The sequence below is a fragment of the Hyphomicrobium denitrificans ATCC 51888 genome, assembly GCF_000143145.1.
Taxonomy (GTDB): domain Bacteria; phylum Pseudomonadota; class Alphaproteobacteria; order Rhizobiales; family Hyphomicrobiaceae; genus Hyphomicrobium_B; species Hyphomicrobium_B denitrificans.
In genome coordinates this window covers 57,672-115,342 of record NC_014313.1, presented here as the reverse complement: position 1 = coordinate 115,342, position 57,671 = coordinate 57,672, and the positions used below count along the sequence as shown (strand labels likewise).

Annotated in this window: 50 protein-coding genes (2 of these 50 cut by a window edge); 21 read left to right on the top strand and 29 right to left on the bottom strand. The window is 60.5% G+C overall.

Annotated features, from left to right (window positions below; all coding sequences use genetic code 11):
• The 3 genes from HDEN_RS00485 to HDEN_RS00475 all read right to left on the bottom strand — a co-directional run.
• A protein-coding gene (locus HDEN_RS00485) for a zinc-dependent alcohol dehydrogenase family protein (RefSeq protein ID WP_013214142.1) crosses the window boundary here: on the bottom strand, nucleotides 1-513 show its start. It extends 525 nt beyond the left edge of the window; the window shows 513 of its 1,038 coding nt (coding positions 1-513); it begins with the start codon at nucleotides 511-513; the stop codon falls past the left edge of the window.
• Between the two features lie 250 nt (nucleotides 514-763).
• Nucleotides 764-1,129: an HPF/RaiA family ribosome-associated protein gene (locus HDEN_RS00480; protein ID WP_013214141.1), complete on the bottom strand. Its 366-nt coding sequence runs from the start codon at nucleotides 1,127-1,129 to the stop codon at nucleotides 764-766.
• Nucleotides 1,130-1,248: 119 nt separating this feature from the next.
• Nucleotides 1,249-2,793, bottom strand: coding sequence for a bifunctional aminoglycoside phosphotransferase/ATP-binding protein (locus HDEN_RS00475; protein ID WP_013214140.1), 1,545 nt, complete (start codon nucleotides 2,791-2,793; stop codon nucleotides 1,249-1,251).
• Nucleotides 2,794-3,078: 285 nt separating this feature from the next.
• Here HDEN_RS00475 and HDEN_RS00470 point away from each other — a divergent pair, with 285 nt between their 5' ends.
• A complete protein-coding gene (locus HDEN_RS00470; RefSeq protein ID WP_013214139.1) occupies nucleotides 3,079-5,082 on the top strand; it encodes a PhoX family protein in 2,004 nt (667 codons plus the stop codon).
• A gap of 54 nt (nucleotides 5,083-5,136) precedes the next feature.
• Here HDEN_RS00470 and galE read toward each other — a convergent pair whose 3' ends face one another.
• The 4 genes from galE to HDEN_RS00450 form a co-directional block, all read right to left on the bottom strand.
• Nucleotides 5,137-6,132: a UDP-glucose 4-epimerase GalE gene (gene galE, locus HDEN_RS00465; protein WP_013214138.1), complete on the bottom strand. Its 996-nt coding sequence runs from the start codon at nucleotides 6,130-6,132 to the stop codon at nucleotides 5,137-5,139.
• A gap of 125 nt (nucleotides 6,133-6,257) precedes the next feature.
• Nucleotides 6,258-7,760: a cellulose biosynthesis protein BcsS gene (gene bcsS, locus HDEN_RS00460; RefSeq protein ID WP_013214137.1), complete on the bottom strand. Its 1,503-nt coding sequence runs from the start codon at nucleotides 7,758-7,760 to the stop codon at nucleotides 6,258-6,260.
• Nucleotides 7,761-7,947: 187 nt separating this feature from the next.
• A complete protein-coding gene (locus HDEN_RS00455; protein WP_013214136.1) occupies nucleotides 7,948-12,033 on the bottom strand; it encodes a Pls/PosA family non-ribosomal peptide synthetase in 4,086 nt (1,361 codons plus the stop codon).
• Complete coding sequence (locus HDEN_RS00450) at nucleotides 11,993-12,718, bottom strand: 4'-phosphopantetheinyl transferase family protein (protein WP_150103155.1); 726 nt, start codon at nucleotides 12,716-12,718, stop codon at nucleotides 11,993-11,995. The genes HDEN_RS00455 and HDEN_RS00450 overlap by 41 nt, the downstream gene beginning before the upstream one ends.
• Nucleotides 12,719-13,141: 423 nt before the next feature.
• On the opposite strand from HDEN_RS00450, the gene HDEN_RS00445 reads away from it, so the two are divergent.
• Both HDEN_RS00445 and HDEN_RS00440 read left to right on the top strand, forming a co-directional pair.
• Nucleotides 13,142-13,900: a M23 family metallopeptidase gene (locus HDEN_RS00445; protein WP_245256685.1), complete on the top strand. Its 759-nt coding sequence runs from the start codon at nucleotides 13,142-13,144 to the stop codon at nucleotides 13,898-13,900.
• A gap of 82 nt (nucleotides 13,901-13,982) precedes the next feature.
• A complete protein-coding gene (locus HDEN_RS00440; RefSeq protein ID WP_013214133.1) occupies nucleotides 13,983-14,522 on the top strand; it encodes a VOC family protein in 540 nt (179 codons plus the stop codon).
• A gap of 115 nt (nucleotides 14,523-14,637) precedes the next feature.
• On the opposite strand, the gene HDEN_RS00435 is transcribed toward HDEN_RS00440, so the two are convergent.
• The 6 genes from HDEN_RS00435 to HDEN_RS00410 all read right to left on the bottom strand — a co-directional run bounded on the left by HDEN_RS00435 (nucleotide 14,638) and on the right by HDEN_RS00410 (nucleotide 21,018).
• Nucleotides 14,638-15,069: a group II truncated hemoglobin gene (locus tag HDEN_RS00435; protein ID WP_013214132.1), complete on the bottom strand. Its 432-nt coding sequence runs from the start codon at nucleotides 15,067-15,069 to the stop codon at nucleotides 14,638-14,640.
• Between the two features lie 254 nt (nucleotides 15,070-15,323).
• Complete coding sequence (locus tag HDEN_RS00430; protein ID WP_013214131.1) at nucleotides 15,324-16,442, bottom strand: aminomethyl transferase family protein; 1,119 nt, start codon at nucleotides 16,440-16,442, stop codon at nucleotides 15,324-15,326.
• A gap of 59 nt (nucleotides 16,443-16,501) precedes the next feature.
• Nucleotides 16,502-17,542, bottom strand: a complete 1,041-nt coding sequence (locus tag HDEN_RS00425; protein ID WP_013214130.1) for a heme-dependent oxidative N-demethylase family protein — start codon at nucleotides 17,540-17,542, stop codon at nucleotides 16,502-16,504.
• 28 nt (nucleotides 17,543-17,570) lie between these two features.
• A complete protein-coding gene (locus HDEN_RS00420; RefSeq protein ID WP_013214129.1) occupies nucleotides 17,571-18,530 on the bottom strand; it encodes a PDR/VanB family oxidoreductase in 960 nt (319 codons plus the stop codon).
• Entirely contained in the window at nucleotides 18,527-19,132 is a 606-nt protein-coding gene (locus HDEN_RS18530; protein ID WP_013214128.1) for a dimethylamine monooxygenase subunit DmmA family protein, read from the bottom strand. Before HDEN_RS18530 ends, HDEN_RS00420 begins: the two co-directional genes overlap by 4 nt.
• 104 nt (nucleotides 19,133-19,236) lie before the next feature.
• Nucleotides 19,237-21,018 (bottom strand): trimethylamine N-oxide permease, encoded by a 1,782-nt coding sequence (locus HDEN_RS00410; protein ID WP_013214127.1) that lies wholly within the window; start codon nucleotides 21,016-21,018, stop codon nucleotides 19,237-19,239.
• Nucleotides 21,019-21,393: 375 nt separating this feature from the next.
• Here HDEN_RS00410 and HDEN_RS00405 point away from each other — a divergent pair, with 375 nt between their 5' ends.
• Both HDEN_RS00405 and HDEN_RS00400 read left to right on the top strand, forming a co-directional pair.
• Nucleotides 21,394-22,077, top strand: a complete 684-nt coding sequence (locus HDEN_RS00405) for a hypothetical protein (RefSeq protein WP_245256811.1) — start codon at nucleotides 21,394-21,396, stop codon at nucleotides 22,075-22,077.
• A 47-nt stretch (nucleotides 22,078-22,124) separates the two neighbouring features.
• Nucleotides 22,125-22,892: a FadR/GntR family transcriptional regulator gene (locus tag HDEN_RS00400; protein WP_245256684.1), complete on the top strand. Its 768-nt coding sequence runs from the start codon at nucleotides 22,125-22,127 to the stop codon at nucleotides 22,890-22,892.
• A 13-nt stretch (nucleotides 22,893-22,905) separates the two neighbouring features.
• On the opposite strand, the gene HDEN_RS00395 is transcribed toward HDEN_RS00400, so the two are convergent.
• The gene (locus HDEN_RS00395; protein ID WP_013214124.1) at nucleotides 22,906-24,192 is read right to left on the bottom strand and encodes an ABC transporter substrate-binding protein; all 1,287 of its coding nucleotides are present in this window, start codon (nucleotides 24,190-24,192) and stop codon (nucleotides 22,906-22,908) included.
• Between the two features lie 428 nt (nucleotides 24,193-24,620).
• Here HDEN_RS00395 and HDEN_RS00385 point away from each other — a divergent pair, with 428 nt between their 5' ends.
• Nucleotides 24,621-24,899: a hypothetical protein gene (locus HDEN_RS00385; protein WP_013214123.1), complete on the top strand. Its 279-nt coding sequence runs from the start codon at nucleotides 24,621-24,623 to the stop codon at nucleotides 24,897-24,899.
• Between the two features lie 78 nt (nucleotides 24,900-24,977).
• Here HDEN_RS00385 and fdxA read toward each other — a convergent pair whose 3' ends face one another.
• Complete coding sequence (fdxA, locus tag HDEN_RS00380; RefSeq protein ID WP_013214122.1) at nucleotides 24,978-25,322, bottom strand: ferredoxin FdxA; 345 nt, start codon at nucleotides 25,320-25,322, stop codon at nucleotides 24,978-24,980.
• 292 nt (nucleotides 25,323-25,614) lie between these two features.
• Here fdxA and HDEN_RS00375 point away from each other — a divergent pair, with 292 nt between their 5' ends.
• Complete coding sequence (locus HDEN_RS00375; RefSeq protein WP_013214121.1) at nucleotides 25,615-26,145, top strand: DUF2478 domain-containing protein; 531 nt, start codon at nucleotides 25,615-25,617, stop codon at nucleotides 26,143-26,145.
• 481 nt (nucleotides 26,146-26,626) lie between these two features.
• A complete protein-coding gene (locus HDEN_RS00370; protein ID WP_013214119.1) occupies nucleotides 26,627-27,025 on the top strand; it encodes a hypothetical protein in 399 nt (132 codons plus the stop codon).
• 47 nt (nucleotides 27,026-27,072) lie between these two features.
• On the opposite strand, the gene HDEN_RS00365 is transcribed toward HDEN_RS00370, so the two are convergent.
• From HDEN_RS00365 to HDEN_RS00320, 10 genes are all read right to left on the bottom strand, one after another.
• Nucleotides 27,073-27,357, bottom strand: coding sequence for a hypothetical protein (locus HDEN_RS00365; protein ID WP_013214118.1), 285 nt, complete (start codon nucleotides 27,355-27,357; stop codon nucleotides 27,073-27,075).
• 151 nt (nucleotides 27,358-27,508) lie between these two features.
• Nucleotides 27,509-28,336 carry a pentapeptide repeat-containing protein gene (locus HDEN_RS00360; RefSeq protein ID WP_245256683.1) on the bottom strand — a complete coding sequence of 276 codons (828 nt, stop codon included), beginning with the start codon at nucleotides 28,334-28,336 and terminating at the stop codon, nucleotides 27,509-27,511.
• A gap of 100 nt (nucleotides 28,337-28,436) precedes the next feature.
• Entirely contained in the window at nucleotides 28,437-30,065 is a 1,629-nt protein-coding gene (locus HDEN_RS00355; RefSeq protein WP_013214116.1) for a phosphoethanolamine transferase, read from the bottom strand.
• Between the two features lie 93 nt (nucleotides 30,066-30,158).
• A complete protein-coding gene (locus tag HDEN_RS00350) occupies nucleotides 30,159-30,929 on the bottom strand; it encodes an N-acetylmuramoyl-L-alanine amidase (RefSeq protein WP_013214115.1) in 771 nt (256 codons plus the stop codon).
• On the bottom strand, nucleotides 30,926-31,657 hold the full coding sequence (locus tag HDEN_RS00345; RefSeq protein WP_013214114.1) for a J domain-containing protein: 732 nt from the start codon (nucleotides 31,655-31,657) through the stop codon (nucleotides 30,926-30,928). Before HDEN_RS00345 ends, HDEN_RS00350 begins: the two co-directional genes overlap by 4 nt.
• Nucleotides 31,658-31,822: 165 nt before the next feature.
• The gene (locus tag HDEN_RS00340; RefSeq protein ID WP_013214113.1) at nucleotides 31,823-32,224 is read right to left on the bottom strand and encodes a DUF2852 domain-containing protein; all 402 of its coding nucleotides are present in this window, start codon (nucleotides 32,222-32,224) and stop codon (nucleotides 31,823-31,825) included.
• A gap of 76 nt (nucleotides 32,225-32,300) precedes the next feature.
• Nucleotides 32,301-32,726, bottom strand: a complete 426-nt coding sequence (locus HDEN_RS00335) for a DUF2852 domain-containing protein (protein ID WP_013214112.1) — start codon at nucleotides 32,724-32,726, stop codon at nucleotides 32,301-32,303.
• A 152-nt stretch (nucleotides 32,727-32,878) separates the two neighbouring features.
• A complete protein-coding gene (locus tag HDEN_RS00330) occupies nucleotides 32,879-33,523 on the bottom strand; it encodes a TetR/AcrR family transcriptional regulator (RefSeq protein ID WP_013214111.1) in 645 nt (214 codons plus the stop codon).
• A gap of 158 nt (nucleotides 33,524-33,681) precedes the next feature.
• Nucleotides 33,682-34,368: an extensin-like domain-containing protein gene (locus HDEN_RS00325; protein ID WP_013214110.1), complete on the bottom strand. Its 687-nt coding sequence runs from the start codon at nucleotides 34,366-34,368 to the stop codon at nucleotides 33,682-33,684.
• Nucleotides 34,369-34,857: 489 nt separating this feature from the next.
• A complete protein-coding gene (locus tag HDEN_RS00320) occupies nucleotides 34,858-35,670 on the bottom strand; it encodes an alpha/beta fold hydrolase (protein ID WP_013214109.1) in 813 nt (270 codons plus the stop codon).
• A gap of 106 nt (nucleotides 35,671-35,776) precedes the next feature.
• Between HDEN_RS00320 and HDEN_RS00315 the strand changes: the two genes are divergently transcribed.
• The 5 genes from HDEN_RS00315 (at nucleotide 35,777) to HDEN_RS00295 (ending at nucleotide 39,264) form a co-directional block, all read left to right on the top strand.
• Nucleotides 35,777-36,019: a zinc-finger domain-containing protein gene (locus HDEN_RS00315; RefSeq protein WP_013214108.1), complete on the top strand. Its 243-nt coding sequence runs from the start codon at nucleotides 35,777-35,779 to the stop codon at nucleotides 36,017-36,019.
• Nucleotides 36,020-36,061: 42 nt separating this feature from the next.
• Nucleotides 36,062-37,240, top strand: coding sequence for an FAD-dependent monooxygenase (locus HDEN_RS00310; RefSeq protein WP_013214107.1), 1,179 nt, complete (start codon nucleotides 36,062-36,064; stop codon nucleotides 37,238-37,240).
• Between the two features lie 2 nt (nucleotides 37,241-37,242).
• A complete protein-coding gene (locus HDEN_RS00305) occupies nucleotides 37,243-37,689 on the top strand; it encodes an NUDIX domain-containing protein (protein ID WP_013214106.1) in 447 nt (148 codons plus the stop codon).
• An 80-nt stretch (nucleotides 37,690-37,769) separates the two neighbouring features.
• Nucleotides 37,770-38,441, top strand: a complete 672-nt coding sequence (locus tag HDEN_RS00300; protein ID WP_041921465.1) for a MarC family protein — start codon at nucleotides 37,770-37,772, stop codon at nucleotides 38,439-38,441.
• A gap of 64 nt (nucleotides 38,442-38,505) precedes the next feature.
• Complete coding sequence (locus HDEN_RS00295) at nucleotides 38,506-39,264, top strand: SPFH domain-containing protein (protein WP_013214104.1); 759 nt, start codon at nucleotides 38,506-38,508, stop codon at nucleotides 39,262-39,264.
• 33 nt (nucleotides 39,265-39,297) lie between these two features.
• Here HDEN_RS00295 and HDEN_RS00290 read toward each other — a convergent pair whose 3' ends face one another.
• Nucleotides 39,298-40,962 carry a L,D-transpeptidase family protein gene (locus HDEN_RS00290; RefSeq protein ID WP_013214103.1) on the bottom strand — a complete coding sequence of 555 codons (1,665 nt, stop codon included), beginning with the start codon at nucleotides 40,960-40,962 and terminating at the stop codon, nucleotides 39,298-39,300.
• Between the two features lie 331 nt (nucleotides 40,963-41,293).
• On the opposite strand from HDEN_RS00290, the gene HDEN_RS00285 reads away from it, so the two are divergent.
• Entirely contained in the window at nucleotides 41,294-42,163 is an 870-nt protein-coding gene (locus tag HDEN_RS00285; protein WP_013214102.1) for an aldo/keto reductase, read from the top strand.
• 96 nt (nucleotides 42,164-42,259) lie between these two features.
• Here the strand turns inward: HDEN_RS00285 and HDEN_RS00280 are convergent, their stop codons facing one another.
• Nucleotides 42,260-44,251 (bottom strand): MFS transporter, encoded by a 1,992-nt coding sequence (locus HDEN_RS00280; RefSeq protein WP_013214101.1) that lies wholly within the window; start codon nucleotides 44,249-44,251, stop codon nucleotides 42,260-42,262.
• 336 nt (nucleotides 44,252-44,587) lie between these two features.
• Here HDEN_RS00280 and HDEN_RS00275 point away from each other — a divergent pair, with 336 nt between their 5' ends.
• On the top strand, nucleotides 44,588-45,670 hold the full coding sequence (locus HDEN_RS00275) for a D-alanyl-D-alanine carboxypeptidase family protein (protein WP_013214100.1): 1,083 nt from the start codon (nucleotides 44,588-44,590) through the stop codon (nucleotides 45,668-45,670).
• A 15-nt stretch (nucleotides 45,671-45,685) separates the two neighbouring features.
• Here the strand turns inward: HDEN_RS00275 and HDEN_RS00270 are convergent, their stop codons facing one another.
• Nucleotides 45,686-45,997: a hypothetical protein gene (locus HDEN_RS00270; RefSeq protein WP_013214099.1), complete on the bottom strand. Its 312-nt coding sequence runs from the start codon at nucleotides 45,995-45,997 to the stop codon at nucleotides 45,686-45,688.
• A gap of 150 nt (nucleotides 45,998-46,147) precedes the next feature.
• Here HDEN_RS00270 and HDEN_RS00265 point away from each other — a divergent pair, with 150 nt between their 5' ends.
• Nucleotides 46,148-46,381, top strand: a complete 234-nt coding sequence (locus tag HDEN_RS00265; protein WP_013214098.1) for a hypothetical protein — start codon at nucleotides 46,148-46,150, stop codon at nucleotides 46,379-46,381.
• Between the two features lie 20 nt (nucleotides 46,382-46,401).
• A complete protein-coding gene (locus tag HDEN_RS00260) occupies nucleotides 46,402-47,841 on the top strand; it encodes a lipopolysaccharide biosynthesis protein (RefSeq protein WP_013214097.1) in 1,440 nt (479 codons plus the stop codon).
• A gap of 97 nt (nucleotides 47,842-47,938) precedes the next feature.
• Here HDEN_RS00260 and HDEN_RS00255 read toward each other — a convergent pair whose 3' ends face one another.
• Nucleotides 47,939-48,634 (bottom strand): CAP domain-containing protein, encoded by a 696-nt coding sequence (locus tag HDEN_RS00255; protein WP_150103152.1) that lies wholly within the window; start codon nucleotides 48,632-48,634, stop codon nucleotides 47,939-47,941.
• 311 nt (nucleotides 48,635-48,945) lie between these two features.
• Between HDEN_RS00255 and HDEN_RS00250 the strand changes: the two genes are divergently transcribed.
• The 4 genes from HDEN_RS00250 to HDEN_RS00235 form a co-directional block, all read left to right on the top strand.
• Nucleotides 48,946-50,109: a hypothetical protein gene (locus tag HDEN_RS00250; protein ID WP_013214095.1), complete on the top strand. Its 1,164-nt coding sequence runs from the start codon at nucleotides 48,946-48,948 to the stop codon at nucleotides 50,107-50,109.
• Nucleotides 50,110-50,127: 18 nt separating this feature from the next.
• Complete coding sequence (locus tag HDEN_RS00245; protein WP_013214094.1) at nucleotides 50,128-53,493, top strand: ATP-binding protein; 3,366 nt, start codon at nucleotides 50,128-50,130, stop codon at nucleotides 53,491-53,493.
• A 772-nt stretch (nucleotides 53,494-54,265) separates the two neighbouring features.
• Nucleotides 54,266-56,785 (top strand): transglycosylase domain-containing protein, encoded by a 2,520-nt coding sequence (locus tag HDEN_RS00240; protein ID WP_013214093.1) that lies wholly within the window; start codon nucleotides 54,266-54,268, stop codon nucleotides 56,783-56,785.
• 140 nt (nucleotides 56,786-56,925) lie between these two features.
• Nucleotides 56,926-57,671, top strand: the 5' portion of a protein-coding gene (locus HDEN_RS00235; protein ID WP_041921463.1) for a hypothetical protein. The gene runs 1,684 nt beyond the window's last position; 746 of the gene's 2,430 nt are visible here — the first part of the coding sequence; it begins with the start codon at nucleotides 56,926-56,928; the stop codon falls past the right edge of the window.

Sequence of the window (57,671 nt, the reverse complement as noted above, 5' to 3'; positions counted from 1 at the left end):
CGCGACGGTGCTGCCGGGTACGACTTTGCCGTTAAGAACGCCGCACTCAAAGCCAGTCGGCAAAATATCGCTGAGCATCACGAGAGCTTCTTCATCGACGCCGTCTGGAATGCGATACAGGCTCGTATCGGCGTGCGGAATTCGCACATGTTCGGCCTGTGTCCCGTCGATCTGATTGCCGAGAATCCAGCCACCGGTCGAGCAATGCGAGTACATGCCCTTCCGGCAGTTCTCGCAGCGTCCACACGAAGAAATGCAGGAAATAAGAACATGATCGCCGGGCCGAAACGTCGAGACCCCTGCGCCGACTTTCTCAACGATACCCGTCCCCTCGTGGCCAAGAATTCGACCTGGACTGCACGTCGCGACATCGCCCTTCAAGATGTGCAGATCGGTGCCGCATATCGTCGTCTTGCTGATCTTGACGATCGCATCGCCCGGATCCTTCACTTCCGGAACTGGCCGATCTTCGACGACTTTCTCGCCGGGTCCTTTGTAGACAAGGGCTTTCATATCATCCTCGCTCTGATGCCAACGGACACGTTTCGCTTCAGATGATTTGCAGTTCCCGGCCTCCACCCCCTTGATTTGCATCAGTCATACAAGCGCGTGGACTTGCTGAAATCGCAAACGTGCATTGCAGACATAAGAGAGCGACTTAAGAAACAACTAACATGATCCGGCGCTTTCATCGCAAGCGATGGGCGCCAGATCATCCATCAATCGGCTGACGGGAGTCAGTTATTAAAGCTCGCCACTGCACTTAATCGCGTCCGAGATCGACGTCGTCGAGTTTCTCCCGCCGTTGCCGCTTACCGACGAAGTCCTGCAATCGCCGGCGGGCAGCGGCAAAAGCGTCGGAAATGACGACATGGATATCCTCGTGTCTGCCGGTATCCGTCGTGTTGTGTGTGATCGCGATATCTTCGGCGCCCGGCACGGAGAGAAGCAGCCGCACGCTGTAATTGTCGCCTTTGTGATGGCGTCGCTGTTCTCGGGCGACAACCACGCGAGCCGCTGTCAGACGCCCACAGAATTGCTCGAGCTTCTCAAGCTGTTCGCGAACGCGATGCTCGATAGCACCGCTATGTTCGAGATGCTCGAAACTGATTTGGACTGGCGTCTGCATGATTTCACCTGCACTTGCTTCGCTTGATTAGCTAACATGCGAAATTGAAGAACAACGACCATCGCGAGCATTGACAAGTATCAACAAAATGAGCCGCACTTGGCACTGGCGATACCGTACTAACGCGCAGAAGTTCCTCCCTCGATCGCTTGCATGACACAGGCTACGATTTCTGAAGGCGCGCCGAGAGCGCCTATTTCGATCCAGCTCGTCGGCTCACGCTGACGCATCGCCTGCAATTTTACGATTTCCGTTGTCGCGTCGGAAACGTCATTGCGCCTCGCATCGACACGGTCGAGAAGAACGTCTGTCGGCGCATCGAGCCAGATGCCGGAGAAGGAAACGCCTGCTTTGCGCGCACAATCTGCTATGCGCGCGCGGTCTTCCTCACGATCGAACACCGCTTCCGCAACGACCGCATGCCCGGCCGCGACTATGGCTGCGGCTTCGTTCAACTGGGTTGCGTAGACTTTTTCCGATATCTCGCTGCGATAGGCTTCAGCCGGTAATCTGGTCTCGGCTGAAACTCGAAACATCCGCTTGCGAATGCGATCGCTGGCAAGCACGCGGGCGCCCGGTGCATTGCCGATGCGATCGGCGATCATCGCTGCGATCGTAGATTTTCCCGTTCCACTCAAACCACCAATCGCGACGAGACGCGCGGACTGCGGTTCAAGCAGGCTCCCTGCGAGGTCAAAATACTGTCTCGCCTGCGCCGCAATACCCTCATCGTTCAGGCCCTGGCCCTGGCATTGCGTCGCCAGAACGTGCGCGCGGATCGAAGCCCTGACCGCCATGAAGAACGGCAGCAGCGCAATGCCGTCTTCCTCATCGGCATCGTCGAAGTACCGGTTGAAGACCAGATTAGCCGCAGATCTTTCGCCGAGATTCCAAAGGTCCATCAGCAGAAAAGCCAAGTCATACAAAACGTCGATCGTCGCCATGGCATCGCTAAATTCAATGCAATCGAAGAGCGTTGGCGTGTTGTCGACGAGGCAGATATTGCCGAGATGCAAGTCGCCGTGACAGTGCCGAACCTTTCCCGCCGCCCCACGACGATCGAGAAGTTCGCGGTGACGATCGAGCGCAGCGCCCAACGCGGAATTGAGCCCGATAACGTTCTCCTTTGGGAAAACATCTGTCGTCGTGAAGGCAGCAGCGTTGAGCGCGAGCACATCGGCCATGATGGCGGTGCCGGAATTGCTCCGGCTGACTTCGGCCACGCCGTGAAAGCGCGCAATCGCATTCGCAGTCTCAGTCAACAGCGCAGGTGTCAGCACGCGCTTCTTCGCCATCCGCTCAAATGACGAGTTCTCGTCGAAACGCAACATCTCGACCACAGCATCGAGAAGAGGACCATTCCCATCGAACGCGAGAGAGCCATCGGGCTCGACTGTGATGCGGCGAACGACGAGATAGATCGCCGGAGCCGTTCTTCGATTCAGTTCCACTTCCCGGTGACACGCAGCAAGACGAAGCTCCGCTGTCGAAAAGTCTACGTAAGGCAGCTTGACGGCCCGCTTGAGTTTGAACGCGCGAGGACCGATTAACAGAACAATAGAGATATGCGTCCTGATGATCGCAACATCCGACTCCACCGTGCCCTTCGGCCGCGTATTGCGCAGAAAATCGACGATAGCGGCCTGGTCATGATCGAGCACCATGCGCGTCTGTTTCCTTCCATTCGCGGCGCGGCGCCAGCTCGGATTGAGGTCGGAACCGCGAACTGCAACGCGCTCGACGTGCGGGTGCGATCTCCCTCACATCCAATCTCGTAAGCCAGCACGCTATAGCAACACCCGGCGCCACGCGATGAGCACAGGATTCGCGCGGCGTTTGGAAGCGCACCTCCTCCGCGGATCGAGCCTCTTTGCCGCTGAGTCCTGTCGCGAATCCGTCAAGGGAACCCTCTAGGCTGGTGCCCCCGAACAGACGTGTCAGGACAAGCCATGAGCGCCGACGAACGACGTGAATCGCCTTTTGCAGCCAGCATGCTGGAGCACGCCGACGCACCACCGCGCAACACGTCCGGCAACCCGACTATGGGCGAGATCATCAGCCGGCGCTTTTCGCGGCGTGAAATTTTACAGGGCGCGCTCGCCGTATCGGCGATCTCAACGACAATCGGCGCGAAAGCCTTGGCTGCCGCCGAGGCCACCAAAACGGAGACCAGCCAGTCCGCGTTTCACTTCACTGAAGTCGAAGCCGGCGTCGACGCGCACCATCATGTCGCCGAAGGCTACGACGCCGATGTTCTGCTTCGCTGGGGCGACGCGCTTTTTCCGGATTCGCCAAGCTTCGACCCGGCGCGGCAAGCGCCTGAAGCACAGGCCCGGCAGTTCGGCTATAACAACGATTTCGTTGGCTATCTGCCGATGCCCGGCGCGGCCGATCCGTCGTCGCACGGCGTGCTGTTCGTCAATCACGAATACACGAATCCGCATCTGATGTTTCCCGGCATTGTCGAGATCAAGGACGGCAAGCTCAGCATGCACGCCGCGACGCCCGAGCGCTTCCGCATCGAAGCGATGGCTCACGGCGCGACGATCGCCGAAATCCGAAAAGTCGACGGCAAATGGGCTTTGATAAAGGACTCTTCCCTTAACCGGCGCGTCACAGTCGCTACCGAAATCCATCTCTCCGGGCCGGTGTCCGGAACGGATCGCGTCAAGACGAACGCCGATCCGAGCGGACGCAAAGTCCTCGGCACGCTCAACAATTGCTCCGGCGCGATGACGCCGTGGGGAACCTTCGTCTCGGGCGAAGAAAACATTCACGGCTACTTCTCCGGCGCGCTGCCTGAGGGCCACCGCGAAACGGCGAACTATCAGCGCCTCTCCATTCCATTGGCGCCTTATGCCTGGGGCCGCTTCGAAGATCGCTTCGATCTTTCTAAAGAGCCGAACGAGGCCAACCGTTTCGGCTGGGTCGTCGAAGTCGATCCGTTCGACCCACAGTCCGTTCCAAAAAAGCGCACCGCACTCGGTCGCTTCAAACACGAAGGCGCGGATAACGTCGTCGCAAAAGACGGCCGCGTCGCGGTTTACCTCGGCGACGACGAGCGCTTCGATTATGTCTACAAGTTCGTCACCGCAAGCCGCTTCGATCCCACGAACCGCGCGGCGAACATGGACCTGCTCGACACGGGCACGCTGCATGTCGCAAAATTCTCGGCCGACGGAACGGTTCTCTGGCTGCCGCTTGTTTTCGGGCAGGGCCCGCTCACCGAGGCCAACGGTTTCAGCAATCAAGCCGACGTCCTGATCGAGACGCGCCGCGCGGCGGACCTTGTCGGCGCTACCAAAATGGATCGCCCCGAGGACATCACGCCCCACGCCGCGACCGGACGCGTCTACATCATGCTGACCAACAACACGAAGCGAAAGCCGGACGAGGTCGACGCCGCGAACCCGCGCGCCGAAAATGCCTTCGGGCATATCATCGAAATCATCGAAGAGAGCGGCAACCACGCGGCAACGCGCGGCCGCTGGGAAATTCTGCTCAAGTGCGGAGATCCGTCCGTCGCGGCAGTCGGAGCGACTTTCTCCACGGAAACGAGCAAAAACGGCTGGTTCGGAATGCCGGATAACGCCGTCATCGATTCCGCAGGACGGTTGTGGGTCGCAACCGACGGCAACGATGCCAAGGCAACCGGCCGCGCCGATGGACTTTGGGCCGTCGACACCGATGGACCATCGCGCGCCACGTCGAAGCTCTTCTTTCGCGTGCCGCACGGCGCCGAAATGTGTGGCCCTTGCTTCACGCCCGACGACACGACGGCATTCGTCGCCGTTCAGCATCCCGCCGACGACGGACCGGATTGGCCTGAGTTCGGCCGCTATTCGTATTACGAAGATCTTTCGACGCGCTGGCCGGACTTCAAACCCGACATGCCGGCGCGTCCGTCCGTCGTCGCCATCACGCGCAAGGGCGGCGGCAAGATCGGAACATGATGGGAAGCCGCGCCGGCAACACCCGGCCGATGCCTGAGCGATAACGACGCTTTGCTAGGTGGCCGAAGCTTTCAGGCGATCGACGCCGCGCTCCCAGTTCAACGCCTGGAGCACGATCTCATCGAGATTATCATGCTGAGGCGTCCATCCAAGCGCGTCGCGAACCTTGGACGATGCCGCAACGATCGCTGCCGGGTCGCCGGCCCGGCGCGGCGACAGCACGACTTTGAAATCATTCCCCGAGGCGCGCTTCACCGCCGCGATGACCTCGTGCACGGAATACCCCTTCGAATATCCGCAGTTGAAGATCTCCGACGCTCCGCCGCTGCGTAGATATTTCAGTGCCGCCCGATGAGCGGCCGCCAGATCATTCACCTGAATGTAGTCGCGAATGCACGTGCCATCGGACGTCGGGTAATCGGTGCCGAAAACTTCCATCTGGCCGCGCTTGCCGACCGCTGTCTCGCACGCGACCTTGATCAGATGCGTCGCTTTGGGCGTCGACTGTCCCGAGCGGCCTTTGTAATCGGCGCCTGCGACGTTGAAATAGCGCAGCGCGACGAAGCGAAAATCGTGCGCACGCGACGTATCCGTGAGCATGATTTCGGTCATCAGCTTCGACGATCCGTAAGGCGACATCGGCGCCAGCTCCGCCGTTTCCGTGACAGGATTTTCCTTCGGATTGCCGTAAACAGCCGCTGTCGACGAGAAGATGAAATTTTTGACGCCGCATTCCACAGCCGCCGCAATCAACCCGCGCGACTTGACCGTATTGTTCAGATAGTAGCCGAGCGGATCGGCAACGGACTCCGGCACGACGATCGATCCCGCGAAGTGGATGATCGCATTCACATCATGGTCGCGGATCGTTTGCCGAACGACGTCGGTGTCAGCAATATCCGCCACGACGAGATCTGCTCCCGGGGCGACGGCCCAGTGATAGCCCGTCGACAGGTTGTCGATGACGACAACTTTCTCGCCGGCATCCAGAAGCTCCAGAACCATATGGCTGCCGATGTATCCGGCGCCGCCGGTGACCAAGACGCTCATGACGTTGCAACAACCTTCCGAAGCTTTTCCGAACATAATCGCACAAGAAAAAGCGCCCCCGTCGGGAAACGGAAGCGCTTTAAATCATCGTCGGCATGCAGCCGGAGCTTGCTGCCGGACGGCCATCAGTAGTCGAAGCGGACCATGCCACCGCCGTAGAGGCCTTCGCCGCCGCTGCGGGATTCACCGCTGTCGTTGACGAACTGATTGCCGATATTGAACGTCAAGCGCATCGGAACTTTCGGCGTCACGTTATAGCGCAAGGTCGTGAACGCACCGACGCGCGTCGCGACATCGCCATCGTCATCAAGAACCGAGGCTTCCGGTCCGAAGATGATGCTTTCGGCACCGAACATCTTCTGGAAGTTATAACCGAGCCGGCCCTGCGCCCAATACGAATTGAAGGCCATCGAATAGCTGGTTTCGAACGAACCGTAGAAGCGATCGTCGCTTGCGTCGTCGGTTTCAAGTTCGAAGGCGACCTTCAGGCCGGAGTCCGTGCCGCGAACGTCATTATGCAGGTCATCCGGCGACAGGTGCACGTCGCGCACTTCGTAACCGATATAGGCGGTTGCACTCCATCTGTCCCGCACCCACTGATAACCGAGCATCACGTCGAGAGAACGGTCTCTGGCATCGATCTTGGTGCCAGCCGGCGCCGATGCACCCGGATCGGCAGTCGTACTCGGATCGCCCGTCGCCCGATAATCGTAGTCGGCGATGATGCCTTCCGAACGCAGGACAAAGCCATCGGTGTAGAAGCCGCCGTTCAGCTTGGCGAGCGCGCCGGTATAGAAAGCCCAAGCGTGGTTCGCACCCTCGGCGCCCGCGTAGCTGATGTACTTGGGACCTTGCGTATCATCGATTTCACTGCCCGGGTTCAGAACCTCCGAACGCCCGAGCTTGTAAACCAGCGACGCGCGTGCCGTCAGAAGAGACGGAACTTCCGAGTCAACGTAGTCCGCATCGTCAAAATTTCCTGAGTTCGTCACGCGTCCCGCGAAGTCGGAGTACCGCACTTCGCCGCGCAGGAAGAAGTTATCGGTCAACCGCGTTTCGACGCCGCCGCCAACGAAGTAGCCCCCGAACGTGCGCGAGCCACGGCCGCGCAGTGTCGTTCCCGGAGACGAAGGCGGATCGATGTCCCACCAGCCATCATTGTCGAAATGCGCTTGCGTATAGCCTGCCGTCGCAAAGATCAGCGTGCGGCTGTTGAGGAGGAAACCGGCTCGTGCGCCGATCGCCCAGGCGCGGTCGATCTCAAGCGCGTTGTGTTCATCGCGGTTGCCGCGCGTGATATCCGAAAGATCGATATCGCCGAAGATACCGACAACGAACCGGTCGCCGATCTGCCGGTCCGCGCCATAAAGCAGCGAGACCAGTCCGCCGTCCGCGTGCTCGGTGCGTGATGAAGATGAATCGGCGTCACCACTACTGTCGCGATAGTTATTCTTCGAGCGGTTGTGACCGTAGCCCCAGCCCGCACCGAAATAAACTCCCGACCAGGTCGGCTGCTCGATAACCGGCGCCGTATCCTTCAAGGAGCCGAAAGGACCATCTGCGTACGCAGCGCTTGCCATGGAGCACAGCAGTGCTGCAGCCGATAGTGATCCCAAAACGAGTTTCATGTACCCACTCCAAAAGGGCGTTGACACCCTGCACAACCGCGCCAGCCAAAAGGCAGCGCTCTTTGTGCGTCTCAATTCAGAATCGAGTCAGAGTGATTCGGCTGAAGGTGTCGAGGCGAAGGGCGCGTCAAGCCCGAAAAGCTCGACGCGCAATGGCACTCATGTCACAGTTTTTCGGCTATTGCGGTCAAGCCGCAGGCTGTAGCGATCCCACGCTTTCTTTCGCACGCCGCCGCTCAGGTTTTAACTGTATATTCATATCCAATTCTGTGGATATCGGCTTGACGGCTTCGGCCGTACGCGGCTTGGCCAGCGCCACCGGCTCGCACGGCGTTCCATGCCACCGGCTCGCCTCGGGCAGCATCTCGCCTTTCATGAGAACCGACAACGGTCCGAGGTTCGAGCGATCTCGCATTTCGGTTCCGTAGAGAACGACCGCCATATTGCCGACGCTGCAACCGTTGCCGATTTTGACGACGTCCGCCTTGAACACCCGATCCTCGAACAGATGCGTCTGAATGGTCGAACCGATATTCAGGCAGGCGCGGTCGCCAATCTCGACGAGGTCGAACTCAGAAAACAGCGTCGTGCCGAGATAGCACCATTTCCCGACATTGCAGCCCATCAAGCGCAGGTACGCGGCGAGAAACGGTGTACCGAGCAACGGCGCCATCGCAGGCGCGGCGACGGTTTCATAAACGCCATTAACCAGCTCGTTATTCCAGATGAAGCGCGACCAGAGCGGCTTCGTCACCGGAGCGTTGCGGCCAATGAATACCGCTTTCACAAGCGCCGACAACCGCATCGACACGAACGCCAACGCCGACGCCAGCAGCGGCACGAAGAGGACGAGCAGCCACGTCGGCATCATCGCGCGGTGTGCGAGAACAATCAGCGTGGCGAACGTCACCATTTCGAGCGCGAAAATTGTCCCCGGCAGCAGAACCCGCGCCGTGTCCGTCAACGTGCGGGCGATCAGCGCTCCACGTGTCGGCGCGAAGATTTCCTTGTCGTCGAACGAGGCCTCCTGCTGAGTCTGCGGCAAGGCAAATCCAGGAGCACCGAACCATTTCGTGTCGTTCGGAACGTCTCTGACGTTCGCCGGCGGAGTCGACGCCGCGCCGATCAAGGCGTTGCTGCCGATCGTATGGCCGCCGGCAACAACCGCGCTGTTGCCGATAAAGCTGCGCGCGCCGATGCTCACTTTGCCAACTTCGACCGTACCGCCGTTGATCCGCTGGCCGCCGACGAGGCAGGCATCCGCGAGAAAGCTTTTCTCTCCGACCTCCAAGAGATTGGGGGTGATGTGCGAAACCGTCGAGACCTCCGAGCCTGCACCGATCTTCGCCCCGAGCGCGCGCAGCAGCGAAGGGCAGTAGATCGTCCCATAGATCGGCTGCAAAATCGTTTTGGTGTTCTCGAGCAGGTAGCTGACGAACCAATGCCTGAGATACGCTCCGCTGTAGATCGACATGCTTCCGGCTTCGAGCGGCGGCAGCAGGCGCACCAGCAGAACCGCGCAGCCGACATAAGTCAGAATGCCGACCGGCACAGCGGCGAAGGCACCGATTGCGCCGCCCATCGGACCCGCAAGCCAGAGACCGCCAAGGATCAAAGCCATGGAAGGCGCAAGCGTCAGGAGCAGAAAGTAACCCATCGCATAGATAGATGCGAGGTGGAGGAGACCGAACAGGAACCGCACACCTCTGCGCGAGTCTGCTTGCCGCGACGGCACATCGACATCGGCGGGCCGCGCCGGTGAACCGCGACGGCCTTCGCCGTCCTTCATCACCGTTCCGTCACTGAGCGCAGACATATCGTCGAGCCGCGCGCCGTTCCCCATTCTCGTGCCGAGCCCGAGGTTGCAATGCATGCCGATGAAGCAGTTCGCTCCGATTTCTACCGGCGCAATGACCAGATGCCCGTCCTCGACGCGATATCCCAAAATCTGCGTTTCAAGTCCGACACTCGACCCGTCGCCGATCGTCACCGCATCGAACGCACCGCAAATCGCCGTCGAAAGCGTGACGTTGCGACCGATCTTGGCGCCCATCGCGCGCCAGTAAAGACTCATCAGCGGTGTGCCGGAAAACATGTCCGCCCAGCCAAGCGGCTGGAAGCACTGCACCAGCCACCAGCGGAAATAATAGAAGCTCCAAAGCGGATAACGGCCCGGCTTCACGCGCCCGATGACCAGCCATTTGAGCGCGACGGTGAACAGCAACGCGCACGGCCAAATTCCAAAGCCGACCGCAGTCATGATCGCCGCAGCCTGAGGCCACGCAATTTCTCCGTCGATTACCGCCGTCGCAAGCACGGCGACAAACGCCAGCGGCGCAGCGACGATGCCGTAATAGACAAAGATACTGATGGCCTGCAGCGTCGCAACCGTCCAGCGCATCAGCACCCCGGTCTGCTTGCCTGGCTTTACCTGAGCGGCCGCGTCATCGGAACTCGCCGCCCCGACGAAGCCACGCGCTTCAAGAGCACGCGCGAGTTGCCTCACCGTGCGGTGATCATAAAAATCGCGCACGGAAATCGGCGCGTCCGGCACAGCGGCCCTGACAACGCTGACGGCCTGCGACGCGAGCAGCGAATGCCCGCCGAGGTCGAGAAAGAAATCCGCCGTCACCGAAAGCTCGGAAATCTGAAACGCCGTGGCCCACGATGCCGCAAGCCGCTTCTCGAGATCGCTTTCCGGCAGAACAATTTCGCTCGGCCCGTTCAGCAGCGTCTGAGGCTTGGGCAAGCTCTTGCGATCGACCTTGCCGCTCGACATCATCGGCAGTTCATCGATCACATCGAGATATTGCGGCACCATGTAGGGTGGCAGCCGATTGCGAAGACTTTCGCCGATCGCTTGCCGGTCGAGATCGACCACCTGTTCGTTGACGACGATGTACGCAGCAAGCTGCTTCATCTCGCCGATCTCCGTCACGGCGACCGCGGCCGCCTTGATCGCCGGATTTTCGATGAGAACGGATTCGATCTCTGACAGCTCGATACGAAAACCGCGAATTTTGACCTGATCGTCGAGACGGCCGAGGAAATACAGCGCTCCATCGTCTCCGAGACGCACGTGATCATACGTTCTGTAAAGCCGGTCTTTCCTTTCCGGCTCGAACGGGTTTGCGATAAAGCGCTGCGAAGTAAGAGCCTCGGAGTTCATGTAGCCGCGGCCGACGCCGGCCCCACCAATGAACAGTTCACCGCATTCGCCGGGCGCCACCGGCTGCAAGTTTTCATCGAGGACATAGGTTGAGTATCCCGGAAGTGCCTTGCCGATCGAAACGGGCTCGCCGCTAACGCATTCCGACCAGGTTGCAACGACCGTCGCTTCCGTGGGTCCATACGTATTGAGCATGCGCCGGCCCGGCCGGGCCCAACGCGTCACCAATTCGTTGGAGCAAGCTTCGCCGCCGAGCACGAGCGTCGTCACCGTCTCGAGATCCCGGTCGATCATCGCCAGCATCGTCGGAACGGTTGAAAAATAAGTCACGTCATTCGTGTTAAGGAACTCGGCAACATCGGCCGGCGAGCGCTGAATCTCCTCGGTCGGCACGATCAGCGTGCCGCCACGCGAGAATGCTGCCCAGATTTCCTCGACCGAAGCGTCGAACGCCGTCGAGAAACCTTGATAAACGCGGTCGTTTTCGGTGACGGCGTAAACGGTCTTGAGCGACTTCACGAACGCCAAAGCGTTGCGGTGTTCGATCATCACGCCTTTCGGCCGCCCAGTCGAACCCGACGTATAAATGATGTAGCTGAGCGCAGCGGGCGTAAGCGCCTGCTCGAAATCGATCACGGGAACGACCGGCTGAACCAGAATGTCATCGTGCGCCGTATCGAGACGTAGCAAAGGCGCATCGAGTTCGCCCTGGAAACCGTCGGCAAGAGAGCCTTCCGACACCATGAACTTCAGCTGCGCATCGTCGGCGATGGCCCGAATGCGATCCATCGGCCATTTCGGGTCAATCGGAACGTAAGCCGCGCCGGCTTTGAGAATGCCGAGCATGGCGGCGTAAAGCCTGGGCGACTTCTTCAGGCAGAGCCCGATCAGAGACCCAACGCCGACACCCTTCTGCGCCAGAAAGTGAGCGATCTGGTTGGCGTCGCAATCAAGTTCTTCATAGGTGAGGACTTGGCCGGCGAACTCCACGGCCGGATGATCGGGCCGCAACAGCGCCTGCTGTTCGAAATGGTGATGTAGAAGACGTGGCTCGCGAGGCCTCTCATCCTGCCAAAGCTGGAAATCGATCTCTTGAATAGCCACGGGAATCCTCACTTGAACAGCGGCTCAATGGAGCCCGCATCGAAGTGGGAGAACCCGACGCGAGCGCTACGGAGTAGCGACGCCCCTGATTGTTGACGATCCAAGTCCTGAAAACAGGTTGCAGAAACCAGTCGTGAGAACTTCCCGAAAGAAGGCGATCGTCACCAAGATCGAAGGCGACATCCCCGATCTCAGCAATTCCGGTGCCAAGCATCTTCACGTAGGCTTCCTTGAGTGTCCAAAGCCGGGAAACGGCGCCCGAACGCTTTTCATCCGCAAGCTTTGCGAGGGCCTTGAGTTCAGGCTTCGACATGACTTCGCAGAGCCAGTCGGCGGCGCAATCGAACGACGCGTCGGCGATATCGACACCCACGTCGCCGACGGTCGAAACCACGATGACGGACATATACGACGTATGCGAACAGTTGAATTTAAGCTTGTTTCCGCTGTTCACGAGGATCGGCTGACCGTTCTCCGTGCGTGCGAAGCGCCACTCATCCGGTGACACCTTTCCGCCAACACTGTCCGACAGCGCTTGACGCAAAGCGGCCCTCACAACGAGCGACCGGTTGCGCGTTTCCAAATGCCGGATCGCCGCGAACTCCGCGAAGTCGGCTTTGGTTAAAATCGCCTTGGCGTCTTCCGAATTGGCGTTTGGATTGTGTTCGACGTACCAAATCCGCACACCTGGAACGGCCTCTTGTCCCTCAATCGGCGCGCGTCGATCATCCCTCGGCGTTGCTTCTGATAACGCGACGCCGCGGCCGAAAAGCGATCCAATTCGACTAAAAATCGTGGCAAAAGCCGATTTCTTGGAGATGAATTCGCCGCAATACACAGAAGAGCCTCGATGCCAGGATGGGGCCGTCTGCGATCTGCTTTAAAAAGACGTGCCAATTAACCGGTCGGCAACCTTTGCAATTGAATCAAATTGCGTTCGCGCGATTAAAAGTGAAAATATCGTTTACGATTGACCGTTGATGCTCTGGTCAAATTCGATCGAGCGCATATGTGAGAGACCGTGTGCGCTCCGCCGTCATCATGCAGTTGATGCGGCGATCGCGTGCCAGACGGGACCCGCGTGACGAAATCCAAACAAAATCGAGGCGTGCAATTTGCATTGGCGACGATCGCCGTCTTCGGCATCGGCGCGCCCTTGGCGTTGAATCCGAAGGCGGCGCAATCGGAACCCGAGGCAATCGACACGGCTGACATGAAAAAAGGCTACGGGATTAAGGAAACCGGTCTGAAACCCGTCTATCCGTCGAACTTCAAGTGCTCTCCAATCACGTCGCTCTACGCAAGCTGGATCGATATCGATGGGTCGCGCCGGGACGAGATTCACTCCGGCATCGACGCAGGAAAATTCGGAGAATGGATTCTCGCCCCAGCATCCGGAACGGTTCGCGCCGTATGGGAAGCCAATTGGCAGTGGGGTTCGGAAGGCGCTCTTCTTTTGAAACACGATCGCCGCGACGTGAATTTACCGAACGGCTCAAAATACTACTATTCGGAGTTCGATCACCTGAACTTCGACGAGATCAAGCATTTCAAGGTCGGACAGAAGATTGAACGCGGACAAAAGCTGGCGCGCGTCAGTCGTCCGGGCGAGCAGTCATCTTATCTTCCCGAAGTCCATTGGGAGGTCTGGGAAGTCGGTAGCGATGATCTCGTTTGGCGCAAAAACCGTTACGACGCCCCGGAATGGTGGAACGAGACCGCTCAGCTGATCGACCCGCTGTATATGCTTGGCATCAATAATCCGCCCAAGGATGGGACGAGCGTTCGCATCACGCCGTTCGAGGCGGACCGCGACTTCAATCGATATCGAGGCTTCACCTACATTTTGGCCTGCCAACCGAAATAAGCGTAGCCTTTGCGCTCGTGCGAGCGTTGGCATCGCTCTTGCTTTAATCCGTCGAGTTCTCGGTTTTGAGCAGGAGCCACCCATGCGCAGCAACGTAAATAGATCGCGCAGCCGCAACGCCGCATTTTCGATTCTGGCAGCCGCGCTGATGACCGGCGCCATGTCGTTACCGGTGGCGGCGCAAAGTCCCCAGGCGACAACCGATGCCGATACCGGCACCGTTTGGTGGAATGAGCTCGTCGCCTCCGATCCCGATCGCAGCCGCGATTTCTATCAAACGGTCGCCGGATGGACGCCGAAGATCGTCGCCGCCGAGGACAACTCACGCGCGCCTGCACCGGGCGAACCGGCCTACACACTGTTTTCCGCCGGCTCGACGGAAGCTGCGGGGATGACGAAATATGAGGGCAAGGATGCGAGCGATCCGAAGCCGGGCTGGCTCATGTATATTCAGGTCGCCGATGTCGATACGGCCGTCGGCGAAGCGCTGAAAAAGGGCGGCAAGATTTTGCGCGCGCCTGCTGATGCAACAAAGATCGGACGCATCGCGATCGTGCAGGATCCCGACGGCAATGCCTTCGGACTCTTTTCTCCCGTCAAAACGGCAGCGCCGACGCAATAATCGCGTCGAATAATCGCCAACCGTCCTTGCGACAAGCCTACGGCGCGGAGCAGAAGAGTTTGCCTCCGCGTCGAAATTCAATGCTTCGCTAATTCGACTGCGATAATCGGCGCGTCTATTTCCAGGCTGCCAGAAGCTGCCTGTTCTTCTCATTCGTGCGGTTCTCGACCTCGAGAGCGTTTGCCACCATCCGGAAGTGCCGCATCAGCTCGTCGCCAAGCTCTCGATCGTAATTCAATCGCTCGATCGCCATTTGCATGCACTCCAGCCAGGAGTCGCGTTCGGCAGGACCGACCTCGACGTGGCGATGCATTTCCCGCACGTCCGAATGACCGTGTTTCTCGATATAGAGCTTCGGTCCGCCGAAGAATCCGGACAGAAAATTGAACTGCTCCTCGCGCGAATTCGCGATGCCCATGCCGCGAAGATGGAGAATGCTGAGGAGCTTGCCCTGCGGCTCGAATTCGATGATGTCGTAGAACGTCTCAACGAGCTTCCGCAAACCCGGCGCCCCACCGATGCGCTGATAAATGTTAGCTTGCGCCATGGCTTTCTCCTTCCAATTCCATCCAAATATATCGTGTAGCGATATAAATACGCGTGTAATGCGAGCCTTATTGTTTCGCTCAAGCGACGACTTGAGCTGCTTTTGGACTACCGTCATCGCGACGCATTGACGGCCGTCAAAGATTTACGCCGGCGGCAAATTTGATGGCTCAGAAAAGCCGCCGGCGATTTGAATGAAAGTGGCTAGAGGCCATCGCCCCTAGCCAAGTTTGCGCACATGCCGAATGACAGGGATTATGCGCGTTCCGATTGAGGATGGGTTCGCAGGCGCATAGGATCGTAAAACGGCATGCGCACCACAGTACCCGTGTAATTCTTATCGTCGTGCAACGTCAGCTCGGTCCCGAGCTTCGTGAATTCCGGCTTGATCTGCGCCATGACCAGCGACTTCATCAGGTGCTGGCTGAACGTCGAGCTGCAGACGACGCCGACTTGCTCACCATTCGCGGTGATCTTCGAACCCGGTTCGATCGCCTTTGCTGCTTCGACTTCAACGCCCGCAATGAACGAACGCTCTTTGCCTTTCTTGGCGGCAAGCGCGTCTTTGCCGACGAAGGCCGGCTTCGACAAGTCGATGGTCCAATCGGCGCGCACTTCCCAAGGCGTCGTATCCTCGTTCGTCATATCGAACGGGAAGAATAACAGTCCGCCTTCCACCCGGATGATATCGAGGCAAGACCACGAAGCGGGAACGATGCCAGCATCCTTGCCGGCTTTCAGAATCGAGTCCCAGATGAACGGCGCATCCGCGGCCGAGCAGAACACCTCATAGCCGCGCTCTGCGGAATATCCGCCGCGCGCGAGCGAAACCGACTTTCCGAACAGCGTCGACTTCTGATGACGGAAGTAGCCGAGCCCGGCCAGGTCCATCGGCGTGTGCGGTGCCAGCGTTTCGAGTGCAAGCGGGCCTTGAAGCGACAGGATGTGGACGTCGTTATCGCGCTCCACCTTGACGTTGAAACCGCCCTTGGCAGCTTCCGCCGCTTCCTCGAACGATCCGCCGCCGTGCGAGACACGGAACTGGTCCGGGCCATCGACATAGACCAGCACGTCGTCGATCAGTCCGCCATTGGCATTGACGATGTTGCTGATGTGGGAATCGCCGGCCTTGGTTTTCGAAATATCGGTCGTCAGAAGGTGGTTGAGAAACGCCTGCGCGTCCGGTCCGCTGACATTGACCAATCTCAGTCCCGACACGTCGAACAGACCCGCGCGATTGCGGACAGCCTCCGTCTCGTCATAGGGATTCGTGGAATAATTCTGCGGGATCGGCATGTCGTTCCAGGCAGTCGAAAGATCCGATCCCAGTGCCCGGTGGCGATCGTTAAGAGCCGATTGGCGCGAAAAAGACATTATCTATCCTCTTGAAATTTACGTTCAGGGCCTAGGCCCGACTGTCGTTTCTTATTTTCTTATTCGAACAGAAAGCCGACAGGCGTGGGCTTCCCGTCATCGTACTTGGCGAGCCATTCCTTCGTGACATCGAAGTAGCGGGTGATGCCCTTGTACTCAGCCAGCTCCGGCGGCAGCGTCTGAAGAACACGATGCATTCTCCGAGCCTTGTTAAGGTCGGTGACGAGCTCGTCCATCTTGATCAGATAGGCGCGGATCGAAAACAGAATTGCGTTGGAGCGCGGCAGACGCCAGAGCGCCTGAAGCTCGACGCGCAAATGCACCTTATCGCCCACGTTCTCCGGCGTGACGGTCGCGCGATCGGGGCCCCACTTGTGATAATTTTCCGGGCTCGTATCGAGGCGCGGATTGATCGTCATCGTCCAGTTGAGACGACGCACGGGCTTTCCATACTGAAGAGCGAGAAGGAATTTCAGCGCGCGATCGAAAACGCCTGCTTCATGCGCCAGCGGCACGGGTGCATGCCACTCCATGAAGTTCATGCCGACATCGAAATCCAACGACCAGTCGGCTTGCGCCGTCGCGATGCCCGCGTCCATCCAAAGATTGTTGTCGCGCTGATCCGAAAGCGTGAAATCGCCCTGGCACTGGCGTGTGATGTATTCCATCGGTTCGTAGGGCAGCGTCGAAGCATCGCCGAAACGGAACTTGTTCTCGATTCTGAGCGGGCGATTGATCCAGTGCCAATCGTCACCGTTTCTCTCGAGCGAAAAGTGCTCGGGATAGTCGCGCGCCAGGCTGGTCATGATCAGCTCGAGCGTATCCCACTGCGCCAGCATCATGTGCGGCAGCGCTTGGCAACGCGTCGGATCTTCTTTCAGCACGAGCGCCCGGTCGCGCATATCCGACACGTAGTGCTCATCGACGTCGAACGGAAATTCATACACCGACCCCTTCGGGCCCGGCACATGCGGCTCGATGTTCACTGAGTAGCGATACTTGTCTTCCCAATAGGGAAACGGAAAACGCTTGATCGCCGCCGGGCTGTTGGAAAATGTAAAGTCGTCCCGGAATGTCTCGTCTTTGAAAATCGTATTCATGGCATCATCCTTTATTTAACGGTGCGTCTCAGAGATCGAGTGTCAGGCTGCCGCCATCCATTCGAGACACACAGGTCGCGATCTTGTTTCCGCAGCTCTTTTCGTCGTCCGATAGGTAATGGTCGTTGTGGAGCATCTTTCCGTTCACATTCAAAACGTTCGTGATGCACTGGCCGCATGCGCCGCCTCTGCACAGGTAGGGCGCGTCGACGCCGGCCTGCTCCAAGGCTTCCAGGATGCTTTGATGTTCGCCGACGACGATCTCGCGTCCTGACTTTGCCAGCTTGACGACGAATTGCCGTCCTGGTGGCGGCGCGGCGAAGTGCTCATAATGGACGTTTTCTTTCGGCCAGCCTTGCTCTTTCGCCGTTTTCAGAACCCAGTCGATCATTCCCTGCGGGCCGCAGACATAGAGATGCGTCCCGAGCGGCTGGTTCTCGAGAATTTGCTCAAGCGGAATGAACTGCCCGAGATCAGCGCGATAGAGGAAGACACCCGCGTCGTTTGCATTGAGCAGGTTGCAGTAGGCACCCTCTTCCAGGGAGCGCACGCCGTAGTGCAGTTCGAAATTCGTCTTGTCGTGCTTGAACTGCGCCATCATCGCCATGAACGGCGTAATCCCGATCCCGCCCGCTAACAGAATGTGCTTCCGACCGGTGCGATCGACCGGAAAAAGATTCACGGGCTCGTTGATTTCGAGCGTCATGCCCTTTGAGACATTCTCATGCATGAACGCCGAACCGCCGCGCGTGTCATCAACCCGCAGAACGCTGATCTGATAGGTGCTGGTGTCGAGCGGCGAGCTCATCAACGAGTACGGGTTGCGGAATATGCGGTTCCCGTCGCGCATGGTCACGATCACGTGCGAGCCGGCAGAGAAAATCGGCAGCGGCTGCCCATCGAGAGGGACGAAAGAAAATCTTTTGATGCGATTGGCGACGCGCTCGAGTTCCTCGACGCGCACACGCCGCGAGGCGTTCGTAGTCATGCAAAATCAACCTTTGTCTCTGGAACTTCACCCGGCTTCTCAGCGTCGATGCAGACGCCCTGATATGCTCCAATGCGCCACGAATAATGATCGCGCACGAGCAGCGTGAGACCACAGTGCGTGCAGCGCACCGGATTGGTCGTCACGTTTTCGGTGTAGCCCTTGCAGTGCACGCACTGGACGCGGCGCTTGAGAGATCCGCGGTGCTCTCTATAGACGGAAGTATAAGAAACACCGTGCGCAATCGCCGTCTTCACGACGGATCCGACCAGCGGCTCGCGTCCTGCCACATAGATTCGCGTGCCCATTTTTGAAATGGCGAGCACGCTGTCGAAGCGCGCAATCAAAGTTTCGAGCGTCGGAAAGGTCCACACGTTTCCGACATTCGTTGCCCTCACCTTGCTCGCGACGGCGTCATCCGATGCCGACTCGCGATCGAGCATCATGGTCGTTCGAGCAAGAAATTCCGCGCTCGCAGCGCCCGCCATGTCGACGAATGCGTTGCTTCCTTCGGTGTCGACGATGACGATATTGCTTTTGGCGAATGGGTCCGGCTTCAGTTTCTCGTAAGTCGGCCGACTTTTAAATCCTGGCTGAATCATTTCTCCAAGTGCTCTCCCTTATAAAAAATAATCGGATCGCGGCGAAGCTGCAGAACGCAAATTGTTCTGCCTGAAGTTCTTCGCCGCGATCAATATCCTTTGCTTCACCCCGCAAGCTGGAAGAACCAGTTTGCGGCGAGGACGACGCAAACTCCGGCGAGCAGAACGATGTAGGGCAGGATGCCCGCCTTACGCGCCCGGAGGCTATCCGTCGTCAGGTTCAGGTCATCGAGCATGTGCTGCGGGAACTGCCCCTTGTCCTGAACGTAGTGGCGGAACCAGAACACCGGAATGATCAGCGACGCCGCGATCGCAGCCGACGTCAGCGCCAGCGGGTTCCACACCTTCGCACCCGCACCCATAAGCCCGGCATTGACGAACGAGAACAGCACGCCAAGCGCGAGCAACAGCGTCGGCGCCCTGAACGGACGTTCGATGTGGCCGTTATCGATACGATGCAGCCAGCCGGAGTTGAGGTTCAGGAAGTTGAAGATGATGTAGCAGCAGTTCGACACCGCCAGGATGAAGAAGAAGCTCGTCGCATCCGCAGCCGCAATCGCAAGCAGGCCGAGATTGAAGATGAGATCCGTCCACATCGCATGCGTCGGTGCGCCGTGGCTGTTGACGTGGTCGAGGAAGCGCGGAAGCCAGCCGTCGACCGAACCCTGGTACAAGGTGCGCGACGAGCCGGCCATCGCCGTCATGATCGACAGCATCAGCGCCAGGATCATCATCATGACCATGATGTTGACCAGGAAGCCCGTGCCGCCAACCATCTTGGCCATCGCTGCCGCGACGCCAGAACCGTCGACGATCGGTGCGGCGAGCATGCCGTCGAGACCGAGAACGCCCTGGAACGTGAACGGCACCAGAGTGTAAAGCAGCAGGCACAAGAGACCGGAATAGAAGATCGCCTTGAACGTGTCGGTCTTGGGATTCTTGAATTCGCTCGTGTAGCAGATGGCCGTCTCGAACGCGTACGTCGACCAGGCCGCGATGAACATGCCGCCGAGCACCAACGTCCAGCCGTTGATGTCCCACGGACCTGTCTCCGCAACAGCCGCCGCCTTCAATGGCGCCAGCGGCGAATAGTTCGACCAGTCAATCTGACCGGTCAGGATCGGAACGATACCGACGATCAGCATAGGGATGATCACCAGCAGTCCGATATATTTCTGAACGCTCGCGGTTCCAAGAATGCCGCGATGCTGGATGGCGAAGGTGACGAGCATCAGCACCGCACCGATGAAGAACACCGCATTGAGCGAGAACGTCACCGGACCGAGGCTTTGAGTGAACAGACTCCATGTGCGGATGGTCGGAGTCAGCGCTTCGACGCCGTCGAGCGCCAGCAGGGCGCTGATGGCATCGGTTGCCGTCTTGCCGCCGTTGGCCGCGAGCCATTCAACGACGCGCGGGCTATCAGCGGTGAGCGATGCCGCGTGCGCCTGCACCCAGGCGAGCACTTCCGGCGAATCCGTCGCCGGGATGGGACCGACGGCATTCAGAATGTAGGCCGCTGCGATCGAACAGCCGAGCGATAGCACGGGCGTCCATGCCAGCCAGTTACACCACACCGATAGTGGCGCGATGATCTTCGAATAGCGAACCCATGCCGCCGCGCCATAGATCGACGCGCCACCCGACTTGTTCGGAAACAGTCCGGCGATTTCCGCATACGTGAATGACTGGATGAATCCCATCACCATCGAGGCGGCCCAAACGAGGAACGCCACCTTGCCGGTCATGCCCGCGATGCCGCCAATGGAGAACAGCACCAGCGCCGGCACGCCGCTCGCTACCCAAAATGCGCCACGCCAATCTATCGACCGTACAAGTTCTTTTGGGGCTTGCCCCCCTGAAAAGCTTGCTGCTTCAACCGTCATTATTTCCCTCCCAGGAAAAGTGCTCTGCCGCTTTTGCGATGCAGTTATCTTTTGTTTGTTTTTCAACCAATCATGCCAAAGAATGACCAATTTCGACATTTCTTGATTGATGGGTGCGATATTTTCACATATTGCAAAGGAAGCAAGTTAAAATTCGTTTCCAATGGGGAAATTTTTGGCCTTGCTCAAGCTTTGAGCATGACTAGGAAATACTGTGCATTTGCGAAATAAAGCGTCTGTTTGTTGAATTATAATCGTTTTGGAAACTCTGGTGGTTATTGGTGGTTTTTGGTTTGATTTTGTGCGCTTTCCATGCCAATTTCATAATCAGGCGTGGTGACCGATGCGTTTGAGGAGCCGGACATAGTGAATGAGATGAACCGGCCCGATGCTTGGCTTGCCTGCACGCTGGCAGGGCTGCGCGCTGTCGAGGACGCACGCATCGACGAAGCCGCCTCGTTTTGGCGGGACAGCTGCGCATTCGCCGATAACTTGCCAGACGAAGATCCGCGACGGGCGGCAGCTCTCAGCAATCTTGGATTGGGCGAACTCGTTGCCAGTCGTCGCACGCAAGCGATCGCCGCTTTGAGCGCTGCGCGAACGCAATGGCGAAATGTCGAAGCGTGGATCCAGCGGGTGGACATCCCGTCGACGGCAAGCAGCTCGATGTTTCATTTCCTGCTCGCAGCCAATCACCCCGACGTGCTGACAGGTCTCCGCCGCAAGAAATATCTGACGCTCTGCGCCGGCGCCGCGGCCCTCACGGAGTCGATCTACGATCAGGTCTGCGCAGACAGTGCCGAACCCGATCACGCTCTGCTGCGCGCGCAAGCCATCCAGGCCGCATTCGGCGAAGACGCAACCGGCACCCGCGTTCTTGTCGATCTTACCGGCGCCTCACCCGCACGACGCGTGCGCATCGTCAAAAGCACGGAGGCGCAATGGCGATCCGTAGCAAAGAATACGGTCGTCGAAATGCGCCCACTCATCGATGCCGCCTATCTGACAGTCGGGCTGAAGCCTGACAGCGGCGACGGCGCACGCCCACATCGCGATTAGAAAACACAGAAACGCGAACGAACACGGGAGACGAAATGGCCGGGGCAATGTCAAAAGCTATTCCGCCTTGGGAGCAGGAGGGCATCGACCCGCCGTTCGCCAAGGAGAAAGTGAAACTCGCCGCACGCCGCATTTTCGAGCGCGTCGTCTCGGGCGAATATTCCTTCGGCTCTCGCCTCGCAGCTGAGCGCAATTTCGCCGACGAGTTCGGCTTGACGCGCTCCACCGTCCGGCAGGCTCTCGAATTTCTAGAAGCTTACGGCGTCGTCGTGCGACGCGCCAACAGCGGAACTTACGTCGTCTACAAGCCCCCTGCGCCGGTTCAGCAAAGCGCACCCGTCCAATTGCCGCCGTCGCTGGATCATCTCGACATCAAGCCGATCGTGGAGTCGGCATCCCCATTCGAAATGGGCGTCGTCTGTTCGCTGCTGGAACCGGAAATCGTCAGGCTCGGCGCGCTCTATATGTCCGTGCGCGACCTGAACGAACTGCGTACGCTCCTCGAAGACATCGAGACGGTCGTCGCCGACGCCGCAAAATTCGCGCATCTGGAAAAGCAGTTCCTCATGAAGATTGCGGAAGGCACGCACAACCGGCTGCTGATCACCATGTACCGGATCGTCGGCGAGGTTCGCTGCCAGCCGCACTGGCTTGCAACGCGCATTCAATCGCTGTCTCCGAAGCGGATCAGCGATAGCCGCCAACGGCTCCGCTCTCTCTTCGAGGCGCTGGAAAGCAGGGACATCGAGGGCGCGATGGAGTTCATGAATCTCATCATCGCCAGCAATCAGCAGGATCTGCTCTATCAGCCCTGACGCGCTCCTGCGCTTAGAGAATAAATCGGCTGCCCGCGATTTTCTCTTCGCGCTGGTCCCACATGAGCCCCATCTTGCGCATGTGCCGGATCAGCACCTCTTTATGCTTTGACCACCAATCAAGAATGGAGCCGAATTCCACGATCCGCGCCCGTCCGTCCTGAATTCTCACCACCGGCCAATATCCGACGAGCGCGTTGTCGATGCCGAACAGCTCCCGGCCCCACCAGATCGCGTCCCCGAAAACGTTGCGGCTGCGGCCCCCGACCTTCATCATCGCCATGACGGTCGCAGGTTCGAACGAGCGGCATCGTTCGACCGCCGACTTCCAGATATCTAGCACCGACACGTATTGCCACGAGACCGCGCTCCATGTGCCCGGAAACCGCGCGCAGAACTCTTCGTAAAAGCCGTTCGGATTTTCGAAACTGATCTGCTGATCGTTCAGCCTCGGATCGTCGAAATCAGGGAACTGGAAGACAAAGCCTTCCATGAACTCGGCCGACGTCTTGGCGATCAGCTCGACATAGTTATCGCACGTGCACGACAGGATCGGCCCACGGTAGCCCTGCCGGAAAGCTTCGATCGTCAGCGCGTGAACGAACGGCTCGTAGGCCGTGTCCCAGCATAGAAGGTCCGGCTTCTTCGCAAGCAGCTCCTCGACGAGCGGCTTGAATTCGGAAGTCTCGATCGGAAACAGAAGCTCGGCGACAACATCGATATCGGCGGCTTCGAACGCCGCGCGATACGTGGCGATCGACGGGATGCCGTGCGCGTCGTTCTGCGTGCACATCGCGACGGTCTTGATGTTCGGATGTGTCCGCTTCAGCCAGTCGACGCCGGTTACGTTGTAAATCGGATGAACTTCGCTCGGAGCAATCAGCGTGCGCGAGTCGGGTGTGAGATCGCTCGGCAACGCCGTGCTGACGAGAATACGCCGCTGGTTCAGGAAATCCCTCAACGGCCGCGAGAAGTCGTCGCCGCCCACCATGATGAGAAACTTCACCTCATCCTCTATGACGAGCTTGCGTGCACCTTCGAACGCCCGGTCGGGCTGGAACTGGGTGTCATACGGGATGACGTTGATCAGGTAGCGATGATCGCCGATCAGCAATCCGCCGCTCGCATTGATCCGCTCTTGCCAGATCAGGCAGCCGTTGAACCCTGGCTCCGCCCAAGACTTCAAAGGGCCGGACAGCGGCGCGAGAAATCCGACATTGACATTCTTCTTCGTCACGAACTTGCGGCGTGGCATCGCCACCGACAGCGCCGAAATAAGCGGAAAATGCGACTTGGCCATTTCGAACGGGTCTTTCGGACGTAGGGAATGCGGCGGCCATCGAGCCGAACCGGGGCACAGAAGTTGGTGCGATTTCCGGTTGAATACAAGCCGCTTGATAAGTCAAAGACCGAAGCCGCGAAAGCTGGATAAAGATAAGCCAGCTTGCCGGTCGGCCATAGCGTTTGGGCCCGCAGGCGTACCCAAAGCCATCATGTTGCCTGGAACGCGCGGGTTATCGTCGCGCGCTGGCTCGCAAAGCCCGAGCCAGGCCTTCGACGTCATAAAGTTGCGCCGCGGATAGGCGAAAAGCACCCGTCCGACATATCGGCGGCCGCTCGACCTTTCGCAAATTCTTGTTCATGCGCAATGGCGCGAGCTAAAACGCGATCTAGCGGATTCGACCTGGAAAGCTTAGGCTTCCCCGCCTGCCCACGAGGAGAGACCGAATGCCGAACTTTGGATTGTCGCGCCGGGACTCGGTCGACGTGAGCGACGCGCGCCAAGTGAACTGGAAGCGCGGCTTCTTCCGCGTCTGGATGCTGTTCTCAGCCGGCTGGATCATGGGCTGGACCATCTACCTGATGCTCGAAGGCGCGCATGGAAGCCTGAACAGCCGCGGCGACCTGATCGAAGTTCCCATTCTTCTGTTCGCACCGCCGATCGCGCTTTGGCTTTTCGGCCTCGCGGCGGCATGGGCGATCCGCGGCTTCGACAACGAGCAGTAGCTTCCCGCGAGCACCGCTCGCCGGAACAACGTGCACCAATTCAACAGGGAATAGCCGTGTCTGCCTCTCGCAGCCGGGCTATTTCGCGTCTTCGGTCGCAGCCTCGGGCGAAAACTCGGCGGCCTTCCCGGCCCGGCCGTTCTCTGCATCGGCATCCGGCATCGCTGCTTTCTTCGCAACGATGTTCGGCCATTGATCCGCATGCTTGCGATTGAGGTCGAGCCAATGCGCCGTGGCCTGTGGTTCAGCGTCCGAGAAGATCGCCTCTGCCGGACATTCGGGCACGCACACGCCGCAGTCGATGCACTCGTCAGGATGGATGACGAGCATGTTCTCGCCCTCGTAGAAGCAGTCCACGGGGCACACTTCAACGCAGTCGGTGTATTTGCACTTGATGCAGTTCTCTGTGACGACGTAGGTCATGATTTCGGATAAATCGCTCCAATCTATTGCTCAGCAAGCGACGCAGTCTGAGCCCTGGCATTGAGGTCCGGCGCAAACATATCGCCGCTCCGGACCATGTGATAGAACGTGCCAAGCCTCCGCACAATTTGGCCAATCGGCGCGCATCTCCTGCAACCCGCGCTTTTCTTCCATGTTGCGCATGCGTCAAGGCAAAAGATATACATCAAATGTATCAATTCGCCGTGAGCCTATAATTCGACGAGTTTGAAAGTCGTTGGTTTGCGCCGGATCAAGCTACGAGGATGCCATCATGACGCCCGCAACAAGTTCGATCGCGACAGTCGTCGGAGCCGATGATCCGACGATCCAGGCCCTGTTCGCTGACGCGGCTTCGAGATGGCGCGCCGCCGGATTGAACGTCATCGGACTTATCGCCGAAACGCACGGGCTCGAAAATCGCGTCTGCCGCGCCGGATACCTTCGCGACGTCGTTTCCGGCAAAGCCTTCTCCATCTACGTCGAAACCCCGAGAGCCGAAACCTCCTGCCACCTCGATACCGACGGCGTCGAAACCGCCTGCGCAGAGCTTCTGAAACAGATCGCCGATTGCGATATCGTCGTGCTCAGCAAGTTCGGCAAACTCGAAGCGGAACGCGGCGGTCTGGCCCCCGCATTCGACGCAGCGATCGAGGCTGGAAAGCCAGTACTGACGACCGTATCGCAGCGCCATCGCAAATCGTGGACAGGCTACACGGCGGACGGCGCCGTTTATCTCTCACCGGACGAAGCCGCGCTCGATCAATGGCGCGCCAGCGTGCAAAAGAGCGCTACGAGCCTTTAAACCGCTGCGCCACGATCCCGATCGGTTCTAGTACTTCTTATGTCGGCGCCGTTGCGCGCGATCCCGCGTATGCTGCGACTGTCGTTTGCAGAACGTGCTCTCCGTCCCGCTCAAACATCCGTACCGTTCGAGGAGCTCGGCGTCGCGCTCGCTCAACGGCCCGCCAGCCCGCGCATTCGCACGCGCGTGCTCCAGCTCACCCGCCTCCCCTAAGCCGATAGCATGGGCTGGTGCAGAGCACGTTAGCACGCACAATCCCACGGCGATGAAAACGCTTCGGTGCATGATCTCCTCCTCATAAGCTATCAGTACGCTGAAACAACGAATTCACTTCGCTGCGTCGCAAAACTGACATCTGTTTACCCACGCCTGCCGAAAACACCCACTTCAGTTGATCGCTGAAAAATTCAACTCCTGAACCAAAGAAAAAGTGTTCCCATCCTGGTGGAACCCTCGACCGTCACCACATGTTGAGGGGTCGGTGCGTTCTCGATGCGCCGGTTGGTGGCTGGCATTATCTGGCCATCCCTACTCCAAGGACAAAGCGACGACCATGAAAGTCGAAGGTTACAGTTCCGACGAGTTGAAGAGCTTCCATCGCGTCTTGCAGGCGGCAATGGCGGAGATCAGCGCACGGCGCGCAGACTTCCAGATCGCTGACATGATTGCCCGCCTCTTTGAAGCGGCCGATAAAGGGGAACGCGACCCGACAAAGCTGAAGGCTGCTGTTCTCGCGCTGACGCAAGTGCGAGCCTTGGCAGCATCCAAAAAAACAAAAGCTCGAAACCGCTCGGCGATCACGATTGCACCGAGGCAGCGCAGCAATCGACCGCTGCTGACGGTGTTTCCGCGCGCGCGGCTGTCGACGCAGAAAATCTGATCCATCGCGCGTTCACGTGAACGCGCGATCTCCACCCTCCGATAAATTTATTGGTGCGCCTGCGCAGCCCGGCGCGCGACTTCTTCTTGCGAAACTTCGCCGGCGGCGATCAGCGCATTGAGACAGCGAGGCGACAACCGCTCGCCTGCGGCGCGCATGCATGCGCGAACTTCCGGACTGTCGGACGCATACTGACTGCAGAGCGCACGATAGTCGCTTGAGCATGCGAGCTTCACGCGCAAGCTGACGGCGTTCGCCTGCGTCGCGAGCCCAGCTGTGAGAAGGACCGCAATCGCACAGCAGGATCGCAGATGGTATGTCGCGTTACGCATCATGCTCCTCGCGCCTACATGCTTATTAACATACTGACAATAAATGGTTTATCGAACTCTAACAGGCTTTGCTGATTTAATTAAAGTGCAAACTGTCGCGAGATCGGAAAAACCGCCGGTTTATCGATCGTACGTTGGAATGTTTTCAAACTCAGCGGGTCGCTCGATCCAAATTGATGGACTGATCGAGACCTATCGCTTCATGCAGGCCTTTCACGCCGATAAGACTGGCGCCATCCAGGTTCGCCTGCGAAAAATTCGCACCGGAAACATCCGCCCCCGCGAAGTCTGCGCGCGAAAGATCCGCGTCCGTAAAATCGGCACCGGTCAGATCGGCTCCGGTGAACTTCGCAAACCACAAGACGGAGCGCTGCATGTTCGCAGCGTGCAGGCGCGCCCCGGAGAAATCGCAGTACTTGAGAATATTCCGATACGCCGTCGCGAGCGTGCCCTCACCCGACCGCCATTCGAGCGGCGCGAAATTCGCTTCCGTCAGATCGGCGCCTCTGAAATCGGACCCGGACAATTCCGCTTGCACGCGGACCTTCGATAGGTTCGCGCCGGAAAATCGCGGAGCATCGGATGTTTTGCTCGAGAGATCCGAATAGATCGTCGGCCGCAGGATCGTCGCGCCTGTGAGATTTGCGCCCGAGAGATTGGAGCGGATCAAAACGGACCGGTCGAGCCGCGTATGCGACAGATCCACGCCCGACAGATTGGCATCCGTAAAATCGGTGCCATAGAAATCGGAACGCGCCAGGTTCGCGCCTTTGAAATCGAGGTCCGCGAGATCGAGATAGACCAGGAACTTTCCTGAAAGGTTCGGCCGTTCACCGGGCTTCGCTTTATGCAGCAAGGCCGTGATCGTGTAAGCGCTGACTTCCGCGTGCATCGGCACTGGCCCGGTCGCCGGCTCAGCCGATGCGCCCGCGAACCCTGCAGCACCGAACAATGCTACGATCACAACGGTTTGGCGCAATCGGCGACGCATCCCTGGACCTCACCCGCTCACGGCATCATGCCCGAGTCGAAAGCGAAGAATATTCGTTCTGGCTAAAATGGGAATGCTGCGGAAGCACTTAAGAGGCTCGCCGCCGGCACCCCGAAAATAGGTCGAGCGCCGGATCATAAACGCGTGTTTTTACGTCCATCATCCCGAGCACGGACGAAAACAGGTTATCGTGGCTGACGCGCTGCGAAGAGCGCTGGACGAGACAGCTGGCGTCGATACCCGCCCCCTCCCGCATGGATGGCGACAGCCAGACAACCATGGGCACGTGAATTTGTGCCTCCGGAGCGAGCGCATAAGGCATCCCGTGAAGATACATATTGTGCTCGCCAAGGCTTTCGCCGTGATCTGAAACGTACAGCATTCCGGCGTCGACGCCGTGACTTTCCGCGGTCGACAGAACACCGATCAGACGCGCCAGAACATGATCCGTGTAGAGGATCGTGTTGTCGTAGGCGTTGATGATATGCTCCGTCTCGCAATCGCTGAACTGAACGACTTTGCAAGCAGGCTTGAACACCTCGAACTTCTCCGGGTACCGCTTCCAGTACGCCGGCCCGTGACTGCCCATCATGTGCAGCACGATGACGGTATCCCGCTGCATGTTCGCAATGCGCTGATCGAGACCGTCGACGAGTACGTCGTCGAAATTTTCAGTGCTTGGATAAAACGTCGGAGCGGCGTGCCCGGTCAGCGTTTCAGTCTGAACGCGATCGCAAACGCCTTTGCAACCGGCTTGATTTTCCCGCCAGATAACGTCGATGTCCGCGCGCTTCAAAATATCAAGGAGATTATCGCGCGATGCCGCCTTCGCATTCGTAAAGCCCGCCTTGCCGAAGCCGGAGAACATGCACGGCACCGATTGCGCCGTATCCGTCCCGCAGGAATACGCCTGCGAATAGTTGATCAGACCCTCAACCTTCGACAGCATGGGATTGGTCGGCTTGCTGTAGCCATTGAGCGCAAAATGATCCCAGCGCGCCGTTTCGCCGACCACGACGACGAAAAGCGATTTGCGTCCTCGCGACTGCGCAGTCGCGGCACGATGCGCATCCTCCCCATAGGGCGAGATGACCTGGGCTTGCGTGACGGTGCGCTTTCTCAAGTACTTCGACGTCGCCGCGATATAATTGAACGGCGTCAGCGTCAGCTTCAAGTCGCTCTGCTCGCGGAAAATGGAGAGAAAGCTCCCCCAGACAGGGAAGATCGCGAGCACCAGCATCACGGCCGCAACCGCCGCGTAGCGTACCTTGCCCAGCGCTTCGGCCTTGAACGTCTGCGCTGTCCAAGGGATCGCCGCGAACAACACCGCAGGCAGCACGCCGAGGATCGCAACCCAAGCCACGAGATTCAACGACACCAGGTCGCGCGCTTCACGCGTGTCCGTCTCGAATATGTTTCGCACCATGTCGCTATCGATGACGATGCCGTATTCGGTCATGAAATAGCTGGCCGCAGCCGTCACCGGCAGCACGATCAGGACGATGGCGCGGATGACCGGTTTGTACGAAATGGCGAGTAGGATCAGATAAAGCGCGGCGACCGCCGCAACCAGCGTTGCGACGACAAAATGCCAATCGCCGAAATTATGCGGCTCGGCCGCAATCAGTAACTTCCGCCAGAACGCATAATTGAGCGCCACCGCGATATAAATCGCGAGCAGAAGAATCAGGATTTCCGGACGGCGGGGCTTGAACACGGTCGATCCTGACGTTCATCGGCAAACGGGATGAGATGAATTCACTATGCGGAGGAATTCGAACGCAGCATCAACGTCAACGTGACGGCCGCGTCAAGCGGCGACGTTGCGGTCAGATACGCCAATCAACCTTTCCAGCGTCAACTCGGTCGATCGGTCTAGTCTGCCGTCGACACGGCGCGGCCGAAAATGCGCCTGGAAAGCCTTGAGAACATGGCTCGTGCCGTCATCGAGAATTCCGCTCTGCTCCACACGATACCCATAGAGCGCGAGCAGTTCCTGCGCAGCAGCCACCCGGCTCCCCGACGCGCCGATGTCGAGTCCAGGATCGTCGGCATGCACCGACGAGGGCCGCACCCAAAGGCCGAGGCCCTGACGCGCCAGAAGCGCCCAATTGAACTTCTCACCCGGATCGATCTTACGCCCCGGCGCGATATCCGAATGCGCGAGAACCGCATCCGCCGCCATCCGATGCCGCTGCGCAATGTCCTTACCCAGCGCGATCACCGCTTGCATCTGGGCCGCTGGAAAATCCGGATACCCGTGCTGATGCCCAGGATTTTGGATCTCGATGCCGATCGAATGCGAGTTGATGTCGGTCTCGCCGCGCCAGAACGACGCCCCTGCGTGCCAGGCGCGCAGGCTTTCCGGCACAAGTTGCGTGATGCGGCCATCTTCATCGATGACGTAGTGGCACGAGACGTTGCTCTCCGCGCGCGCCAGCCAGTCGATGGCCTTCTCCGCCGACGACATCCCAGTGTAATGCAGAATGAGCAGCGACGGCCGGACGCCGCCGCGCCGCGGCTCGTGGTTTTCCGCAACGCGCACCGAGCCGACGAGAGGACTATCGGCTGCGAACGTCACGGACTGGATTCCAGCGCGCGTTCGGCGCGCAATCCGCGTTCGGAGAGAATTTCTTCATAAGCAGCCGTGATCGCTGCAAGCCTGCGCTCGGCGCCGGCAAGAAATTCCGGCGGAACGCCCTTCGCGACCAGCGCATCCGGATGATGGCTCTTCACGAGATCGCGATACCGCGCCTTGATGTCTTTGTCAGACGCCGCGGGCGAAACGCTCAAGACCTCGTAGGGACTGTCCGCATCGACGACGAACCCGCGGCGAACGCAGCGATACTCGCGCTGCGACAGTCCAAGAATTTCCGAAACGTGCGCCAGATAGCGGTCTTCATCGGGATGCAGCACCCCGTCGGCGCTCGCGACATGAAACAGACACTCGAGCACCGAAATCTTGAGGTCCTGCTGATCCTCGAGCAGACGCGCAACCTGCGCCGCATACGCCTCATAACCGGCGACATCCTGGCTTGCGAGTTGGTAGAGGCGGCGCACGTGCGCGCGCTCGGTATCGGGCACTGAAAACTGCCGTTCGAACGCCTGCGCTTCAACCGGCAGCGACACGCCGTCGGCTTTGCTCATCTTCGCGGCAAGGGCGACAACGGCAATCGTGAACGCGACGCGCGATTGCGCCGGCGAACGTGCGCCATCGATGCCGAGCGATCCCTTGAACGCTTCGAGCGCCGAGCGCAGCCCGCCGCCATAGGTGGCGGCCACCGCATTTTTCAGAAATTGCCACGCCATCGTCCGGCCACCCGTCGTCAGCCCTGAACGGCTTCCTCAGCCGCCGAACGGAAGCATAAGGGACGTCGAAATAGACTTCCCCTAAATTTACAGCAACAAAAGCGGAAAGCCGGAAATATCTGGTATGCCGCAGAGCCGGGGCGGAAAGCGTCCGGCTCGCAGGCCTTAGGAGCCGGCGCGCCGCGAATTCAGGAACGCCTTGAAATCGGCCGCATCCGCAGCCTGCCGGAGCTTCGCGAGAAACGCCCGGAATTCCTGCGCTTCGGAGTCGAGCTTGGTCATTGTCGCGCGCCGATAATCTTCGAACGCCGCGTTGTCGAGATCGCGCCGAGGCGCCGGACTGTCAAACCGACGGTTCTGATAGGCCCAGTAGGCACGCCGCACGCCGGAACCGAGCGCCCGAACCAACGCGCCAAAGAGCCCCGTACCGAATAGTACGAGCCCCGCGAACGCCGCGATCGCGACGAAGAACATCAGCCTCATCACGATCGAGCCGACGAAAAACAGGATCATGGCCAGCACGACGAACGGCACGACGAACAGCAATGGGAAGAAAAAAAGCGGCATCGAACGTCTCCCACACGCCAACGATTGAGGCGAACGAATGAGGCGACCGAGAGGCCGCCTCACACAACGTATACGATCAAACACTGCCTTCGGTTGCGGCGGGACGATCGCGCCGCTCGCTCATGAACTGATCGAATTCCGACTTGTCCTTGGCCTGACGCAGGCGCTCCAGGAACGAGCGGAACTCGCGCTCTTCTTCCTCGAGACGCTTCAGCGTCGACTCGCGGTAGTCGTCGAACGCTTTATTGCCGCTCGAATACGCGCCGCGTGCGAAGTTCCGCATCTCGCCTTCGACGCGGTCTTTCGCCCGGCCGAACCGTTCCACGAACCGGTTGTCCCATCGTCCGCGTCCGCCGTGCCATCCACAGTTCATGCGTCCACTCCAAAGCATATAGGCCAAGATGGTGAGCCCAATCGGCCAGAAAAGAACGAAGCCCAGGACCATCGCGACGAGCCACGCAGGCCTGCCGAAATCGTCAAGAGTCTGAACCACTTGCGCCATTCGCCACCCTCTCCTCGTTGGGGATGTAAATGTATTTTACATTCACATAGGTGGGAGAGCAAGGGGCGGATTCAAGGGAGAGGCTAACAAATTCCCGCGGGAGTGGTTTTGCCTGGTCGCTTTTTGGATTCAAAGCCGGCCTGCAACATCCGCTAACCCGCCTTCCTCACCCCCAGCCCATCCAGATAAATCAGCACCGCCGCGTCGAGCAGGTCTTCGGGGCTCATCGGAATGGGACGGCGCGCCTCGTCGCCGCGCGCGAACAGTGACGCGATGCCGTGCGCCTCGGCCCAAATATGCAACGCCATCATCATGACCGGCGGACGCTTGCCCTCGGGCATCGTTGCGATCAGCGCCGCGCACGCATCGCGCAGCACGTTGAACGCCCGGTCACCCGCGACGTGCAGATCCGGAAACGCCTGAAACGACAGTCCCGATTCAAACATCGCCGAGTACTGCGCCGGCTCCGCCCGCGCGAACGCGATGTAAGCGTGCCCCACCCGCTCAAACGCCTTGAACGGATCAGGCGTCCCCTTCGCCCAAGCCTGCGAGAGTTTCGCCGCGAAAAGCTCGAACGCCCGGCGCGCCACGTCCGCCATCAGGGAATCGCGATCGCGATAATGCCGGTAGGGCGCCGCCGGACTGACACCCGCCGCGCGCGCGGCCTCCGCAAACGTGAATCCTGCCGGGCCCTTCGCGGCAATCAGCTCCAGCGCCGCCTTCATCAAGGCTTCGCGCAGGTTGCCATGATGATAGCCGCGTCGCGCTCCGGGCGGCGGATCTTGATCCCAGGTCATATGGCGCTTCTAGAGCGCTTCCGGAAAAGTGGGAACCGGTTTTCCGGTGAGAAGCACGATCGACAAAAGGCTAGAGCCTTTCTGCGGTTCCACCAAAATCGGAAAGGCTCTAGCGGATTTGCGCCGCCTCCGCGCGCACACCCACACTTACACTGGCATCACTTGCAGATGCGCATCAGGCCATCACGTCCGTGACGAGCGAGATCGAGATGGAAATGGTCGGCGTGCAGCCGGTTGTAGTTCGGACTGAGCACCGTTGTGAAATACTCGCACGAACCCTGGTGCACGCGCCGCAGAAACGCCTGTTCGCGCTCCGAACCGTTCCAGTCGCGAAGGACGCTGATCGTATCGCCGTTCGCCAGTTTGAAACCGCCGACATCGAGGGCATTGGCGTAAGCGTGTTCCGAAATCCGCGCGCCATCGACACTGTTCATAGGCCTGCAGGAATACGACGCGAGAATTTTCAGGCCCGCAAGCTCCTGGCGAAAATAATAGCGCGCCGCCGGCTCGACGACGTTCTTCACCCAGCTGTCGATCTGCGGAATCATCGGACAGCGCAGCGATGCCGAAGGCTCGAGCGTCACCCGGCCGCTATCGGCCGCAAGCATTTCGAAGGGAGTTTCCGCGCCGCAAACGCTCGGACCACCAAGCGCCGAACGGGCGCGCACGAACGCCGACTGGCGGACGACGCCGGACGCAAGGCAAGCGCGTTCTTCGGGTGAGCGCCATGGATCGTCTTTGACAACGAAATTCGTCCCCGACGTGCCGCAGCCCGACAAGAGCGCGGGTCCGGACAACAACAGGACGATCAGCGGAGCAAAGACGCAGATACGACGCAAGACCATGACGCGCCAAGTAAACGGAGGTAAGGTTAATCGAGAGTAAAGAAGCGCCCGCCCAGCGCATAAAATCCCCTATTTTTCAGGCTGATTTTGGCCGTCGCGGAGTCAAAGCGGAGGCAGACAGGCCAAATCAGCGGCTCGCAGCGAAGCTGTGACCGTCAAGGCATAGACTGCGAATTGAGCAAGTTATCCACAGCCAAATCGATCCCGACACATGCCTGAAATCCCGCCGTCATCGAGCCCCGGTATTGGGCATCTGCTCCCGTAGGCGCTGCCGGCCGGACATGTCCTGCGTACCAGCTCGGAATGCGCTGATTTCATAGTCTTCGATCGGATTTGTACCGCGTACCGATCCGAAGACGTGTGACGGAGCGCACGGCTGGAAATACCGCGAGACAGCCCGCGTCTCGCGGACATGTGCCCTGACGCGCCCGATGTCTGGCCTAACCGCTTTCCCTCAGGCGCAGGCTCGGGCAACGGCCGTCGGGGCAATCATTTTTCGGCCGCCGCTGCGCCGCTTTCGAGAGACTGGCCGCCTTCGAAAAACGCCAGAACCTCAGCCTTGAACGTCCGGTCGCCGACGGCGCGGTTATGGTCTTTCCCTGGCATTGTGATCGCCCGCGCACCGGGGATGAGCTTGGCGAGTTCGGCCGCCGATCCGCCGATGACGTCAGTTTCCCCAACCGCCACGAGAACCGGCGCTGAAATGGATGCCGCCATCTCCGCCGTGATCGGCGCCCGCGCCGAGCGAATGCACGCTGCAAGCGCTTTCAGATCGCTTTTCGTCTGCTCGGCGAAGGCGCGGAACGTGCGTGCGGTGGGATTCGTCACATCGTCGATGCTCTCCGCCTCGAGCGCCCGCGCGATCGGCCCCGTTCCTGCCATGCCGCGCACCATGTTGATGCCGAGCCCGCCGAAAACGACATGATCGACGCGCTCGGGATGCGCCAGCGCCAGGAATGCGGCAATGCGCGCGCCCATCGAATACCCAATGACGTGCGCACGCTTGATGCCGAGGTGGTCGAGCAGCCGCTTGGCATCCTCGGCCATCAGCGGTGCACCGTAATCGGTCAATTCATGAAGCTTCTGACTGTGCCCGTGACCGCGGTTGTCGAACGCAACGACCCGGTATCCGGCCTTGCGGAGAAAATCGACCCAGCCCGTCCCGCCCCAGTTCGTCTCGACGTTCGACGCAAAACCGTGGATCAACAGCACCGGCGGCTTTTCCGTGCCTCCGCCAGCACTGCTACCGCTACCCGTATCGAGGTAGGCGATCTCCACGCCCGCGCTGTCGAACTGCTTCATGCCGTCGCTGCCCACTCTCTCTAAGGATGAGGTATCTCCCCTACCATCATCGGCGCCCAGAAGGTATGGTGCCGCCGCAAATCTCCAATTCGCTAAAGGGCGTCGCATGGCCGGAGCACTGATCCCTCATTTCGCAAACGACGTCGGCGCCGAGCGCATTTTCGTCGGCGTCAAGGAATTCAACTGCATGGGCGCGCGCGCGCCGTTCGACCATCCGCACATCTACCTCGACATGGGACAGGACAACCAAATCCTCTGCCCGTACTGCTCGACGCTCTACATCTACGATCCGCGCCTCAAGGCCGACGAGAGCGATCCGAAGAACAGCCTCGTCTCCGACGCCGCCTGATCGTCTTATGAACCGCGCACCGCACATCCGGCACCACGTCTGATGAGCGCGAATGATTTCCGTGTCGCAATCGCAGGCGGCGGCATCGGCGGCATGGCGACCGCGCTCGCACTCGCCTGTCACGGGATCGCTTCGGAAGTCTATGAACGCCGAGATGCGTTTCCCGAAGAAGGCGCGGGAATTCAAATCGGCCCCAACGGCACGCGCATCCTGCAACGCCTCGGCGTCGCGGAGTTTCTGCAAGCTCACGCCGCAACGCCCGACGTCCTGAGCGTCCGCGACGGCAAGACTGGCCGCGAGCTGACGCGTCTGCCGCTCGGCTCCTGGATCGCGGAGCGGCACGGCGCTCCTTATTGGACGGCGCACCGGCGCGATCTGCATGTCGCGCTTCGCGCACGCGCCGAAGCAAATCCGCTGATCGACCTTCGCACCGGCATCGAAATCGCTTCGTTCGTCACCGAGCCTGACGGCATCACGGCAACCGGCACGCGCGGCGAAACGCTGAAAGCCTCGGCCCTCGTCTGCGCCGATGGGCTTTGGTCGAACCTGCGCAATAAAATCGCGCCGGGAGCCACTCCGCAGCCCGCTGGCAAAGTCGCGTATCGCTGCGTCATCCCGGCTGGCGATCTCGCGCCCGAATTTACACCGAACGCCGTGCACATCTGGCTCGCGCCCGGAGCACACGTCGTCCACTATCCGGTGAATGCCGGACGCGACATCGCCCTCGTCGTGATCGCCGACGACACGATGCGCGAGCGCGGATGGGATACATCGGCTTCCGCCGCAACGGTGCGCGAGAAAGTTCGCGATTACGCGCCGCCGCTGCAAGCACTCGTCGCCGCAGCCAACGATTGGCGATGCTGGTCGCTCTACCGGATGCCACCGCTCGAACGCTGGTCGAACGGCCGCGCAACACTGCTCGGAGACGCCGCGCATCCCGTGTTGCCGTTCCTGGCGCAAGGCGCGGTGCTCGCGCTCGAAGACGCGATAACGCTGGCCGCGGCTCTCGCAGACCGGCGAAGCGATGTCGAAGCATCATTGCGGAATTACGAGCAGGCCCGCCGTCCGCGCGCCCGCCGCGTCGTGGAAGCATCACAAAGAAACGGCCGCATCTATCACATGGCTGGCGCTGCCGCGTTGGCGCGCAACACGACGATGCGCCTCGCGCCGCCCGCGCGCGTCATGGCGGGCTTCGATTGGCTCTACGGCTGGAGGCTCTGAGCATGCCGCTCCGCCTCGCATCGTTTTTCTCCCGGCGTTCCGATCTCGTGACGCTCGGCGCACAAGCCGTCGTCGTGAACGAAGCCTCCGAGGTTTTATTGATCCGACACGGCTATCGCCCCGGCTGGCATTTCCCAGGCGGCGGCATCGAGCACGGCGAAACCATCGACCGCGCGTTGAGCCGTGAATTGCACGAAGAGACCGGCGTGACGATAACACAGCCAGCTCGCCTTTTCGGCATCTATACGAACTTCGCCGTCTTTCCCGGCGATCATGTCGTGCTCTTTATCGTCGAGCATTGGCGCCAGGATGAAATCCCCGCAGCCAATGCCGAAATCGCCGAACAACGATTTTTCGCGCTTAACAATCTCCCGGCGACGACCGGCGCGGCCACCAGGCGCCGCTTGGACGAAATCTTTTCCGGCTCGGAGCGCGCAAGCGCATGGTAAGTCTCCCGCACCGCTTGACCGAAGACGGCATCCGTGCCGGGCGCACGCTCGGTAAGACCACTCGAGATCGAACAGGGCATATGGACATCTTCAACGGCATGATCGGCAGTTTCCTGGTCGCCTTGCCGGCGCTGTTTTCGATTGTCAATCCGATCGGTGGCGCGTTGATCTACAGTCAGGTTACCATCGGGCGACCGCATGCCGAACGCATAACGCTCGCGTATCGCGTCGCCGTTTACTCCGCCATCGTCATGCTGGTTTCGCTGCTGATCGGCGCATCCTTGATGAGCTTCTTCGGCGTCAGCATCGAAGCGCTGCGCGTCGCGGGCGGCCTCGTCGTCGCGGCGAGTGCCTGGGGCATGCTCTACGATCCCAAGGAAAACGAAGACCGCAAACAGGATCATGCGGCGTCGGCAGCGGGCGAAAGCGACATCGCTTTCTTTCCGTTGACCATGCCGTTCACCACCGGCCCAGGCACGATCTCCGTCGCCATCGCGTTGAGCGCCAGCCGCCCCTCGACGACGGAAGCCCTATTGCCATTCTATACGGGCACATCGGCCGCCGCGATCCTCGTCGCGCTCGCCGTTGCCATCTGCTACGCGTCCGCCGATCGCCTCGTGGCCCTGCTCGGCCCCGCACGCGCACGCGTCCTCACGCGCCTGTCGGCATTCCTTCTGCTCTGCATCGGCGTCCAGATCCTGATGTCAGGCGTGCAAGGCGCCATTGCGACGACGCTCGCCCACGCGCACTAAGCCGTGCTTCCCCGGTTGAGCGAAATCACCTAGTTTGCAGCCGGCAGCAGGGAGTGGAAATGCGATGGGATTAATTATTGCGGTCGCCGTCCTCATTTATCTCGCAAGCGCGATCCGCGTCCTGCGGCAGTACGAGCGCGGCGTCGTCTTCATGCTCGGCAAGTTCGCGGGCGTTCGCGGGCCTGGCCTGACGCTGATTTTCAATCCGATCCAGACGATGCAGCGCGTCTCTCTTCGCACCGTGACGATGGAGATCCCGTCGCAGAAGATCATCACCAAGGACAACGTCTCGATCGATATCGCAGCCGTTGCCTACTACAACGTCAGTGATCCCGAAAAATCCGTCATTGCGATCGAGAACGTCTACGAGGCGATCAACCAGATCAGCCAGACGACCGTGCGCAAGGTCGTCGGCCGCTTTTCACTCGACCAGCTCTTGGCTCAGACCGTCGACGTCAACGAGCAGATCAAGAACGTGATCGACGAGCACACCGAGCCCTGGGGCGCGCAGGTGACGGCCGTCGAGATCAAGGACATCGTCCTTCCCGACAACATGCAGCGCGCAATGGCGAAAGAAGCCGAAGCTGAGCGCGAGCGGCGCGCCAAAATCGTCGGAGCCGAAGGCGAGTTCCAGGCCGCCATGCGTCTCGGCGAGGCCGCCGACATCATTGCCGCGCATCCGGTCGCCTTACAGCTCCGCACCCTGCAAACGATGTCCGAGATTGCGACCGAAAAGAACTCGACGATCTTCTTCCCGGCCCAGTTCATGACGACCGTCCAGGAAGCGATCGCGACGCTGAAAAGGGATTCGGAAAAAGGCTGACGGCCGCTCATCAGCGGCCGCCAGTTCCGGTGATCACCACCAGTTGAAAAAGTTCGGCTTGCGATACCGGCGATCGTAACGATCATAACGGTCGTACCGGCCATAACGTCCGTCGTCGTAGTAATCGTAGGGATCGTCGCGCACGTAGGCCGGAGCCGTCTTACGCGGCCGCTTCTTGAGAGAGCCTTGCGGCTCGGTGCTGATCACGACGACGAAGTCCGTCGCTTTGCCCGTCTCGACGCTCAGCGGCTCGTCGGAAACGATGACCGACGAACCCGGCCAAACGTAGCCCGAAATCCGCGACGCCACCTCCGGCGGAATGGTAATGCGATCGAGCGCCGCCGAAGCCTGATCGGCATCGGTCGCGGGCGCACTGAAGTTCAGATTGGCGACGCGCCGCTTTTTGAACGAAGCCGTATCGGCTTCTTCGGCCGAGCGGCGCGCGATCGAAACGACCTGCCAGCGCAGATCCTTGGCCTGTTCCGTATAATCGACGGCCGTGATCACATGCGTGCCGATCGGCTCGTCCGGATTGGCGATCGTAATCGGCGCATCGAAAACCGGCTCGTTCGCCTGGCGAACGTAAAGCCGCTGCGTCTTGCGGCTGATGAAGATCGAAACCGGATAGATCTTCCACTTCGCAGCCTGCATCACCGCGACCGCGGCCTTCTTGACGTCGTCGACCTTCGTCCACTCCGCCGTTGCGGCCGCGAGATCCTTCTCCGCCGCCTCGACCGCGGCCTTCGCGGCATCGAACTTGTCGTTCACGGCCTTCGCCGCGGCATCGACCTTGGCTTTCTGATCCTGAGCGCGCGCCTTCGCTTTATCGGATTTCGCGGCAAGGAGCGTCTTGTCGGCCCGCGCAACCTTTGCGTCGGAAGCCTTCTTGCTGGCCTCCGCACGCTTCAACTGCTTCAAGGCCTTGGCATGGACGGCCTTTTTCTCGTCCATGACAGTCTTCGGTTCCTCCGCCAGCGATGTCGCCGTCTGAGCCAGCAGGCTCTTTTCCGATGCGACAACCTTGAGCGCCTGCATTTGCGCGGCGCGGGCGGGCCACTTCGAAACGTCGGGCTCGAAGACGTTCAGGTCTTCCTGATCGTTCGCGTCTCTTTCATACGTCGCGGGTACCGCCACCGCTTTCTCGTCCGCCGGAACAGGCTTGGGAAGCAGTGGATGCGAAATGTCGGCAGGAGCCGCGTCGTCATATGAGACGACCACGCGCAAACCCAATCGCGTCAGGGGAAACAGGCTTTGCGCAAATTCATACGGCATGCGCACGCAGCCGTGCGACGCCGGATATCCCGGCAATGCACCGGCATGAAGCGCAATGCCCGACCACGTCAGCCGCTGCATGAACGGCATCGAGGCGTCATCGTAGATGTTCGAATAATGCTCTTCGTTTTTCTGCAGGATGCTGAACACGCCAACCGGCGTTTCATAGCTGGTCTGACCCGACGATATCGGCGCGCGCATCGCATCACCGTTTGCGTCATAGACCGAAATGCGCTGGTTCTTGATCGAGACCACCGCCACGACCGGGCGTCCGGAGAGCTGCTGCTGCGTAACCTGCTGCGGTTCTTCCGCGTCGCGAACGCGATTGCGTGCATCCGCACCGTCGGCAATGCCCAAAGCGGCAGCCAGAACGAAAGTTGAAATCGCGGAATTTCTGACGCGCACCAGCGCCGACACGCTCGACATGTGTTGCCCTACCGAAGACAGGCAGGAAGGCCGCTCGCGCGTCCCGTCCCCCGTCAAACTTAAACGTTCACACCAAGTTTACGTTCCGGCGTGCTGTCCCGCCGCGGAGGCAGAAGATCACCGAAACGTGCCGGAAACTCGACATTGATGCAAATGAGATTATGGCCAGCGCGTGAAGCGACCGTTAAATTGCGCCCGTTTTGATGTCCGGGCCGCCCACAATCGCAAATCGACAAGCTTCCCTGCTGCTCTGCAAAAGCGAGCCTGTCGCTCCTATATCAAGCCGGACGAAAATCCCTCAAATACTCATACCGATCAGAAAGGTATCCCGATGGCATTGACCGCGGACACGATCGAACGGGCCGGACACTTCTCAATCGGCGGAGATTTGCCGGTCGTGCGGCTGGGCTTTGGAGCGATGCGCATCACCGGCGCCGGGGTCTGGGGCGAGCCCGAAGACCGCGAGGAAAGCCTGCGAACGCTGCGCCGCCTTCCCGAGCTTGGCATCAACCTGATCGACACGGCGGACTCCTACGGACCTGAGGTGAGCGAACGCCTTATTCGCGAAGCCCTCCATCCCTATAAAGGTCTCGTCATCGCAACCAAAGGTGGTCTGCTCCGCCCGGCTCCCGGAACATGGGTGCCGCTCGGCAAACCCGAATACCTGCGTCAGCAGGTCATTCTCAGCATCCGGAGGCTCAGCGTCGAACGCATCGACCTCTGGCAGCTCCATCGTATCGATCCGAAAACGCCGCAGAACGAGCAATTCGAGGCCATCAAAGCCATGCAGGCGGAAGGCCTCATTCGCCACGTCGGACTGAGCGAGGTCAGCGTCAAGGACATTCAGGCGGCACAGAAATACTTCCAGGTTGCCACCGTCCAGAACCTCTACAATCTCGCAAACCGGAGCAGCGAAGACGTCCTCGACTTCTGCGAGCAGAACGGCATCGGATTCATTCCGTGGTTCCCGCTGGCGGCGGGCGATCTTGCCAAACCCGGTTCGCGCCTCGACAGCATCGCCAAGAAGCATAAGGCCGCGCCGAGCCAGATCGCACTCGCCTGGCTCCTCCGCCGCAGTCCCAACATGCTACCGATTCCGGGCACGTCGAAGGTTCGCCATCTCGAGGAAAACGTCGCCTCCGTCGCGATCGACCTGTCGGATGCCGACGTCGAAGCGTTGAACGAGATCGGTAAGGCCTAGAGTGCTCCGTAAAAGTGGGAACCGGTTTTCCGATAGGAAGCACGACCAGACAAAAACCTGGAGCCGATCCGCGATTCAACGAAAAACGGAAAGGCTCTAGGCTTGCTTGACGCTCGGCTTCACGGGAGGTGTGCGCGCGAACGAGCTCGCCATCTCCCGAAGCAGAGCACGAACCTCGGGGTGCTCGTTCCGGTCCCACTCCGAAAGCATATGCCTCAGATCATCCTCGCGCCGGCGCAGCAGACGATCGTAGGCGGCGCGCCCCTCATGCGTTAGCTCGACCGAGTCTCCCGCTTCTGTGGCAAATCCCGCGGCCAGCAGTCCCGACATCAATCGCGCGATATACGCGTCATCGATCGCAAGCCTCTTTTCGAGTTCCGCGCGAACTTCGCGGCCGCCGCGTTCCGCGATACGGGCCAACAGCCAATATTCGTCCGGCTCGACAGCCAAGCCGATGCTCTTCGCGGACTCCTGATACACCCGCCAGCGATTTTCGCGCGACGTGTTGCGCTCGACGATGCGATGCAATTCCGCGAGCGACGTCGCATCTCGCGGCATCTGCAGCGGATCGTTCGCAGGTTCCGGAGTAAGGCTGGTCCTGAGCGGCACCTCTTTGATGGCGAGCGTCAGCAGAAAGCTGACGAACGCCAGGGCCGACGCGGTCATGAACACAGGCCGAAGCGATTCCACGAACAGTGTGTGATAGGTCGCGCGCAGGGTGTCCGACAGGCCCGCGATGACGGACGGATCGTTCGTGATCTCGGCGAGCTGCGGCGCAGAAGTGCTCAGTTTATGATGCAGCGTAAAGGAAAAGATGCCGCCGAACAGCGCCGCGCCGACCGCGCCGCCGATGGACCGGAACAGCGTCGTCCCCGAGGTCGCGACGCCGAGTTGCTCATAAGCGACCGCATTCTGCACCGACATCACCAGGATCTGCATCACCATACCGAGCCCGAGCCCCAGACACAGCATGTAGACTGACGCCGTCTCAGCCGAGGTCGCGAGCGTCATTCTCGAAAGAAACACAAGTCCGAGCGTCATCAACCCGGTACCCAACACCGGAAACATCTTGTAACGCCCGATCCGGCTTATGATCTGGCCGCTCGTAACCGAGCTGACGAAAACCCCAAGCATCATCGGCGTCATATGCAAACCGGCGCTCGTCGGATCGAGACCTTGCACGATCTGCAGATAAACCGGCATCAGCGTGATCGATCCGAACAGCGCCATGCCAACGATGAAACCGACCGACGACGCGATGACGAACGCGCGTTCCTTGAAAAGCGACAGCGGCAGCAGCGGGTCGGGCACGACCGTTTCCGCATACAGGAACCAGGCGAATGCGAGCACGCCGAGTGCTGAAAACGCGAACAGGCTGACCGGCGCTTCCCGCGCCAGCGTCGCCCCGAGACTCGTGACGATCACGACGCATGTCAGCGTGATCGCAAGCAGCCCCGCACCGACATAGTCGATCTCCACTCGCTCCTTGCGGGCGTGCGGCCGGAACGTTCGGTTGATCACGAGCAGCGCAGCGAGCCCGAACGGAACGTTGATGAGGAAGATCCAACGCCACGACATGTTGTCGACGATGAAGCCGCCAATCAGCGGCCCGAGAACGGTCGAAAGCCCGAAGATCCCGCCGAAGAATCCCTGATATCGGCCACGTTCGCGGGGCGGCACGACGTCGCCGACCACGGCGATCGCGGTTACGATCAACCCGCCGCCTCCAAGTCCTTGCACAATGCGGAATGCGATCAGCTCGGGCAGATTTTGCGCGAGACCGCAAAGCGCGGACCCCACCAGAAAAATGATGACGGCCGCCTGCAAGATGAGCCGGCGCCCGAAAAGATCGCCGAGCTTTCCGTAGAGCGGCACAACCACGGTCGTGGCGAGCAGGTACGCCGTGACGATCCACGAAAGATGCGACAGGCCGCCGATCTCGCGAACAATGGTCGGCAGCGCTGTCGAGACGATCGTTTGATCGAGCGACGCGAGTAGCAGAACGAGCGCCAGGGCGCCGAAGATTGCGAGACGACGCCGCGTTTCGCTCTGGGCGTCATCGGAATTTTCCACGGTCGGATTTTGCATGCCGTCGAATGTCCTCACAGCGATATGCGGCTTCCGCCGGCAACATCTCGAATGCGACGCGATCGGCCGCGTCAGCTCTGACCGCGTCCAACACCCGGAATTGAGCAAAGTTCGGGTATTGGAACCAGCCTGCAATCATGCGGTTAGGCGAAAATCGAGCAGGGCTGCGTAGACGACTTGCATTGGCGCAGCAAGACCGCAGGTGTGTGGATATTTCGCGGCTCGCGCGCCGCATAAGCAACACAACTCGCTCTAAGCTAGACCGCAGGCGAGGTTCGATTGGCGCTGAAAGCGCGAATATGATAGCCGAACAAAATTGAAATTCCGGAGTCGATGATGCGAGCACGGGCGGCTCAGATCGCAGCGATGGCGCTATTCTGTATTGGCGGACCGATCACCGCGTCGGCCGGCCCAGCGCTGCTCTTCGAATTGTCGACCGGCAAGGTGCTCTACTCGGAAGACATCGACGACGTCTGGTACCCCGCATCTCTGACCAAGTTGACGACGGCTTACCTTGCGTTCCAGGCGATCAAGGACGGCAAGCTCCGTCTCACCGACAAAATCCCCTGCTCGCTCGTTGCAACGCTGCAGCCGCCGAGCAAAGCCGGTCTCAATGTCGGCGACACGCTCACCGTCGAGCAGGCGCTCCAAGCCGTGATCGTGAAGTCGGCGAACGACGTGACGGTCATGCTCGCCGAAGCGATTTCAGGCAGCGAAACGAACTTCATCGAGCAGATGAACGCGACTGCCCAGCGCCTTGGTATGACGCGCACACATTTCGACAACACCAACGGGCTTCCGTCTCCCGGCCAGCTGACAAGCGCACGCGACCTTGCACGCATCGCCCGTGCCATCGTCACCGACTTCCCGGAATACGCCAGCTATTGGTCGATGCCGGCGATGCGCATTGGCAAGCGACGCCTCGGCAGTCACAACGCCTTGCTCAAAACCTTTCCCGGCGCTGATGGCATGAAGACGGGCTTCACCTGCGATTCCGGCTACAACGTCGCCGCGTCCGCAACGCGCGACGGCCGGCGCCTCGTGGCCATCGTGCTCGGCGAGTCGTCCGGCAATGAGCGCGCTGTCCGTTCGGCGGCGTTACTGGAATACGGCTTTCAGTACTACGATTGGAAAGCCATGTTTAATATGCCGACAATCGACACGCTTCCGGTCGATCCGAACTCCAAGGGCGTCTTGTCGGTTCGCGACACCGTCGCAGCCACCAGTTGCGGCGGCGGCCATCGCCACCGCGGCGCGAAGCACCGTGCGAAGGGCAAGCTGACGGCGAAAAACAAAGCGATCAAGAAAAAGAGCAATGCAGCCGACCAGCCGCAGGACGCGGCAAGCGGCAGCGCTGACGGTGCGCCCGCGCCGACGAAAGGCGCTCAATCGAAAGCCGCTCAAGCCGCGTCACCCTGATCGCCGCCTCAGCTCTCAGACGATAAGATCGAGTGGCCCCTGCCTATATGTGCAGCCGGGCGGATCGCGATCGCCGGGAAAAGGATCGGCGTCCTCGTCATTGCTTCCGTCGCCGGGATCTTCATCATTGCGACGCGCGCTCGGCGGCGGCTGAAGTCCCCCGCGTCCCGCTTCGGCCTGCGGGTCATCTCCTTGACCGCCCGTCCCAGAGTCGGCCTGAACGCGTACTATTCCGGCACGACCGTCCATCGCGTCCGACGCCGACGCGGGCGCCACGGCTAGTCCGAGAACCGCTCCCCCTGCCAACACGCCTAGAACAAACCTCATAAACGGCCTTTCGGATGCGCGAGCGAGCCTATGACAAGACGCAATTAACCTAAGTCGAATAAGGCGCCGCGGGAAGCCCAGGTGATGTGGCTTCAAATTTGCTTTCAGTGGTCCGTCAACCGGTAAGTAAGCCTGGAGTAGGACCATACAATGTCGTCGACGTCGCCAATTACCCGGATCAAAGAGCCGGACTTTACCCCGACGCCTCGGGATGTCGGCGCGATGGCGGAAGTTTTAGAGGGTCGACACGGCGCTTTCGCCGCGGCGATCGCTGAATTTTTCGCAATCTATCACGGCGAGAAAGGAGACGCTGGCCGGGCATGGGCCTGGAGCGGCGTCGCGGAACTCGTCCGCCAGCGCGAACGAACACGACTTGAAAGCTGAATAGCAGACAGGAATTTATTGTGACGACCGCGACCGTACAGCCCGTCGACGTCGATGCCGCCACTGTGACGCGTACCGAAACGGAGCAAGCCGGCGCATTCGCCGCCGGCCGCGCACGCGTCTCGAGCGTCCTGACGCAGGCCGTCAATGTGCTGGCCGCGCGCGGTGAGCGTGAAAGGACACAGCGCGACGCCCTCGTCGCGTTCGCCGTCCGCGTTCTGAGCGCAGGCCTTCTCTACCTGACGCAGATCGTTCTCGCCCGTTGGATGGGCGGCTACGAGTACGGCATCTATGTTTCGGTTTGGACGTGGGTGCTGATCCTCGGCGCTATCCCGCACCTTGGCTTGAATCTCGCTTCAATCCGCCTCGCCCCGGTCTATCGCGAGACAGGCGATTTCGAACGCCTGCGCGGTCTGGTGCACGGCAGCCGTCTGTTCGCGCTCGCGAGCGGCACGGCGGTCATGATGGCCGGACTGCTCGGCGTCTGGCTGTTTCAGGACCACATCCAGAGCCATTTCGTATTGCCTGTCTATCTCGCGCTCGTTTGCATTCCGCTCTACGCGCTAACGGATGTGCAGGACGGCATCGGACGCGGCAACGCCTGGATGAGCATCGCGCTCGTCCCACCGTATATCTTGCGTCCGCTGTTGCTCCTCGCGGCGATGTTCGCCGCCTACGCGGCCGATCTGCCGATGAATGCCGCGACCGCCGCCGCCGCCGCGATCGTCGCGACATGGCTCTCGGGAATCGTCCAGGCCGTCCTGATCAACCGGAGCATGCACGAGACGGTGCCACCCGGACCGCGAACCGCCGACTTCGCGGCATGGTTCAAGATTTCTCTGCCGCTGCTCGCGATGATGAGCGCCGAGCTACTGCTTCAGAACACCGACATTCTGGTCGTGACGCACTTCATGTCGCCCGCTGATGTCGGCATTTACTTCGCCGCCGGCAAGACGATGGCATTGATCATGTTTGTCCATTACGCCGTCGGCAGCGCCGTTGCGCATAAGTTTGCCGCCCTGCACGCACGTGGCGACCACGACGGACTCCGGAGCTTCGTGAAGGATGCGGTGAACTGGACGTTCTGGCCGTCGCTTGCGAGCGCCATCGTCATTCTGGCGCTTGGCAAGCCGCTCCTCTCTCTCTTCGGCCCGCAGTTCGAAAGCGGCTATCCGGTAATGTTCATTCTCGTCATCGGCTTCCTCATGCGTTCCGCGATGGGACCGGCCGAATATCTTCTGAACATGCTCGGCGAACAGAAAATCTGCGCGACGGTCTTGTTCGGCGCTGCACTTGCGAACATCGCGTTGAACTTCATCCTGGTGCCGCGCTTCGGACTTGTCGGAGCAGCCAGCGCCACCGCGATGTCGCTGACCGGCGCTGCATTATTGAATGCGATCGTCGTCTGGCACCGCCTCGACATCAAAATCGCGATCTGGAAAAATCTGCCGAAGTTCTAGTGTCGGCGGCCGGCTCGCGGAACGCGAGTCGCCGCCACAAGGCCCGCGCTTGCGGCCGGCTCCGCGTAGCGGAGTCGCAAGCGCAATTAAAGACTCCTCACATCGGCGATGCGAGAACCAGCGTCCAGAAGGATTTGAATTCGGTCTTCGGGTCCTGCACCAGCGCGATGCCCATGTGCGTCGCATCGCGCGTCAGCAGATTCTTGTTATGGCCGGGGCTCTCTTCCCAGCCGCGCATGACTTCATTGAAGTCGACCTGACCCGTACCCACGTTCTCCGCCGTCAGACGCGCGCGATAACCCGCCCGCTTGACGCGATCCCACGGGTTCGAGCCGTCGGACCCATAGTGCGAAATGCGGTCGAACTTCGCGAGATCGCGCGAATGCGATTTCGCCGCTTCCGTCAGCTCGGGGTTGAGCTTCAACGGCTTCAGCCCGTTCTTCTTGCGATAGGCGTTGATGACGTCGCGCGCCATCTCCGCATTGAGCGACGTGCGCGAGTAATCGCGATCGCCCAGAATGCCCGGCGCGGCTTTCTCGAAGCTGCCGCTCGGAGCCTTGTCGAGCGACGCGACCTTGACGTTGCCGCGCGGCGTCGACGGCTCTCCGCCGAGACCGACGCTCTTGACCGACGGCGACGACAGCGAGGCCGTCGTTGCAGGCTCGGTGAAACCTGTCGAAAGGGACGTTGAACCGAGGCTGCAGCCGGCCAATGCCGTTGCCAGCCCGGTAGCGAGCGCGACGCGATACATAACAGCTACTCCCGGCACGTGACGTGCGCGAAACTCCATCATTGCCGGAAATCCGTTAACGCGATGTTAACACTAACAGGACGCGAATCGCGCCTCATATCGCGACGAAACGATTTTTCAGATCCTCGCATGAGGGTCCCTCACGTGCCCATTCCCGCCCCACCTGATTTCGCGCCAACAAGGTGTCGCGATTTTGACGGCCGGGCGGCGAAAGCCTGACGGCAAAGTCGTCGCGAGCACTTCGCCTTCGCCGATGGCCAGGGCTGTGGGTCGTGGCGTCCAACCCTCTTGGAAGTGCCCGGCCGATCATCAACAGTCGTCGCGGCAACTTGATTCGTGCCGGGAGACTTTCGATGAGTGCAGCCATCGGACAACCTGAGCGAAAATTCGAAGCTCACGAACCTGCGCTGACCGCGAAGGACCTGGTGCTGCTGCGCATTTCCGCAGGAACCGCGACCCGCGCCGACCTTCAGCGCGACGTGGCGCCGCTTCTCGCTCCGAGGATTACGGGCGCCGAATTCCGGCGCTCGGCCGAGCTTGGCATCAGCAATCTCATCGGCAGCCAGCTCGTCTCCGAAAGCAAAAGCCGCCTGACCTGCACCAGCAAGGGCCTTCAGGTTGCAGAAGCCATTCTTGCCTCGCCCAAGGCTTCCTGCGCGACATGGGCCGACGTCAAGTTCGCCCTCCTCGTGCGCACGCTTCGAACCAGCGACACCCCGGCGATCCGCAAGGCCGTGCAGCGGGTCGAAGGTCTGGCCGCACTTGTGTTGCAGCATCACTTCGGAAAATCGACGGCCCGCGCGCAATCGCCTGCCGACCTGCGTGGCGACCTGGCGATCATCGCGCTGGAACGCGCCTTCGGAAACAAGATCAAGACCGGCTTCAAGAAAGGCGCGGGCCTGCCTGCAAAGCCGGGCCGGGTTCTCGCGGGTCAGCTATTTAAGCAGCCGCGCGAGATCGCGACCGATGGCAAGCTGATCGTCCACCTCGCGTGCGAAATCGCCGGTAGCCGCGAGCAGTCGCTCGAAGGCCTCGAACTGGCAGTCCTTCGCGGTCTGATGTCGCCGAGGGACGACGCGGATGCGCCGTCCGCACAGTCTGCCCGCCCGCAACGGGCGGAAGCGTCACCGCGTCCCATTCGCCCGCCGACACCGAAACCGGCCAACGATCGCGCCCCGATCTCCGAGATTGCACCGCTAGCCCCGCGTTCTCCGTCGCCGCCGGACATGCCGGAATTTTGCCGCGCTGTGATCGATGCGGCACGTCCTGTCTCAGAGGGCTGGCCAGGCAACCGGAAGGCGTTTATCTCTTTGGTCTGGAAGGCGATTCGCAACACGCGGCCCGACTGGGGGTTATCCGAGATTGCGTTCAAAGGCATGCTCGCTGAGGCCCACCGTTCGGGTCAGGTCGAACTCGCGACCGCCGATCTCAAGGACGGCCGCGACCTGAAATCGCTCGAGGATTCGAAGATCCTCTACAAGAACACCGTCTGGCATTTCGTGCGCGTCCAAGATTAAAAGGCATTTCGGTTCGCAATGGGCGTTGAAGGCGGTCCACTCAAAAAGGCGTCGTTTGCTCCCTCGCTCGCTCCTGACAAGCTGAGCGAGGCGTTCGAGCATTCGATTACCTGGGAGGATGATCTCTGGCGGGCCGATCCGGTCGACGTGCCGGAAATCCACGCCAAGGCGCGCCAGAAATTCAACGATCTGCTGACGACGATCACATCGGGACGCGGCTATCACACGCCGGAGCGCATCCTGCTGTTTCACGGCCAGTCCGGCGCCGGAAAAACGCACCTTCTGCGCGCGCTCCGAACCGATTCCCATCGCACCGGGCAGAGCTACTTCGGCTACGCGCAGATGACGCCGGATGTGCAGAACTACGCCGACTTCTATCTGCGCCGCCTCGTCCACTCGCTCGAAAAACCCTACGACCCTGATCGCTTCGGCGAGTCCGCGCTGTCGCGGCTGACGAACCACATGGTTCTCGATTCCGAGGTCATTTCCTCGGCCGATCTCGAAAAGCTGCGCGACGCGACGCTCGACGACAAGCAGCTGGCACGCCTGATCCTGCGTCTCGCCGACCAGATCGTCGCCTGCGACAAATTCCAGACGCGCGAACTCGACATCAATATCGTGCGCGCACTTCTCTATCTCCAGCGCCGCGACCCGCGCATCGATCAGCGCATCCGCCAGTATCTCAACGGCCGCCAGCTGACTGCGATCGCGCACGAAGCCGTCAGTGCGCTCGATCCGAACGATGGCGAAGACCGCGCCTTCGAAATCATTGCCGCCCTCGGCGCACTCGTCTGGACGGTCGATCGCGCCGCGCTCGTCTTCTGCATCGATCAGGTCGAAGATCTGCGCTTCTTCGACAATGCCGAAGATCGTTTCCAGCGCGCAGTGCGCGATCTCATTCAGATCGCCAATCGCTCGACCAATGCGATCATCATCATCTCGTGCCTGGAAGATTTCTACGGCCAGGTGCGCAGCCTCGTCGCGCAGTCCTATGTCGACCGCATCGAAAAATCCGGCCCCGTGCTTCTGCGCGAAAGCCGGACACCGGAAGAAGCGCGTCTCATCATCTCGAAACGTCTAGCGCATCATTCGGAAACACATGGCGGTGGACTGAGCTTCCCCGACGCCTCACAGTTCTTCGGACCGCAGTTCTTCGAGGAATTCGGCGGGCTATCGACGCGCCGTCTTCTGGAGCACGCACAATCTCGTCTCAGAGAGGCAACCTCCACCGAGGGCGACGAACGCGAGGCCGAGGAAAATCGTCCGTCCTTCATCTCGACGCTCGCACAGGCACTTGGCGCGGCGGTCGGGTTCGGCTCGGCTGACGAAGAAACGCCAACGATCTCCGCCGTACAGTTCCGCGAAATGTGGGAACGCTTCGCCAATGAGAGCGAAGCCGAAATGCCCGCCGACGATCAGGAGCTGGTCGATATTCTTTCATCCGCGCTGTCACTTGCGCGCGACGAATGGGGCAAGGCGATCGAAGTCACCGTCAAGCGCCTTGAGCTTGGCGACGATCTCCCGGCCTTCGATCTGACGGTCCGCCATCGGACCGGCTTCGCCAACGACGTGCGCGTCTTCCTGTGCAACCGCCCGACCCAGGGCGGCGGCCTGAAGCGTCAGCTCGACAAGGTGCTGACGGCGATGCAGGGCAAGCCCTGCTTCATGCTGCGCGCCAGCGACTTCCCGCCGAACAAGAAGAACCAGACGGCTCAGGCTTTCCGCAAATTTCGCGACGGCGGCGGCCGCCAGCTGCTCGTGCCGATCCCCGAATGGGAACGCATGATGACGGTGCGCGAATTCACCGCCCATCACCGCACCGATCCTGGCATGACGCAGTGGCTCGAAGGCACGAAGCCGCTGTCGAGCCTGATCTCGATCATCCATCTTCTGCGCCTCGATCTTCTGGGCCGCCCTGTGCCGCGCCTCGTCGCCAAGGAAATGGACGACCCGCAGTCGTCGCTCGACGGCTTCGATACGCTGTCGGCCGAACAGGCGCGCGCGTCGCATCCGGGCGACGGCGAACCGGGCCTGCCCGCGAACGACGACGATCTGCCGATGTCGGTCATCCTCGACGAGAACGGCAGCTACGGCGCCAGCATTCTTGCCGGCGGCGAGAAGAACAACCGTAACCGTCCCGTCACGTTGAACAAGAGCGTTCTGAAACGTCACGCGGCGTTCTTGGGCGGCTCGGGCTCCGGTAAGACGACGCTCGCGCTGTCGCTGATCGAGCAGCTTCTTCTGCGCGGCATCCCGGCGGTCCTGATCGACCGCAAGGGCGACCTCGCGAGCTACGCCAACCCTGACGTCTGGCGCGCCAACGACAACGAAGCCTCCGACCGTCGCGCCGAACGCGAAAAGCTCGCCGACGCCATCGACGTCGCCGTCTACACGCCGGGCCGCGCCTCCGGCCGCCCGATCTCGATCACGCTGCTGCCGAACGGCATCAACGAGCTGCCCGAGCACGAACAGCAGTTGCTGGCGAACCTGTCGGCTGCCGCACTCGGCGAAATGCTGCATCTGAAGAACTCCGCGACGCATCAGAAGCAGTCCGGCGTTCTGGCTGTCGCATTGCGCGTGCTGGGCTCGCTGTCGACCAGCGAAGTCACGCTCGCGGACTTGATCCGTCTTCTGGAAGACGAGCATCCCGAGCTGACCGATCAGACGCAGCGCATGGACCCGTCGGGCAAGCTCCGTCGCGATCTCGTCGCGCAGCTTGACTCGCTGCGCCTGCGCAACGCCGCCCTGTTCGAAGGCGGCGGCGAAAGCCTGCGCATGGAAAGCCTGCTCGGACTTGGCCGCTACCAGCGCCCGAACCGTACGCGCCTGTCGGTCATCTACACCGGCTTCCTCGGCGACAACGAAAACATCCTCTTCTGGGTCTCGCAATTCCTCTCCGAGGCGCTGCGCTTCTGCCAGCGCAACCCGAACGACGAGTTGCAGGCCGTCGTCATGTTCGACGAAGCCGACCTCTATATTCCGGCGAACTCTAAGCCCGCGACCGCCGAGCCTCTCCAGAGCCTCTTGAAGCGCGCCCGCTCCGCCGGTCTCGGCATGATGCTCGCGACCCAGTCGCCGGGCGACCTCGATTACAAGAGCCGCGATCAGATCACGAGCTGGTTCATCGGCCGCGTGCGCGAGGACACGGCCCTCCGGAAGCTCAAGGCCGCGTTCCAATCGGAATCGGGCCTCGACCCGGCCTCGGCGCTGCCCGGCCAGACGGTCGGCGAATTCCATCTGGTCCAGGAAGGTCTGGTACGGCCGATGAAGGCCCAGCGTTCGCTGATTGCCGCCGAGCAGGTGCCGTTCGATCGCATCGAGCAATTGGCTGCCGAAACCCGCGGAATTGACGAGCGCCAACTCCGGCTATTTGATCTTCGTTAATTTCTGCAAACCCGAATTGAACTGGCCAAACGCTATTCAATTTGCATTTCAATGCCCGAAATACTCCGTGATACTGCGCTGCCTATAGTTGTGGCTTCTTTTGCAGCCGCAATCCGACCCTCTCAATGCAATACTTTGAAAATAAAACAGATTTTTATCGCCCCACGCGCCGACTGAAAGTCAAATCCGCGAAATCGCGAGACCTTTGTTATGCGTGCCCGTCAATCCAGCCGGGAGCCGCAAAATAAGGCAGGGGTCTGTCAACAACGGCTGCGGCGAGATATTATGAGGACGGCTGACAAAGTGGGAATGCGGTCAGCCGCGCAGTTAGGGGGCGGCCCTCTCTCGGCGATAAAAAGAACGCGATGACCGAGGGGGCAAACCGGTCGGATGCGGTCTTCGTGAATGGCCGAGGCAGTTGGGAGTGAACCCTTTCGAGTTCAGTGCGGGGTAAGTGTCATGGTGGCGAAGCCTTTCGTCATGATGGTCGTTGCGACTCTAGTCGGTCCAGCAATCGGCGTCGGTCTTTTCATTCTCGTCAGCAATTTCTAAGCGCGGAGTCGAGCCCCGGCGTTCGCGCGTCGGAAGCATCCGTCGCGCGCGCCGGCCACACCACTCGCGGCTGCAGAGTTGCCTTGGACGTCCACGGCCGCACAAATGCCATGAGTTGGCGTGAATGCCGCCGCGAGCCCGTTGAGCTGGCGCCTTAAACTCCAATTATGCAGGCAGTACGACAGCCGCGTTTAGCGCGGCGCGAGTGCGGCTTGCGGTAATGCTATCCATTCTTCGCCTTTTGACGGCGCTCAGCGATATTTGTCTGAGGCTTCCGCGCCAGATCGTGCGCCGCCTGATGTCGGCGGTCGCCTTCAATCCGAAGCTCGGACCGATCCGCCACGTTTTCACGGCCGCGACGCTCTATGTCCTTTTCGCGCTGGTGCTCGTCTACATTGCGGCCCCGATCCGCGGCTACGTCGGCGATCTCACGCTGCACGAAAAGCTCGGCTATGACGCCGAGCGCTGGCTCGCGACCGCCATCTACGATCCCAAAGGCAACTTCGTCGGCACCTTCGACCCCCGCCTCGATAGCCTGCGCGACGTCAACTACACCGACAGCGACATCGAGCTCGGCAATTACGTTGCGAGTCCCGATCACAAATCCATTCCCGTACGCGACGTCCCCGAGCAGTACTGGCGATGTCTGACGTATCACGAAGACCGATACCTCGGCGGCGCGCTCAACCCGTTCGGCATCGATCTTGTCGGCGTTTTGAAGATCCCGGTCACGACGATCACGCATTCCATCGCAGCGCGGCGTCCGATGCTGGGCGTCGGCGGATCGACGCTGCCGATGCAGTTCGCACGCGTCATCTATAAAACGCCGCCCCACGCAGGCGAGGGCGGCATCACCAAACTCCGCCGCAAGCTCGGCGAATGGTGGCTCGCGCCCGTCATCTATCGCGAACTCACGCGCAACGGCGACGATACGCTGCTGAAACAATGGGCCGCGAACCACATCTGGCTGGCGCAACGAACAGGCGGCCAGCCGCTGCACGGCGTCGAAGTCACCAGTCAGGTCGTCTTCGGCAAGGAAGCGAAAGACCTTTCAACCGCCGAGCAGTTCGTGCTCGCGTCCGCCGTCAACAAGCCGATCATTCTGCTCCAAGGCAACGACCGCCTGAATGCCGTGCGCCTCGACCGCTGGCGCTACATCACCGAAGTCCGCGCCCGCACCTGCGCCGAAAAGCTCATCACCGACGAAGCCGAGCAGCGCAAAGTCGTCTTCGAGCTGATGGCGCTCGCAGGCGGCCCCCCCGATCCGAAAGTGAAGCCGAAGCTCGAGGCGGCGCTCGAACGCTTCGTCCCCGACCAGGTGAAACGCGCCGAAGCCAACCCGATGATCCGCGCAAACCTGCTGCTCCCCGCAGCCCGCTTCGGCATCCGCGAGGAGATGAAGCAGAGCTACGGCTTCGGCTGGCGTGATTACGTGCGCGGCGTCACGACGACGTTCGACATCGGCGAGAACCTCACATTTCGCGAAAAGCTCGACGCCAAGCTAACGGCGCTCAACACCGAATGGGCATCGCGCATCAACGCCGCGTTCACGCTCGATCCGAAGAAGGTCACCGCCGACAAGACGTTGCCGAATGTGATCGTCGTGGCGGCCGACGCCGAGGGCCGCATCGTGCGCTATTACGAGACTGGCGAGACCGCTGCTTACTTCGGTTCGCTGCCCGCGCGCCGCTCGTCCGATGGCGTCTACGATCCCGCTTTCGAAAGCCGCCAGGTCGCCTCGACCGGAAAAATGCTGCTCGCCATCGCGCTCGCCAACCAGGGCCGCGATACGGGCGAAAGCCCCTACTCCGATCCGGCCGCTCCCGCGCAAGGCCTCGACACCTGCGCCAGAGGCACGAGCCAGCAGAACCGAAAGGCGATCGTCGCGTTCGCCTGCTCGCTCAACGCGCCGCTGATCAATCGCGGTGCGGCGCTCGGACAAGCACCGATCCGGCGGCTGATCGATGGCTTCGGCTTCACGATGCCGCCCGCTGCCTCAACGGGCGGAACGCCGCCGTCGACTGCCGTCGTCCTCGGCCAGATCGCCGGTGCCCCGCGCCGCGTGCATTTCATGTCGAGCGTGGTGCTGGCTTCCTTGATCGGCAGGGGCGACCGGCCGATGCGCCCGCCGACGATGATCAAGACCTACGACTACACTCAGAAAGGCCAGAACGGCGGGGGCATCGCGGCCGAAGCACGCCCGGCCGTCATTCCAAAGTCTTTAATCCGGCCGCGCGGAACAGGACTGATCCGGACGCTGCTCGAAGCCCCGCTCTGCTACGAGACCGGTGGCAAGTTCTACGGCACGCTGAAAAGCATCGCGAAATGGTGCGCCCGGCGGCGCGGCGACTTGCGCCTGCATTTCGCCAAGACCGGAACCTCCGTCACGCTCGATCCGAACGCGACGGTCGACGCCTGGGCATCGGGCGGCCTGCAGTTCGCGAACGGCGCCGCCTACTCCTATGTCGTCCTCGTCGGCACCGGGAATGCGTCGCAGCCTTGGGCGCACGATCTGCACGCCGCCCAGGTCGCCGCGCCTTTGCTCGAAGTCCTGCTCGGCGACCTTGCCGATCACGCGAAGGCGAACCCGCGACGCGATCTGCTGCCGCCGCCGCGAGTCAAATCCGCGCCGCGCATTTCGAAGGCAGCGCCACCATCCGCAAGCTCGAAAGTATTTGCCAGCAAAGCGCTCCAACGCTCGCCGTCCGACGAACAGCTTCGCACGCTGACGTCGAACTGAGCGCGCTCGCGCCATTCGCGGCCCGCGAATGACGGAAACAAATCCGCCAGCACTTCGACACCCGTCAGCCGCAGTTCCAACATCAAAAACGCCGACTGGCGGCCGAGTGTGCCGGCGGCACCAAATGCGGGTTGGCGGCAATGAAATTGGAGACACAAGATCACCGGCGCGGATCGTTCCCGCTGCGTGAACCGATAGACGACGGCGAGGACGCCTCATCGAAACCGCCGCGCGACTGGAAGCGCATGGTCCTGATTTTCGGACTTGGAGCGTTGTCCTGGGTCGCAACCTATGTCGGCATGCTCGAACTGATCGAAGCCAACATGGGCGACTTGCCGATGATCCACCGCATCATCGTCGGGTTCTCCGTCGCGATGCTGATGACGATGATCATCTGGCTGCTCGACCAGCTCTTTCGTCCGCACCCGCTGACGACCAAACTGTTCTACGCGAGCGGCTACATTTTCCTTTCGCTGATATCGATCGGCTTCGGATTCGGCTTCTACTGGAAAGTTCTCGAAAGCCGCGGAGAAGCATCGCGCTCAGCCGAAAGCGCCGTCTCGCAGGTTCAGAATTCGCTGCATGGCGCCTCGACGCGGCTGGAGCAGCTGCAGGCAACGCTCACGCAATTGACTCAAGTCTCGACCGACAAGGCCGAACTCGAGCGCACCAAGGGCACGTCATGCCCGAATTCGCGCCCCGGCGATGGTCCGCGACGAAAAATGCGCGAGGACGACGCGCAGCGCTTCTCATTCGCATCGGAATTCGTGAAAGGCCGCGTCGGCGCGGTGAACGCCGACATGCAGGCTTTGAACGGCGACCTGGCGAAAGTCGTTTCCGCCGATGCCTCGACGTTCGATGCCAAGACCGGAACGCGCAACGAGTT

Excerpts from the sequence above, each read along its gene's own strand:
- HDEN_RS00480 (WP_013214141.1), bottom strand. The coding sequence starts at position 1,129 with ATGCAGACGCCAGTCCAAATCAGTTTCGAGCATCTCGAACATAGCGGT.
- HDEN_RS00475 (WP_013214140.1), bottom strand. The coding sequence starts at position 2,793 with ATGGTGCTCGATCATGACCAGGCCGCTATCGTCGATTTTCTGCGCAAT.
- HDEN_RS00470 (WP_013214139.1), top strand. The coding sequence starts at position 3,079 with ATGAGCGCCGACGAACGACGTGAATCGCCTTTTGCAGCCAGCATGCTG.
- galE (WP_013214138.1), bottom strand. The coding sequence starts at position 6,132 with ATGAGCGTCTTGGTCACCGGCGGCGCCGGATACATCGGCAGCCATATG.
- bcsS (WP_013214137.1), bottom strand. The coding sequence starts at position 7,760 with ATGAAACTCGTTTTGGGATCACTATCGGCTGCAGCACTGCTGTGCTCC.
- HDEN_RS00440 (WP_013214133.1), top strand. The coding sequence starts at position 13,983 with ATGCGCAGCAACGTAAATAGATCGCGCAGCCGCAACGCCGCATTTTCG.
- HDEN_RS00435 (WP_013214132.1), bottom strand. The coding sequence starts at position 15,069 with ATGGCGCAAGCTAACATTTATCAGCGCATCGGTGGGGCGCCGGGTTTG.
- HDEN_RS00430 (WP_013214131.1), bottom strand. The coding sequence starts at position 16,442 with ATGTCTTTTTCGCGCCAATCGGCTCTTAACGATCGCCACCGGGCACTG.
- HDEN_RS00425 (WP_013214130.1), bottom strand. The coding sequence starts at position 17,542 with ATGAATACGATTTTCAAAGACGAGACATTCCGGGACGACTTTACATTT.
- HDEN_RS00420 (WP_013214129.1), bottom strand. The coding sequence starts at position 18,530 with ATGACTACGAACGCCTCGCGGCGTGTGCGCGTCGAGGAACTCGAGCGC.
- HDEN_RS18530 (WP_013214128.1), bottom strand. The coding sequence starts at position 19,132 with ATGATTCAGCCAGGATTTAAAAGTCGGCCGACTTACGAGAAACTGAAG.
- HDEN_RS00410 (WP_013214127.1), bottom strand. The coding sequence starts at position 21,018 with ATGACGGTTGAAGCAGCAAGCTTTTCAGGGGGGCAAGCCCCAAAAGAA.
- HDEN_RS00405 (WP_245256811.1), top strand. The coding sequence starts at position 21,394 with ATGAACCGGCCCGATGCTTGGCTTGCCTGCACGCTGGCAGGGCTGCGC.
- HDEN_RS00400 (WP_245256684.1), top strand. The coding sequence starts at position 22,125 with ATGTCAAAAGCTATTCCGCCTTGGGAGCAGGAGGGCATCGACCCGCCG.
- HDEN_RS00395 (WP_013214124.1), bottom strand. The coding sequence starts at position 24,192 with ATGGCCAAGTCGCATTTTCCGCTTATTTCGGCGCTGTCGGTGGCGATG.
- HDEN_RS00385 (WP_013214123.1), top strand. The coding sequence starts at position 24,621 with ATGCCGAACTTTGGATTGTCGCGCCGGGACTCGGTCGACGTGAGCGAC.
- fdxA (WP_013214122.1), bottom strand. The coding sequence starts at position 25,322 with ATGACCTACGTCGTCACAGAGAACTGCATCAAGTGCAAATACACCGAC.
- HDEN_RS00375 (WP_013214121.1), top strand. The coding sequence starts at position 25,615 with ATGACGCCCGCAACAAGTTCGATCGCGACAGTCGTCGGAGCCGATGAT.
- HDEN_RS00365 (WP_013214118.1), bottom strand. The coding sequence starts at position 27,357 with ATGCGTAACGCGACATACCATCTGCGATCCTGCTGTGCGATTGCGGTC.
- HDEN_RS00345 (WP_013214114.1), bottom strand. The coding sequence starts at position 31,657 with ATGGCGTGGCAATTTCTGAAAAATGCGGTGGCCGCCACCTATGGCGGC.
- HDEN_RS00340 (WP_013214113.1), bottom strand. The coding sequence starts at position 32,224 with ATGCCGCTTTTTTTCTTCCCATTGCTGTTCGTCGTGCCGTTCGTCGTG.
- HDEN_RS00335 (WP_013214112.1), bottom strand. The coding sequence starts at position 32,726 with ATGGCGCAAGTGGTTCAGACTCTTGACGATTTCGGCAGGCCTGCGTGG.
- HDEN_RS00330 (WP_013214111.1), bottom strand. The coding sequence starts at position 33,523 with ATGACCTGGGATCAAGATCCGCCGCCCGGAGCGCGACGCGGCTATCAT.
- HDEN_RS00325 (WP_013214110.1), bottom strand. The coding sequence starts at position 34,368 with ATGGTCTTGCGTCGTATCTGCGTCTTTGCTCCGCTGATCGTCCTGTTG.
- HDEN_RS00320 (WP_013214109.1), bottom strand. The coding sequence starts at position 35,670 with ATGAAGCAGTTCGACAGCGCGGGCGTGGAGATCGCCTACCTCGATACG.
- HDEN_RS00315 (WP_013214108.1), top strand. The coding sequence starts at position 35,777 with ATGGCCGGAGCACTGATCCCTCATTTCGCAAACGACGTCGGCGCCGAG.
- HDEN_RS00310 (WP_013214107.1), top strand. The coding sequence starts at position 36,062 with ATGAGCGCGAATGATTTCCGTGTCGCAATCGCAGGCGGCGGCATCGGC.
- HDEN_RS00305 (WP_013214106.1), top strand. The coding sequence starts at position 37,243 with ATGCCGCTCCGCCTCGCATCGTTTTTCTCCCGGCGTTCCGATCTCGTG.
- HDEN_RS00300 (WP_041921465.1), top strand. The coding sequence starts at position 37,770 with ATGGACATCTTCAACGGCATGATCGGCAGTTTCCTGGTCGCCTTGCCG.
- HDEN_RS00295 (WP_013214104.1), top strand. The coding sequence starts at position 38,506 with ATGGGATTAATTATTGCGGTCGCCGTCCTCATTTATCTCGCAAGCGCG.
- HDEN_RS00290 (WP_013214103.1), bottom strand. The coding sequence starts at position 40,962 with ATGTCGAGCGTGTCGGCGCTGGTGCGCGTCAGAAATTCCGCGATTTCA.
- HDEN_RS00285 (WP_013214102.1), top strand. The coding sequence starts at position 41,294 with ATGGCATTGACCGCGGACACGATCGAACGGGCCGGACACTTCTCAATC.
- HDEN_RS00280 (WP_013214101.1), bottom strand. The coding sequence starts at position 44,251 with ATGCAAAATCCGACCGTGGAAAATTCCGATGACGCCCAGAGCGAAACG.
- HDEN_RS00275 (WP_013214100.1), top strand. The coding sequence starts at position 44,588 with ATGCGAGCACGGGCGGCTCAGATCGCAGCGATGGCGCTATTCTGTATT.
- HDEN_RS00270 (WP_013214099.1), bottom strand. The coding sequence starts at position 45,997 with ATGAGGTTTGTTCTAGGCGTGTTGGCAGGGGGAGCGGTTCTCGGACTA.
- HDEN_RS00265 (WP_013214098.1), top strand. The coding sequence starts at position 46,148 with ATGTCGTCGACGTCGCCAATTACCCGGATCAAAGAGCCGGACTTTACC.
- HDEN_RS00255 (WP_150103152.1), bottom strand. The coding sequence starts at position 48,634 with ATGATGGAGTTTCGCGCACGTCACGTGCCGGGAGTAGCTGTTATGTAT.
- HDEN_RS00250 (WP_013214095.1), top strand. The coding sequence starts at position 48,946 with ATGAGTGCAGCCATCGGACAACCTGAGCGAAAATTCGAAGCTCACGAA.
- HDEN_RS00245 (WP_013214094.1), top strand. The coding sequence starts at position 50,128 with ATGGGCGTTGAAGGCGGTCCACTCAAAAAGGCGTCGTTTGCTCCCTCG.
- HDEN_RS00240 (WP_013214093.1), top strand. The coding sequence starts at position 54,266 with ATGCTATCCATTCTTCGCCTTTTGACGGCGCTCAGCGATATTTGTCTG.